This is a genomic window from Rhodococcus sp. 1163, from assembly GCF_002091985.1.
Taxonomy (GTDB): Bacteria; Actinomycetota; Actinomycetes; order Mycobacteriales; family Mycobacteriaceae; genus Rhodococcoides.
On the sequence record NZ_MKKX01000016.1, the window covers coordinates 1 to 56033 of the forward strand.

Annotated in this window: 57 protein-coding genes and 1 pseudogene; 30 read left to right on the top strand and 28 right to left on the bottom strand. The window is 60.9% G+C overall.

Annotation, left to right across the window (positions count from 1 at the left end; genetic code table 11):
* The first annotated feature begins 120 nt into the window (after positions 1 to 120).
* Positions 121 to 1515 (top strand): IS1380 family transposase, encoded by a 1395-nt coding sequence (locus BJD99_RS02620; RefSeq protein WP_084345178.1) that lies wholly within the window; start codon positions 121 to 123, stop codon positions 1513 to 1515.
* A gap of 325 nt (positions 1516 to 1840) precedes the next feature.
* Here BJD99_RS02620 and BJD99_RS02625 read toward each other — a convergent pair whose 3' ends face one another.
* The gene (locus tag BJD99_RS02625) at positions 1841 to 2347 is read right to left on the bottom strand and encodes a DinB family protein (RefSeq protein WP_218775696.1); all 507 of its coding nucleotides are present in this window, start codon (positions 2345 to 2347) and stop codon (positions 1841 to 1843) included.
* Positions 2348 to 2733: 386 nt separating this feature from the next.
* Positions 2734 to 3195 carry a MarR family winged helix-turn-helix transcriptional regulator gene (locus tag BJD99_RS02630; RefSeq protein ID WP_084345252.1) on the bottom strand — a complete coding sequence of 154 codons (462 nt, stop codon included), beginning with the start codon at positions 3193 to 3195 and terminating at the stop codon, positions 2734 to 2736.
* Between the two features lie 36 nt (positions 3196 to 3231).
* Here BJD99_RS02630 and BJD99_RS02635 point away from each other — a divergent pair, with 36 nt between their 5' ends.
* From BJD99_RS02635 to BJD99_RS02655, 4 genes are all read left to right on the top strand, one after another.
* Positions 3232 to 3903 carry a maleylpyruvate isomerase family mycothiol-dependent enzyme gene (locus BJD99_RS02635; RefSeq protein ID WP_084345253.1) on the top strand — a complete coding sequence of 224 codons (672 nt, stop codon included), beginning with the start codon at positions 3232 to 3234 and terminating at the stop codon, positions 3901 to 3903.
* A gap of 772 nt (positions 3904 to 4675) precedes the next feature.
* A complete protein-coding gene (locus tag BJD99_RS20685; protein ID WP_143542026.1) occupies positions 4676 to 5407 on the top strand; it encodes a hypothetical protein in 732 nt (243 codons plus the stop codon).
* Between the two features lie 157 nt (positions 5408 to 5564).
* Positions 5565 to 5771, top strand: coding sequence for a hypothetical protein (locus tag BJD99_RS02650; protein WP_143542027.1), 207 nt, complete (start codon positions 5565 to 5567; stop codon positions 5769 to 5771).
* A gap of 99 nt (positions 5772 to 5870) precedes the next feature.
* Positions 5871 to 6686 carry a hypothetical protein gene (locus tag BJD99_RS02655; RefSeq protein ID WP_084345256.1) on the top strand — a complete coding sequence of 272 codons (816 nt, stop codon included), beginning with the start codon at positions 5871 to 5873 and terminating at the stop codon, positions 6684 to 6686.
* Between the two features lie 277 nt (positions 6687 to 6963).
* Here BJD99_RS02655 and BJD99_RS02660 read toward each other — a convergent pair whose 3' ends face one another.
* The 3 genes from BJD99_RS02660 to BJD99_RS21110 are packed head-to-tail and all read right to left on the bottom strand — an operon-like array spanning position 6964 to position 8346.
* Positions 6964 to 7404, bottom strand: a complete 441-nt coding sequence (locus tag BJD99_RS02660) for a hypothetical protein (RefSeq protein WP_084345257.1) — start codon at positions 7402 to 7404, stop codon at positions 6964 to 6966.
* Positions 7355 to 7756, bottom strand: a complete 402-nt coding sequence (locus BJD99_RS21105) for a DMT family transporter (RefSeq protein WP_218775697.1) — start codon at positions 7754 to 7756, stop codon at positions 7355 to 7357. Before BJD99_RS21105 ends, BJD99_RS02660 begins: the two co-directional genes overlap by 50 nt.
* A complete protein-coding gene (locus BJD99_RS21110; RefSeq protein WP_218775698.1) occupies positions 7732 to 8346 on the bottom strand; it encodes a DMT family transporter in 615 nt (204 codons plus the stop codon). Before BJD99_RS21110 ends, BJD99_RS21105 begins: the two co-directional genes overlap by 25 nt.
* A gap of 74 nt (positions 8347 to 8420) precedes the next feature.
* Between BJD99_RS21110 and BJD99_RS02670 the strand changes: the two genes are divergently transcribed.
* The 5 genes from BJD99_RS02670 (at position 8421) to BJD99_RS02690 (ending at position 12933) form a co-directional block, all read left to right on the top strand.
* Positions 8421 to 9296, top strand: coding sequence for a LysR family transcriptional regulator (locus BJD99_RS02670; RefSeq protein ID WP_084345258.1), 876 nt, complete (start codon positions 8421 to 8423; stop codon positions 9294 to 9296).
* Between the two features lie 322 nt (positions 9297 to 9618).
* Positions 9619 to 10617: a hypothetical protein gene (locus BJD99_RS02675; protein ID WP_143542029.1), complete on the top strand. Its 999-nt coding sequence runs from the start codon at positions 9619 to 9621 to the stop codon at positions 10615 to 10617.
* Between the two features lie 170 nt (positions 10618 to 10787).
* Entirely contained in the window at positions 10788 to 11270 is a 483-nt protein-coding gene (locus BJD99_RS02680) for a transposase (protein ID WP_084345260.1), read from the top strand.
* 262 nt (positions 11271 to 11532) lie between these two features.
* Positions 11533 to 11742, top strand: a complete 210-nt coding sequence (locus tag BJD99_RS02685) for a hypothetical protein (RefSeq protein WP_179142160.1) — start codon at positions 11533 to 11535, stop codon at positions 11740 to 11742.
* A gap of 255 nt (positions 11743 to 11997) precedes the next feature.
* Positions 11998 to 12933 carry an SDR family oxidoreductase gene (locus BJD99_RS02690; protein ID WP_084345381.1) on the top strand — a complete coding sequence of 312 codons (936 nt, stop codon included), beginning with the start codon at positions 11998 to 12000 and terminating at the stop codon, positions 12931 to 12933.
* Between the two features lie 265 nt (positions 12934 to 13198).
* On the opposite strand, the gene BJD99_RS02695 is transcribed toward BJD99_RS02690, so the two are convergent.
* From BJD99_RS02695 to BJD99_RS02710, 4 genes are all read right to left on the bottom strand, one after another.
* Entirely contained in the window at positions 13199 to 13504 is a 306-nt protein-coding gene (locus BJD99_RS02695; protein WP_217808534.1) for a HigA family addiction module antitoxin, read from the bottom strand.
* A gap of 20 nt (positions 13505 to 13524) precedes the next feature.
* Positions 13525 to 13803, bottom strand: coding sequence for a type II toxin-antitoxin system RelE/ParE family toxin (locus tag BJD99_RS02700; protein WP_084345262.1), 279 nt, complete (start codon positions 13801 to 13803; stop codon positions 13525 to 13527).
* Between the two features lie 217 nt (positions 13804 to 14020).
* Positions 14021 to 14494, bottom strand: a complete 474-nt coding sequence (locus BJD99_RS02705; protein WP_084345263.1) for a hypothetical protein — start codon at positions 14492 to 14494, stop codon at positions 14021 to 14023.
* A 15-nt stretch (positions 14495 to 14509) separates the two neighbouring features.
* Complete coding sequence (locus BJD99_RS02710; RefSeq protein ID WP_084345264.1) at positions 14510 to 15166, bottom strand: bifunctional 2-polyprenyl-6-hydroxyphenol methylase/3-demethylubiquinol 3-O-methyltransferase UbiG; 657 nt, start codon at positions 15164 to 15166, stop codon at positions 14510 to 14512.
* Between the two features lie 83 nt (positions 15167 to 15249).
* Between BJD99_RS02710 and BJD99_RS20895 the strand changes: the two genes are divergently transcribed.
* Positions 15250 to 16407 carry a hypothetical protein gene (locus BJD99_RS20895; RefSeq protein WP_179142161.1) on the top strand — a complete coding sequence of 386 codons (1158 nt, stop codon included), beginning with the start codon at positions 15250 to 15252 and terminating at the stop codon, positions 16405 to 16407.
* On the opposite strand, the gene BJD99_RS02720 is transcribed toward BJD99_RS20895, so the two are convergent.
* Positions 16396 to 17013, bottom strand: a complete 618-nt coding sequence (locus BJD99_RS02720; protein WP_084345265.1) for a TetR/AcrR family transcriptional regulator — start codon at positions 17011 to 17013, stop codon at positions 16396 to 16398. The genes BJD99_RS20895 and BJD99_RS02720 overlap by 12 nt on opposite strands.
* Positions 17014 to 17067: 54 nt before the next feature.
* Between BJD99_RS02720 and BJD99_RS02725 the strand changes: the two genes are divergently transcribed.
* A complete protein-coding gene (locus tag BJD99_RS02725) occupies positions 17068 to 18036 on the top strand; it encodes a DMT family transporter (RefSeq protein ID WP_084345266.1) in 969 nt (322 codons plus the stop codon).
* Positions 18033 to 19628 carry an amidohydrolase gene (locus tag BJD99_RS02730; protein WP_084345267.1) on the top strand — a complete coding sequence of 532 codons (1596 nt, stop codon included), beginning with the start codon at positions 18033 to 18035 and terminating at the stop codon, positions 19626 to 19628. The genes BJD99_RS02725 and BJD99_RS02730 overlap by 4 nt, the downstream gene beginning before the upstream one ends.
* Before the next feature lie 62 nt (positions 19629 to 19690).
* Here the strand turns inward: BJD99_RS02730 and BJD99_RS02735 are convergent, their stop codons facing one another.
* The 3 genes from BJD99_RS02735 to BJD99_RS02745 form a co-directional block, all read right to left on the bottom strand.
* Positions 19691 to 20194 (bottom strand): nucleoside deaminase, encoded by a 504-nt coding sequence (locus BJD99_RS02735; protein ID WP_084345268.1) that lies wholly within the window; start codon positions 20192 to 20194, stop codon positions 19691 to 19693.
* 166 nt (positions 20195 to 20360) lie between these two features.
* Entirely contained in the window at positions 20361 to 20990 is a 630-nt protein-coding gene (locus BJD99_RS02740; protein ID WP_084345269.1) for a hypothetical protein, read from the bottom strand.
* Positions 20991 to 21275: 285 nt separating this feature from the next.
* Positions 21276 to 22034 (bottom strand): SDR family oxidoreductase, encoded by a 759-nt coding sequence (locus tag BJD99_RS02745; protein WP_084345270.1) that lies wholly within the window; start codon positions 22032 to 22034, stop codon positions 21276 to 21278.
* A 68-nt stretch (positions 22035 to 22102) separates the two neighbouring features.
* Here BJD99_RS02745 and BJD99_RS02750 point away from each other — a divergent pair, with 68 nt between their 5' ends.
* Positions 22103 to 22468, top strand: coding sequence for a helix-turn-helix domain-containing protein (locus tag BJD99_RS02750; RefSeq protein ID WP_256895407.1), 366 nt, complete (start codon positions 22103 to 22105; stop codon positions 22466 to 22468).
* A gap of 66 nt (positions 22469 to 22534) precedes the next feature.
* Here BJD99_RS02750 and BJD99_RS20695 read toward each other — a convergent pair.
* A pseudogene (locus tag BJD99_RS20695) lies at positions 22535 to 22713 on the bottom strand (IS110 family transposase); the annotation flags it as partial.
* Between the two features lie 489 nt (positions 22714 to 23202).
* On the bottom strand, positions 23203 to 23931 hold the full coding sequence (locus BJD99_RS02755) for a hypothetical protein (protein WP_218775699.1): 729 nt from the start codon (positions 23929 to 23931) through the stop codon (positions 23203 to 23205).
* Positions 23932 to 23980: 49 nt separating this feature from the next.
* Between BJD99_RS02755 and BJD99_RS02760 the strand changes: the two genes are divergently transcribed.
* Positions 23981 to 24430, top strand: a complete 450-nt coding sequence (locus BJD99_RS02760; protein ID WP_084345272.1) for a hypothetical protein — start codon at positions 23981 to 23983, stop codon at positions 24428 to 24430.
* A 246-nt stretch (positions 24431 to 24676) separates the two neighbouring features.
* Positions 24677 to 25354, top strand: a complete 678-nt coding sequence (locus tag BJD99_RS02765) for a peroxiredoxin-like family protein (RefSeq protein WP_084345273.1) — start codon at positions 24677 to 24679, stop codon at positions 25352 to 25354.
* Positions 25355 to 25435: 81 nt separating this feature from the next.
* On the opposite strand, the gene codB is transcribed toward BJD99_RS02765, so the two are convergent.
* Positions 25436 to 26770, bottom strand: a complete 1335-nt coding sequence (gene codB, locus BJD99_RS02770) for a cytosine permease (RefSeq protein WP_084345274.1) — start codon at positions 26768 to 26770, stop codon at positions 25436 to 25438.
* Positions 26767 to 27231, bottom strand: coding sequence for a nucleoside deaminase (locus BJD99_RS02775; RefSeq protein ID WP_084345275.1), 465 nt, complete (start codon positions 27229 to 27231; stop codon positions 26767 to 26769). Before BJD99_RS02775 ends, codB begins: the two co-directional genes overlap by 4 nt.
* 142 nt (positions 27232 to 27373) lie before the next feature.
* Between BJD99_RS02775 and BJD99_RS02780 the strand changes: the two genes are divergently transcribed.
* From BJD99_RS02780 to BJD99_RS02795, 4 genes are all read left to right on the top strand, one after another.
* A complete protein-coding gene (locus BJD99_RS02780) occupies positions 27374 to 28930 on the top strand; it encodes a PucR family transcriptional regulator ligand-binding domain-containing protein (protein ID WP_084345276.1) in 1557 nt (518 codons plus the stop codon).
* A gap of 134 nt (positions 28931 to 29064) precedes the next feature.
* Positions 29065 to 29694, top strand: a complete 630-nt coding sequence (locus tag BJD99_RS02785) for a hypothetical protein (protein ID WP_084345277.1) — start codon at positions 29065 to 29067, stop codon at positions 29692 to 29694.
* A gap of 421 nt (positions 29695 to 30115) precedes the next feature.
* Positions 30116 to 31405, top strand: coding sequence for an APC family permease (locus tag BJD99_RS02790; protein ID WP_256895411.1), 1290 nt, complete (start codon positions 30116 to 30118; stop codon positions 31403 to 31405).
* Between the two features lie 98 nt (positions 31406 to 31503).
* Positions 31504 to 31983: a GNAT family N-acetyltransferase gene (locus tag BJD99_RS02795; RefSeq protein WP_084345279.1), complete on the top strand. Its 480-nt coding sequence runs from the start codon at positions 31504 to 31506 to the stop codon at positions 31981 to 31983.
* 322 nt (positions 31984 to 32305) lie between these two features.
* Here BJD99_RS02795 and BJD99_RS02800 read toward each other — a convergent pair whose 3' ends face one another.
* Positions 32306 to 33598 carry a DUF1254 domain-containing protein gene (locus BJD99_RS02800; protein WP_218775700.1) on the bottom strand — a complete coding sequence of 431 codons (1293 nt, stop codon included), beginning with the start codon at positions 33596 to 33598 and terminating at the stop codon, positions 32306 to 32308.
* Positions 33599 to 33747: 149 nt separating this feature from the next.
* The gene (locus BJD99_RS02805; RefSeq protein ID WP_256895413.1) at positions 33748 to 34506 is read right to left on the bottom strand and encodes an SDR family oxidoreductase; all 759 of its coding nucleotides are present in this window, start codon (positions 34504 to 34506) and stop codon (positions 33748 to 33750) included.
* Positions 34507 to 34633: 127 nt separating this feature from the next.
* Here BJD99_RS02805 and BJD99_RS02810 point away from each other — a divergent pair, with 127 nt between their 5' ends.
* The 6 genes from BJD99_RS02810 to BJD99_RS02840 all read left to right on the top strand — a co-directional run bounded on the left by BJD99_RS02810 (position 34634) and on the right by BJD99_RS02840 (position 39138).
* Positions 34634 to 35248: a TetR family transcriptional regulator gene (locus tag BJD99_RS02810; RefSeq protein WP_084345282.1), complete on the top strand. Its 615-nt coding sequence runs from the start codon at positions 34634 to 34636 to the stop codon at positions 35246 to 35248.
* A 33-nt stretch (positions 35249 to 35281) separates the two neighbouring features.
* Positions 35282 to 35716, top strand: coding sequence for an SRPBCC family protein (locus tag BJD99_RS02815; RefSeq protein ID WP_084345383.1), 435 nt, complete (start codon positions 35282 to 35284; stop codon positions 35714 to 35716).
* Between the two features lie 289 nt (positions 35717 to 36005).
* A complete protein-coding gene (locus BJD99_RS02820; protein WP_256895415.1) occupies positions 36006 to 36428 on the top strand; it encodes a hypothetical protein in 423 nt (140 codons plus the stop codon).
* Between the two features lie 311 nt (positions 36429 to 36739).
* Positions 36740 to 37495, top strand: a complete 756-nt coding sequence (locus BJD99_RS02830) for an Ltp family lipoprotein (protein WP_084345284.1) — start codon at positions 36740 to 36742, stop codon at positions 37493 to 37495.
* A 206-nt stretch (positions 37496 to 37701) separates the two neighbouring features.
* On the top strand, positions 37702 to 38274 hold the full coding sequence (locus BJD99_RS02835) for a YceI family protein (protein WP_084345285.1): 573 nt from the start codon (positions 37702 to 37704) through the stop codon (positions 38272 to 38274).
* Positions 38275 to 38406: 132 nt separating this feature from the next.
* The gene (locus BJD99_RS02840; RefSeq protein ID WP_084345286.1) at positions 38407 to 39138 is read left to right on the top strand and encodes an SIMPL domain-containing protein; all 732 of its coding nucleotides are present in this window, start codon (positions 38407 to 38409) and stop codon (positions 39136 to 39138) included.
* Positions 39139 to 39160: 22 nt separating this feature from the next.
* Here the strand turns inward: BJD99_RS02840 and BJD99_RS02845 are convergent, their stop codons facing one another.
* On the bottom strand, positions 39161 to 40723 hold the full coding sequence (locus tag BJD99_RS02845; protein WP_084345287.1) for a long-chain-fatty-acid--CoA ligase: 1563 nt from the start codon (positions 40721 to 40723) through the stop codon (positions 39161 to 39163).
* Between the two features lie 363 nt (positions 40724 to 41086).
* The gene (locus BJD99_RS02850) at positions 41087 to 41833 is read right to left on the bottom strand and encodes a potassium channel family protein (RefSeq protein WP_084345288.1); all 747 of its coding nucleotides are present in this window, start codon (positions 41831 to 41833) and stop codon (positions 41087 to 41089) included.
* Positions 41834 to 42040: 207 nt separating this feature from the next.
* Between BJD99_RS02850 and BJD99_RS02855 the strand changes: the two genes are divergently transcribed.
* Positions 42041 to 44029, top strand: coding sequence for a TerD family protein (locus BJD99_RS02855; RefSeq protein WP_084345289.1), 1989 nt, complete (start codon positions 42041 to 42043; stop codon positions 44027 to 44029).
* 182 nt (positions 44030 to 44211) lie between these two features.
* Here BJD99_RS02855 and BJD99_RS02860 read toward each other — a convergent pair whose 3' ends face one another.
* Genes BJD99_RS02860 through BJD99_RS02870 form a run of 3 tightly spaced genes read right to left on the bottom strand, consistent with a single transcriptional unit; the run spans position 44212 to position 48715 of the window.
* Complete coding sequence (locus BJD99_RS02860; RefSeq protein WP_256895416.1) at positions 44212 to 44511, bottom strand: P-II family nitrogen regulator; 300 nt, start codon at positions 44509 to 44511, stop codon at positions 44212 to 44214.
* A gap of 20 nt (positions 44512 to 44531) precedes the next feature.
* On the bottom strand, positions 44532 to 47117 hold the full coding sequence (locus tag BJD99_RS02865) for a DUF2309 domain-containing protein (protein ID WP_084345291.1): 2586 nt from the start codon (positions 47115 to 47117) through the stop codon (positions 44532 to 44534).
* The gene (locus tag BJD99_RS02870; RefSeq protein ID WP_084345292.1) at positions 47114 to 48715 is read right to left on the bottom strand and encodes a proton-conducting transporter membrane subunit; all 1602 of its coding nucleotides are present in this window, start codon (positions 48713 to 48715) and stop codon (positions 47114 to 47116) included. Before BJD99_RS02870 ends, BJD99_RS02865 begins: the two co-directional genes overlap by 4 nt.
* Positions 48716 to 48866: 151 nt before the next feature.
* Between BJD99_RS02870 and BJD99_RS02875 the strand changes: the two genes are divergently transcribed.
* Positions 48867 to 49184: a winged helix-turn-helix domain-containing protein gene (locus tag BJD99_RS02875; protein ID WP_084345293.1), complete on the top strand. Its 318-nt coding sequence runs from the start codon at positions 48867 to 48869 to the stop codon at positions 49182 to 49184.
* Positions 49185 to 49209: 25 nt separating this feature from the next.
* On the opposite strand, the gene BJD99_RS02880 is transcribed toward BJD99_RS02875, so the two are convergent.
* Positions 49210 to 50775 carry a serine/threonine-protein kinase gene (locus BJD99_RS02880; protein WP_084345294.1) on the bottom strand — a complete coding sequence of 522 codons (1566 nt, stop codon included), beginning with the start codon at positions 50773 to 50775 and terminating at the stop codon, positions 49210 to 49212.
* 132 nt (positions 50776 to 50907) lie between these two features.
* On the opposite strand from BJD99_RS02880, the gene BJD99_RS02885 reads away from it, so the two are divergent.
* A complete protein-coding gene (locus BJD99_RS02885) occupies positions 50908 to 51450 on the top strand; it encodes an NADPH-dependent FMN reductase (RefSeq protein WP_084345385.1) in 543 nt (180 codons plus the stop codon).
* Between the two features lie 22 nt (positions 51451 to 51472).
* Here the strand turns inward: BJD99_RS02885 and BJD99_RS02890 are convergent, their stop codons facing one another.
* From BJD99_RS02890 to BJD99_RS02900, 3 genes are read right to left on the bottom strand one after another with little or no spacing between them, the layout of a single operon-like run.
* Positions 51473 to 52318 carry an ABC transporter permease subunit gene (locus BJD99_RS02890; protein ID WP_179142162.1) on the bottom strand — a complete coding sequence of 282 codons (846 nt, stop codon included), beginning with the start codon at positions 52316 to 52318 and terminating at the stop codon, positions 51473 to 51475.
* A gap of 5 nt (positions 52319 to 52323) precedes the next feature.
* Positions 52324 to 53100, bottom strand: coding sequence for an ABC transporter permease subunit (locus BJD99_RS02895; RefSeq protein WP_179142163.1), 777 nt, complete (start codon positions 53098 to 53100; stop codon positions 52324 to 52326).
* Positions 53090 to 54037, bottom strand: coding sequence for an ABC transporter ATP-binding protein (locus BJD99_RS02900; protein WP_084345297.1), 948 nt, complete (start codon positions 54035 to 54037; stop codon positions 53090 to 53092). The genes BJD99_RS02895 and BJD99_RS02900 overlap by 11 nt, the downstream gene beginning before the upstream one ends.
* A gap of 1143 nt (positions 54038 to 55180) precedes the next feature.
* Here BJD99_RS02900 and BJD99_RS02905 point away from each other — a divergent pair.
* Entirely contained in the window at positions 55181 to 56005 is an 825-nt protein-coding gene (locus BJD99_RS02905; RefSeq protein ID WP_084345386.1) for an SDR family NAD(P)-dependent oxidoreductase, read from the top strand.
* Positions 56006 to 56033: the final 28 nt, after the last annotated feature.

Consider the following 56033-nt stretch of genomic DNA (forward strand, 5'->3'; position numbering starts at 1 on the left):
CCTCGGGCTTTCACGCGAATTGAGCTCGACCGAGTGTCAGTTCAGAGGAATGGTGCCCTGAACTGGGAAGATTGAACTTGCGAAGGTAACAATCCAGCGAGTTCGAGAGGCACCATTCCGGTGAGTAAGTCTACGTCGCCCTACCCCGCCCTATCCGTCGATGCGACCGGAAACGGGATCGTGTCGCACGCAGGTGCCGTCACCGTCCTGCGCACCGCCGAGGTCACAGGACTCACCGCAGCCCTGTCCGAGCAGCTCGCACCATGGCGTAAACCGTTGGCGCGCTTCGACCCCGGCAAGATTGTCGTCGATCTGGCAGTGTCACTGGCACTCGGCGGCGACTGCCTCGCCGACATCGCTACCCTGCGAGAACACGCGGGCGTCTTCGGGCAGGTGCCTTCGGATCCGACGGTGTCCCGACTGGTCTCCGTCCTGGCCTGCGATGCTCCGCGTGTACTCGCAGCGATCGACAACGCCCGCGCACAGGCTCGCGCTGCTGCGTGGGCACACGCCGGCCATCACGCGCCTGATCACGACATTTCTGCGCAGAACCCGATCGTCATCGACCTCGATGCCACCCTGGTCACCGCCCATTCGGAGAAGGAGAAAGCGGCACCGACCTACAAACGCGGATTCGGATTCCACCCACTGCTGGCCTTCGTCGACCACGGCAAGTCCGGTACCGGCGAACCCGTCGCAGCGCTTCTACGTCCAGGAAACGCAGGCTCGAACACCGCCGTCGACCACATCGAGGTCACTCGGAAAGCATTGGCGCAGTTGCCGTTCACTACCGGACAGCGACCTGGGAGGAAAGTGTTGGTACGGACAGACGGCGCTGGGGCGAGCCACGCATTCCTTACCTGGCTGCACAGGCAGCGGGTGTCGTATTCGATCGGCTTCGCGCTCACCGACGCCATGGTCCACGCTCTCGCTGCTGTTCCGGAGAATGCATGGTCTGTCGCCGTTGACTCGGAGGAGAAGGTCCGAGACGGCGCATGGGTCATCGACGCCACCGGAATCATTGATGTCACCGCGTGGCCGCCGGGGATGCGGGTGATCATCCGGAAGGAAAGGCCACATCCAGGTGCCCAACTGCGGTTCACCGACAGCGACGGTCTGCGGTTGACCGCTTTTGCCACCAACACCGTCGGTGGTCAAGTCCAGGACCTCGAACTACGGCACCGGCGCCGCGCGCGATGCGAGGACCGTATCCGCACCGCCAAGGACACCGGGCTCAGTAACTTTCCATTGCACGGTTTCGACCAGAACCGTATTTGGCTCGCACTCGTCGAACTCGCTCTCGAACTCACCGCATGGACACAGATGCTCGGCTTCCCCGATCACGATGCCCTGCGCTGGGAGCCCAAACGTATTCGTCTACGGATCTTTTCGATCGCTGGCCGCATCTCGTCCCATGCCCGTCGCATCAGACTGAAACTGTCGAAGAACGCGTCCTGGTCCGATGCGATCGTTTCCGCCCTGACACGATTGGCGGCGTTACGCGCACCCGCCTGACCCGGACCACCATCCCATCAACATGGAAGTAAACCTCTCGGGCGGTGGAACCGAGCGTTCAACCGATCGACATCGGCCGACACATCGCGCCCGATCGACGTGCACTCGGCCGCAAACGACAATCTCGATCCGATCAGGTCACCACGACAGCACGAAGAAAGATCGAGGTTAACAGGACAAGAGACGCACCGTGATCAGAAATCCGCCAACCCGATGAGAATGATCGACTGACGGTATATCAGGCGTATGTGGCGGACCGCAGGTCACATCCGATGAGCTCCGACACATCGGATGACATACCACAACCCGACTTGCCGTAGCCACGTTAGCGATATAGCGGCTCGTCGAGTTGTTCGCGAAGGATGTCGCCGTGACCTGCGTGCCTGGCGAACTCCTGGATCATCATGACCAGCGTCCACCGCATGCTGAAGCGCCCCTCGCAGGCATCATTGATCGCATCGTCGAGATCGAAGCGTGCTGCGATGACACGCGACCGCTCGCTCGCACGCTCAAACTCGGCAATTACGTTTGCCAGCAACTCGTCCTTGCCGACGACAAATGTGCCTTCGTCACGTCGTGAGTATCCGTCGCATTCGGTTTCATCGAGTCCAGCCCAGAAGCGTTGGAACCAAATACGCTCAGCTGCAGCGGCGTGTTTGATCAGTGAAATCGGTGTAGTCAGCGAGGGGACAAGTCGTCGGCGCGCGGCGACGTCCGTCAAGCCACGTGCAGTTCGGATAAGTGCCGTGCGGTTCCGATCGAGCAGGTCCTCAAGGATCTCTCGTTCGGTTCCTACTGTTAAAAGGTTGTCAGACAAAGGAGTTCGCTCCATTCGTTTGCGTTGTGAACTGCTTGGTTCAGCGGATGCTTAGGCGAGTGCCATTGGCGGGATGGGGCGATCCACCTCGACCAGGAGGCGGAGAAGGGCCGGCGACGAGGAATACTCGTCGAGATCATCGATAATCTGAGGCGTGTGGGCCGGAAGGTGGGGAGGGTGACGCCGATACCCAGCCTGGGTGGGCTTTGGTGCCCGTTCTACTTAGGCGGACTGTACCGCAGAGTTATGACCGATCCCTGCGATATCAGCTGCGTGAGAGCTGGCAGCATGGCCGCTGATACCCGGTTGAGCGTATTCGCAGTATGAGAACAGGTGCATTACCGGCCGACGGTGACAGTTGCACGGCAGATGCTCGGGAGTGCGTCTTCGTTACTCTTTCATCACTCACAGGATGCAGCGAGCCGGGCGAGGAGGTCGCGGAAGACTATGCCGTCGCTCTCGGACAAGCCTGCGCGGAGGAGCTCGTCTTCTACTGCCCTGATCCTGCTGCGGACTTCATCCAACAACACCTGTCCACTGGCTGTGATGCAGACGGTGCGCTGCCGTTGATCACGTGACCGTTCGCGGTTAACAAGTCCGCGAGAGACCAGCTCGTCCAGATGTCGACCCAGCCGAGTGGGGTCGCGACGCGTCCGACGCGAAAGTTCGCGCTGGGACATAGCGGCACCTGACGCCACTTCGGTCAGGATCGCATACTCCCACATCGACAGCTCAGCATCGCGAAGGACGGGCGCCTCCAGGGCCCCCAAACGCGGTAGTACGCGGAAGATCAGTGCGGCCAAGTCTGGCTCGTCGCTCGGCGCATCGCCGGAACCTTTCATGGACAGCCCTCTCAATGTCATCTACCGTAGTAGACGATCGATCCTCTACCGATGTAGATGATCAATCTTGTTTCTTACAGCCCCACGTTAATCAACCATGCACCAGTCGCGAACCTCGACGACGCCCGATGCCGCGAGACGTACTGGCTGCGACAGAAGGGCTCAATCATGGATGTAACAACACTGCACACCGCAACCGAAGTCCTCGCCGAATACTTGTCCGAAGTGACCCATGGCGATCTCCGGCAATTAACACCGTTAGCCACGTGGGACATTGGTGACCTGTACGTACACCTCATCGACCAAAACATCGACACCGTTGCAGGTCTTGTGAATAAGGCATTGGTCAACGAAGGTCCGCCGGCCGAAAAGATCACGAGATCGGCCCTCGAAGTCTCGGCCCATCTGTACGGCGGTGGGTATGAGGAGCGCTACCGCCGTACAGCACGGCGTGTGGAGGAAGCCTTCGCGGCGGTTGCCGACGCAGAATCGACCTATGTCGTCGGCGAACTCCATCTCGCGGCCAGCGCCTGGTATGAGGAGCAGGTCAACGAAACAGTCATCCATACGTGGGACTTGACAGAGGCAATGGGGTTTACTTATCGCCCAACCGCAGACGTGGCACTTCGGGTTCTCAAAACGCAGCCGGAACCGCCGCTCGAAGACATCGATGCAGCGTGGGAAGCCGCGCTCAGAAAGTCGGGACGGATACCCAGTCGAACCCATTGAGGTACGCACCGTCCCTGACGGGAGTGGCCATGAGCGGGAGTTACTGCAGTTTCGCTCGCCAAGGATGAGCCAAAGCACAATTAACTTGAGCGATGACCGCTGGCTCGAGTACCACAGCCAACCGGATCTGTCGTTCTAAATCATGACGGCCTTGAACTCGGTAAACTACGAGCAATCAAGGGTTTGCAACAGTGCCCACCCCAAGAGAAGTCGCTCTGGGCGACCCTGGAAACTCTGACCCGCTCGACGCCGCGAGCATCTGCATCGACGGCGTCGATTTGGTCGTCAGTACCGTGCATGGTCGTGACGTTCCGCCCACCCGCGCGAGCGCAATTCTAGCCCGAATACGGACGCACGCAGGCGTATTCGCAATCACTGATGGGCACATGCCCGGGCTGGATCTGGCAATCTCCTCTCGCCCCATAGCTCTCGGCGGCATCGGAGCAGACAGAGGGAGGTTGAGGTCGATCACCATCGAAACCACCGTCCACGGTCGCGGAATCACCCAGCGCACCGGCCGCTACACCCTTGTGCCCCGACCTTCGGGGAGAGGGGCCTGCGTTGGTCGCCTGTCGACGAGGTACACACCACGGAGGAACTCGAATGGGTTACCCATCAGCTGAATCGTCGACCGCGCAAACGGTTTGCCTTCCGCACACCAACCGAGGAGATGCACCGCTTGCTGACTAAAACGCAGTGACCAATGCCAGTGCCAAGGCATCCGAACACCACGCAGTCGACAGCCGGTCCGCGGTGAGCGACGATGGCTGTTATGTCAGATTGGATCAAGAGCAGGCTTCGCCAACATCGACGCAATCGCTTTACGCAGATGCGTCGCCGCGAAGTTCTTGGCCTGGACACCGATCTCGTTGACGACGCGGCCTGGATACATTGGACGGACCGTTCCCTGCAACCTGTAATCGAGCCCGATGCCCTGAGGTGGATCGACAGCTCAGATCTGTATTTTCCCGGCGTCCATGGCACGTTTGAAGCGTCCATCCGTGTGGCCAATTCCGATCTGGATACCGGCACCGGTGAGTTCGGCGAGCTACCCCAAGTGATGTTGGACCGGTTTGCCGAGACGCTTGCCGAGCACACCACGACACCAACTGACGGCCGGCTATGCATCTGGGAGGGATACGGGTATCCATGGGGAGGTAACCCACACGCGCTCGCGTTAACATCCCCAGGCCGTGATGATCCCGGCCCTTGGCCCTGGCCTGTCCTGCCCTCGACTATCCGCGAGGGCCCCAAAGCCACCCTGCATCTTGTGGACAGGGAATTCATCGTGTTCACCGGCCCGGTCACCGCTGCCGCCAGATTCGGGTGGAACATCACCAATTGGTGGTTCGAGTCAAAATGGCCCGATCTTGTCTACCCCGCAAACCGCTCGTGGTTGACCTACCATGATGTCGACGAAGACACCGTCGACATTCACGGCTCAGCCGCACTCATCGAGGGCATTACCGCCCTTGAAGGTCTCACCATCACACCGCAGTCCTGAACACCACTGCAATGTCCGGATTCTCGGGCAGGACACCCTTTACCGACAACTACAATTGCCGAACCGTCGAAGCGACGGGCGAACCGGTGTTGCAACGACCGCTCGAATTCTCCAATCGATTATACCGGGCGATCGCGCTGAATCCTCATTAAGTCTGTTGCTCGCAGCAGGTTCTGGTGGCTACTGGTGTGCTCGCGCTGTCACCAACCGGCACCCGGCATGGCTCCGGGGTTTCGTCGACGACGATCCGGAGATCGTGAACCGACTGGCCAACCGTGACTGCCCCGCATGCCACGTCGACGATCTTGTGGCCCTCGGTGTGGCGGCTCTACGTGCGCGCCTCGGCCACGGCTCGGGTGTCTGAATGTCGTCGAGCGCGTCCCTCTTGTTGCATGACCATGTTGTCCCGGAAGATGAGTCTCGAACGCCCCGGATTCGGGTAGCGACTCAGTAAGCTGGTGCGATGGTACGCACTCTGCCCGAAGGCCAATTTCTCTTGATCCGAACCGGATTCGAAGACGAAAATGCATGGCAGACATTGCAGGTCGAGGCCCAAGCCGATTTTACCATCGTTGACGATCCCGAATTCGACGGGATATCGATCGAAGAACTCGTCGAGGTAGCCGGCGGCTCGCTCGACTACGCTTTCGTAGCCGACCACCGGACATTCACGGACCCGAGGCGACCGATTTTGGTCGTTGATCTTCACGTCCGCGATGAAGACGGCGATGTGTACGTCGACGACGAGTCTGAGGATGCTGTCGAGGAACCGATCTCCAGATTCCGTGTGACACCGGAGTACTTAGCAGTAGTCGAAAACAATCTGTCGACCGCAAATCTGGACTTTGCTGACTTTATCGCCAGCGCAGACCGCGGTGGTCTGTTCGATGGGTATGCCGCTCCAGCGGAGACTCTCACGTTGGAGAGACGAGACCTGCTGGCGGCCGCTCGAAATTCGAACCTCCCGGCTATGCTCGTGACCCGTTACAGCGAGGCACTCGAACTATATCGGCGCTCGACGGTAACAGCGACACCGACGGAGGATTTGAGCGAGCACCACAAATACCTCCAGAACAACATGGAGGGCTTCGGCCACGCCGAGGAAGTTCTCGGTCTGGAGGAATCGCTGGAGATCAGTGCTCAGGGCGGTGGGCCAGTACTTGCGTTCTATTTTCCGATCCGGAGCGGGTGGTGGAGCGCGAATGTAGCCCCCGAAACGCTCGCTCCAGTAACCCTGCTGATGTCGCGAATGGCCTCCCGGAGACCAAGTACGTCCTGACGCTGCGCGGTTGGGTGTCGGACGGAATCCCGTCCGGCCACCCAACCCATCGCACTCGAAACCGGTGTCGCTCTCGCCGACGTCGAGATCGACCAGCACATTGAACTCGAACCCGGGGGAGAAGATCTCCCGGTCTGCATCGCCGAGATCTCAACACAGCGAGCACGTCTGGCAGAGGACGAAGCCGGCATCGAAGCCAGCACCGAGGCATTCGCGAAGAAACTCGCCACCGCCCAGGTACCCGTCCGGGACATGGGATCGCTTCTCGGCGTGACTTTCAGCGAGCCAGCCAACTCGTCAACAGCTGACCACAGCAAAGGTGGAACAGATGGTGGCCTTTCTTCCAACGGGTGATCGCTTGTCGTGCAGCGTCGTTGGGAGCTTGCGGGGTGCGTTCATGCTGGTCGGGCGCGCTGTGGTCGGGCGACGCAGCCAAGGGCGAAGGAGGTCCCTCCTGTGCAACTGCAGCGGCGGAGGCGTCGCCGACGACTACGGCCAGTGCGTCGAGCAGGCGTAGCCGTGAGTCGTTGTCCAGAGTGGATTGCGGGAGGTCCGTGGTGATGGCGGTGACGACGGCCAGTGCGCTGACCGCCCACGCGTGCGCGTCGTCGCTGCGCGAGATTCTGAAATAGGTTTCGTATTCGGCACTTCGGGTGATCGGGATGGTGCTATCGGTGGGTAGGACGACTCGATCGATGCTCGTCGGAGATGGGGTCATGAAGGCCGCTTCCGTGGCTTGAAGTGGAGTCAGGGTGGTGGGGGTGTCGTGTTGCGGTCCAGACGGCTCCAACGACGACGGCGGCTCCGGCCAGTTGAATCCAGGTGGGTCGCTCGCTGAGGACGACGAATCCGAACGCGATGGCCAGCACGGGCTGTAGCAGCAGCAGGGCGGCGACAGTATTGGCCGCCAGCGATCGGGATCCCGAGCTGATGAACAACCATGCGGCAACCTGCCCGAGCAGGGCGAGTGCGATCATCCATCCCCAGGCAGAGGCGGAAATGTCGAGATCGAGGTCGCCGAGGCCAGCCGAGACGACTCCGGCGGTCACGGTTGCCGATGCGGTGGCCACGCAGATCGGGGTGACCAGATGGCTGGGGCTGTGTTGGTGGAGCGGCGGTTCAGGAACAAGTAGGCCGCGTATGCGGCACCGGCGGTGATGCCCAGAATGGAACCGCGCAGCGCGTTGTCGGCTCCTGTTCTGCCGATGAGTCCGCCGGCGAGGGCGACGCCGAGCAGCATGCAGGGCACTGCCATGAGGAAACGTCTGGGGATGGCGGTTCGATCCACGACCAGCGCGATCAGCGGCAGGACGACCACCTGAACGTTGATGAGCACGGTGGCGATCGACGCACCGACGTCGAGAATGCTCGCGGTCCACATGACGTAGTCGGCCCCGAGGAAGACGCCGGCACCGATGGCCATGGGGTACAACCTCACCGGCATCGCCCCGCGCCGGTGAAGTTCCCACAGCGCCATCGGAACGAGAGCCGCGAGAGCGATCAGACATCGCAGAAATGCCGCAGTGCCCGAGGTGACATCGGCAAGCTTGACGAAGGTGGCGGACAGAGACAGTGAGGCGGCACCCGCGATCACCAACGCCGCATTCCCGCCCACCCCCCGATCGGTGGCGGCAGCTCTCGGTATCGCGGTCCTGGTCACCTGCTCAAGGCAACCAGCTACAAATCGATAAGTCTACTAGTCAGTTCTACCACTAACGCAGTAGTCTTACTTATATGTTTTCGTGGGATCGTTTGAGGATTTTCGCCGCAGTGGCCGAATACGGTTCGGTCACACGGGCCGCAGAATCCCTGCGGCTCACCGGACCTGGAGTCTCGCAACATATCCGAAAGTTGGAGAAGGAAGCCGGCACCGCGCTCGTCGAGCGAGAGGGGAGGTCGATACGGCTGACCCCCGCCGGTCGGGCGTTGGCGACGCGCGCGGCTGCCATGTCCGCTCTCGCCGACGCTGCCGAGGACGATGTCGCCGCTATCGACACCGCCGTCGCCGGCGCTCTGAGAGTGGGCGCGGTCGCCAGCGCGCTGCGTCGACTGGTGGTTCCGGCACTGGCCGACCTTGTTCGTACGTATCCACTGCTGCGCCCAGAAGTCGTCGACGGGGAAGGAATCGACCTGCTCGACCGCCTCCAGCACCGCACCCTCGATGTCGTCGTGTTCGAGTCCTGGGACCACCGGCCGGCGACCGTGCCGGCAGGTATCGATGTACACACGCTCCACACCGAGGATGTACACCTCGCGGTACCCACCGACGACAGCCGTGAGATGGCCAGCCTCGGTGACGAAGCCAACTCGATCTGGACGGTGTGCCCAGCAGGATCGGATGCGCACTCAGCGCTCGTACACGTATTGCGTGAAGCCGGGGTCGAACCGACAATCCGATACGAGGTTTCCGACTACTCGACCCAACTGGCCCTCGTCGAAGCCGGCCTCGCCGTCGCGCTCGTCCCGGACACCGCGCGAGCGCGAACGGCCGGCGTCCGTTACCTGCCGACCAGCCCGGTCGTGACACGTTCCCTGCGGGCGGCGAGCTCCACCCGAATTCCGGCAGTCGCCGCGCTGATGGATGCGATGAACACCATCCTCGCGTCCTGATTCCTCGTCTACGGCCGAACTGCAATCGCAGCCGCTAAGGACGCGCGGGCATGCCTGGCGTCGTGAGCCGCTGTAGTGCACCGAGGCGTTGCGGCATCGCGGGTGGCGTTCCCTTCGTCCCCGCGCAGCTGTACGAAGCGGATGTTCTAGAAATTTCCGATTCCGATCCTCGGCTGCGGTGGTGCCGGGGTTGATCTGGCGATCACAACTACGCAGACGGCGAAAGCGCGTGGGTTCGGAATCCACGTACGGCACACCCCGCGACGGCGCGGTCATCGGCAGCGATCCCGACCACACCCTCAACTGACCGTACCCTCGACCCATGTACCGGCCATCGATCAGACCTGAAGTGGAAGTGTCCGTTTTCGGCGTGACATTGCTCCTCCTGGCCACCGGATCCGGGTCCCCCATCGGTGGCGGCCACAACATCGAAACATTCACACCCCCAGAGGCCTCGGTCGTAGAGAAGGCGGACTGCCTTCTCCCCGAAATACAGACACCGCTCGCCGGTGCGGTCCAATGGCCACAGATAGACGCACCGCCGACAATCACCCCCGGATACCCCCCGGATGACTTCGAACCCGTTGCGATAGTCCGCTGCGAACGCGGGGAAGACCCGAACGGGCAACTGACCATCGATGCAATACACATGGAAGGGCAGGTCGACGACGTCTACGAAACGTTCAGAACTCTCTCCCAGCGATTCGCAGGCAGTGGATCCGGGTCCAGCTGTGCCGTCGACGGTCGACCCCCGGTAGGACTCTGGCTCGTCAATCGAGATGACCACGCGATACGCCCTCAATGGCCCACCACCCCATGCGGATACGACCTGTCACCCTTGGACGCGCTGGCCACACTGCATGAAGTGAAACGGGAACAGAACGTAGTAGACGGACTGGCCGCCGACAACGCCGGAGTGTGTCCACAGACCGTGCCCACTTTCTCCGTCACGATCGAGAACAACCCACCGGACGAGCGCCAGCAATATCGAGAAGCTACCGAGCTAGCAACGCCGATCGCCGATGTCGGCAGACTCCAAATTTGCCGATTCGCCAATGCAGATGTGCCCGTAGAAGAGTCACGGAATCGCCTCACCGCCGACCAAAGCCGAACCCTGATGCAGACAGTCGTGCAACTACCTCTGGCGCCACCCTGCGAACAATCAGCCCAACGCTATGCCGTAATCGAGCTACTACGACCCGACGGCTCCGGAGGAACACACATGCAAGTCGAACTCGACGGCTGCAAACGTCTCTCGCTCGGCGGACACAGCGCCACAACAGACAGCCTCATCGCAGCTCTTACCCTGCGGGCCGAGTAGAAGCCCCTACACCAGGCCAGTCGGTAGCTCAGGCCTGCCATACGCCGAAAGGTTCGCCGACTGTGCCCTGCACTACGAACACGAGCGTGGCACAGTCAGCGAACTGAGGTTCCCCCTGAGGGTGGACACCGAGATAGCGGGACCGATGGTTCCGATGGAGGGATGTCCTCATGTCCCGCAAACGCAGGTCGTTCACGACCGAGTACAAGGTCGAGGCCGCCCGACGGGTGATCGATTCCGGCCGCACCATCGCCGAAGTCGCCCGAGAACTCGGCATCAACGAAGCCCTGCTCGGACGCTGGGTTGCCGACGAACGCCGGCGGATCGAGGCCGCCGCAGTATCCGGTGACCGGCCGCTCACAGCCGCCGAACGCACAGAGCTGGCACGGTTGCGCCGGCAGGTGTCGGGGCAGTCCCATCTGTCGGTACCGCTTCTGCGCCCGGATGCGCGAAGCCTTCTCGGCGTCGTAGGGCTGCGGCGATCGGACGAACTCGGCAATGGGGGCAAGACCAACGACGATATTGCAGCTGAATTCGCGGTGTCGACCGCGATGTTGTACAACTTTCGACGCCAGTATGGCCTTATGGACACCGACGCCGCGAAAGAGCTCAAGGACCTTCGGGACGGCCAGAGGTCTGCGGCGCTGTGGTAGTGACCAACGTGGGCAGGTGGTTCTTGAGTTCATCGGCGTCCCTGCGTAACTTGCGGTATCTCCTCGCCAGTGAGCGGAGTGCGAACATCCTGGCATTGGTCGGATGGGTCAGTGCGCGGCAGCCGAAATTCTGATGACTCGTGCGAGCCTTCGATAAACGAGAAGCGCTGCGATCGGGTCTTCGAGCCGAAGCGTGCCGGTCGAAGGGGTGCAGCCTGTCGCGTTGGAGGTGCCTCGCGACATTGCGAACAATGTGGCACCGATGTCAGCGGCGCTGAGCAAGCGGTTGCTCTGGGACACAGCCCGGTACGGATTTGCGCCGCAGCAGGTCGCCGCATACGAGACCGAACTGCACCACCGCGTCATGGGTACAGTCGACGCGGGTGAAGGAGTGCGCGCCTTTCTCGAACATGGCGATCCTGAATGGGTGGCCGACATTAGTTCGGATTGGAAGGATTTGCCCTGGAACTAAATGGTTTTCGGTCGAAACCTCATCCAGTCGGTTCAGGCACCGTCGTCCGCTGACAAGTTGCTGACGGTCTTCGGTCCTGCGTTGGATGGACTCGACGTTTGGGTGACTACCGAGGTGCGGCTGTTCCCCTCACCGAACGGTGTTTCTTTGCGGAACTGAGTTGAGAGATGACAAGAGAAGGCGCGTCCTCCGTTGCTGGCGCAGCTATCCGAGGTAGAAGGACGAATGTCCGCCTCAGCAGAAGGAGGAGTGAAGATGGGTAAGAACACTGTGAGCGATAGGCCGAGTGTCGGCGTTCATGTGGTGACGGGTGCTACGGCGGGCCTAGGTCTAGAGACCGCGGCTGGGCTCGCTGAGCAGGGCCTACACGTCGTGATCGCCGGTAGAGGTTCCGAGCGACTCGCCGCGGCACGGGCATCGATTCTGAAGCGTTGTCCGGGAGCTTCACTGGACGTAATCGCCGTGGATCTCGCGTCGCTGGACAGTGTCCGAGCGGCAGCCGCACAGCTCCGGGAGCGATACACCTCGATCGAAGTTCTGGTCAACAACGCGGGGGTGATGTACACCCCGTTCGAGCGAACCGCGGAGGGATTCGAACTTCAGTTCGGAGTGAATTGTCTGGGCCACTTCGAGTGGACCAAACTGTTGATGCCGCTCCTGCTTGCGGACGATGGAGCTCGCGTGGTCAACGTGGCCAGCCACGCACATCGGGCGAACGGTATCGACCTGGCCGATCCCAACTGGGAGCGGCGCCCCTACGACAAGTTCGTGGCCTATGCGGCTGCAAAGACAGCCAACATCTTGTTCACCGTGGGTCTCGAGCAACGATTCGCAGGTTGTGGGTTGCATGCATTTGCCGTACATCCGGGAACTGTGAACACCTCACTTGGTCGCTACATGAGCAGAGACGATATGCGTCATCTCAAGAGTCTCGTGGCCGCGAGCGCTGGTCTAGAAAGCGGAGCGGCACCGCCGCCGATCGTTTACGCCAGTGTGCGTGACGGTGCACGAACATCGGTGTGGGCGGCCACGACCGCAGATCTTGTTGACCGAGGGGGGTTGTATCTTGCCGATTGTGCCGTTGTGCAGGCGGCGGCGCATGCTACCGACCCAATTGCTGCTGACGAGCTTTGGGCGATGTCCGAGCAGTTGTGTGGTCCATGGGGTGCACAGCGAAGCGGGGATGCCTGAGGTTGCCCGAGGAGCACGTGGCTCTGCAGGACTCGTCAATGCGTTCGTGGAGCGGTGGTCGCCAACTGAGGTTCTGCCGACGATCTTGCCATCAGGAATGCGCAGCGTCACCGTCAACGCTCCAGTCGACGCGAGTCGGTGTCGGCGGTCAGCTGACTGCTTAACGAGGTTCGGTGATGTCGCCGTATCTCGCACGTTGAAACTCGTTGTCCCGGAGACATATCCGACCGCGGTTACCGATGCAGACCGAGGTGGAGGGAGAAGATCACGCAGTTTTGAGCGGAATGATCTGTTCGAGTGTGTGGGTCAGTTGGGTGCGTTGGGTCTCGATGTCGTACCGGTTTTGGAGGTTGAGCCAGAAGCGTTCGGTGGTGCTGAAGTAACGGGCGAGGCGTAGTGCGGTGTCGGGGGAGATCCGTCTGGTTCCGTGGACTATTTCGTTGATTCGTCTCGGGGGTACGGCGATGGCAACGGCAAGTTTGTGTTGGGTGATGCCGAGTGGGTTGAGGTAGTCCTCGAGGAGGATCTCGCCGGGATGGATGGGCTCCATGATGGTGTCGGTGTCTGGCATGGTGGTTGCTCCTTGTCGTTCTAGTGGTAGTCGACGATTTCTACGTTGATGGGTCCCGCGGGTGTCCAGATGAAGCAGATGCGCCATTGCTGGTTGATGCGGATGCTGTGTTGACCGGTGCGGTCACCGCTGAGTTTTTCGAGTCTGTTGCCGGGTGGGACTCGGAGGTCGTTCACATCGTCCGCGGCGTCGAGAATCAGCAGTTTGCGCAATGCTGCGCGTTGGAGTTCGGGAGCGAGTTTCGTGCGGGTGCGGTTCCAGACATGTTCGGCGGTTTTGTTGGCGAAGGACTGCAGCACTCATCCATGATATAACGGATGGCGTTATTAACGCAAGGCGTTATGCTCGACGGTTCGCACTGATGGAATAGGGATTGACTGCCTCTCATTGTCACTATTTGCTCTTAGTCATTTTTTTGAGTCCGCCACAGGCTGCACTAAAACAGTCTCAGGTCGTGCATCGATGGGCACAGCTCCCTCGTGTAGAGCCGTCGAACAGTGCGGAGGGAGACTTAGTTCAGCACGCGTCATGAAATTCGGCCTCGGAGACCACCTGTGACGACGCGGTGAGGACATGACCTGGCGGCAGAGAGTCCACCGCGCTCTGTGTTGCCGATACCTGGGCCGCTTGGGCGTTCTCGTCTTTCAGAGATGCGATGACGATAAACAGTGAATCGGGATCTTCCGACAGTTGGACTGCACTATCCGCAGCCCACGGGTCGGCGGGGGCAGTCAGCGGCACCTCGATTCGCCCCGATTGGGGGCTCGATGCTCGAATTTCGCCGAGGGTCGGATTCACCTCATTATCGGCCAGTCCGTCGCGACCGGCGTGAATTCCGATGGAATCGACGCTGCCGCGGCATGCGTCGACCAGAACCAGCACGGAGCCGTCGGCGTCGCGTGCCAGTGCGGTCCTACCGACGATGTCCGTGTCGATGGCGTTTCCGCATCCGCTCGCCGCCACTGCGACAACGAGGGTTCCGATAATCATTGGTGAGCGCATGTCTTACTTGCGCGCCGTATCGCCCTGAAGGTTGACGAAGGTTGCTCGCCAACGGTTCTCGGCCGGCACCTGTTCGATCTCGGAAGTGGTCAGACCGTGTGAGGAGAAGGATTCGATCTCGGTCCTGGTCAACGGCCACGGAGGTCCGTCGACATCGACACCTTCCTCACGAATTCCGGACACGACCAGCAATGTTCCGCCGGCCGACACGGTCGAGGCGATCGCGGTGATGGCGTCGCATCGCACCCACAGCGGCATCGACTGAACCGTGATCGATTCGATCACTACGTCGAATGCGCCCCGCCACCGAGTGGGCATCGCAAGAACATCGGCCACCTCGTAGTTCACTGCCGAGCGAGGGAAACGCGTTCGCGCAGCGTCGATGGCGGTGGGCGAGACATCGAATGCTGTTGTCTCGTAACCGAGGGAGGCGATGAATTCGGCATCCGTCCCGTAACCACATCCGACTACGAGGGCGGTGCGTCCGTCTCGGGCACGGCTCTGCGCCCACTGCACGATCAGCGGATTGGGTTCCTCGCGATGCCATGGAACGACGGCGTTACCGTCGGCTGCCTCGCGGTAGAGCTTGTCGAACCAGCCCGTTGGGTCTCCTTGGTTGATCGACTCTGTCGCAAGTCGCTGGTCGTCTGCACTGTTCATGAAGGGTCTGGCACCTCTCGTCGGGACGCGTTCGATCATTATGCAAGCTGCGGGGGAGCGCCATGCCGTGGCACTGTGCAGTCATGACCGAACCACTTTCGCAGCCAACGACGTCGCAGGACGTGACGTTGATGATGGACCACGGCCAGTTCTATCTGCGTGGAGGCTTGGGCGACGAGGAGAACGAGTTCCCGCTCCTCGAATACGCTCTTGCAGCGCAACCGAACTCGGGTGACGGTCTCACGATGGTGGTGCTGAACCCGCATCAGAACAACTTCGAGATGCCTATTGCTGTCGAAGTGTTCGATGCACGTCCTCCTATCGACGACGATGAGTGGCAGCAAATATGTGAGGATCGGCTCGAAGTGGGACCCGAGGGTGTGCTGCAGATCGACTCGACCACTATGAGTCCGGTCGATTGCACGGTTCCGCAGGGGAAGTATCTGGTGCAGGTGGCAGGCCGCGGATTTGTCAATTACGGATGGCCAGGTGACACCACGCCGGGCGATAACTGGCGAATTCGGCTCTGGCCTGACGACGGCAGCGATACGCGACCAACGATTCAGTGGAACATGCCCGGATACGGCGTGCCGGAGAACGCTGAGCTCATCTCCGAGCCCGTTCCCTACGGCAACGAGGAGCCGAGTTGGATCACCGTCTTTCATGAGGACGGAAGCACGGAGATGGTGGAGCGAGGAGACCTCGAACAGCGACGTCTGGCTCGGCCGGAGCCGATCGAGCAGGTCGCGGGTTTCAATGGCGGCCAGACGCTCGCCGAGTTCGACCGCGACCTCGTAGTCGGACTCCTCGCTACCGACGCGGCGACCGCGCGCCGCATCGCGGTGTACTGCGCGAACGCGGCTTGCGAACACGCCGGACTGGCGGAGCTGCCGTGGGTGCGGCCGGCGCTCGACGCACTAGCCGAGAACCGAACTCCTCCGGCACCATTCGCAAACATCATGCAGATCAACGACGCGTTCGCGCCACTTTTCGCGGACCTCGCGGGTGGAGGCGCCACGACGTCTTCGAGCGCGACAGTCGTCAGTGGTCGGCCGAAGACTCCGTTCGATGGCAGAGGCGAGCCCCGATTCATGACCATACCTGCGTTGTTCAGCGCGCAGGACCCCTATCCGCACAGGGCTGCGATCGAGACAATCGTCCACGCGTCGCATGCGTACGGTTTACAGACCCCGGATCTCTACGCGGCACTCCGGGAGGCATTCCCTGAACTAAAGGGATAAGTCGCGTTCGCCGACCGGGCCATCGTCGCCACCATTAGCAGGCGGGGTAAGAAAGCCGATGACGCCAGCGCACAACAGTTCTACTAGTCGTCGGTACACGCGGTCGGGGTCTGCACCGGCCGGATAGCCTTCTTGTGCTTCCAGGACGCAGAACCCATGGAGCGCGCTGCGCAGTGACCATGCTGCTTGTTCGGAATCATCCGCGCTCAATCCGTAGCCGGCAATGACCCGATTGATGACGTCGACAACCGCGCCGACGGCGGCCACGAGGTCGGCGTGCGGGGCGGTGGGGTAGCGGTCGGTTATTGCGTACAGCCCGGGGTGTGAGCGGACGAAACTACGCCACGCGTCGGCGAGCGCGATGACGGCGTCGTCCTTGGCGAGACCGACGGCGGCTGCGCGGAGGTGCTCTGCCAGCAGTTGCCGCGCAAGCAGGCTGAGTTGATGCTGGACGTCGTCGACGCCGTTCACGTGCTTGTAGAGAGCTGACTGCCGCACGTCGAGGGTTTCGGCGAGTCGACTGAGGACCAGGGCGTCGGGGCCATGGCTGTCCACGAGTTCGGCGGCAGCGGTGATGATGCGCTCACGAGTGACCGGGATTCTCATGTGAACATCTTCCCTTTTGAGGACGGCGCAATAGTGCAGTGATAATGTATCACCATGAGTGATGAGTCATCCTCGGAAGTCGTTTCCGATGGAACTCGCGATGTTCGACGTCGTCGAGATCTGCAGGTAGTTGTCACGGGCGCCTGCATCCTGGGGATGACGTCGATCCTGTACGACCTATCCGGCGTCTCGCCCGCGACCGGCGCGTTCTTTCGGTGTCTCTACGCCGTGATTCCGCTCGTGATCGTGGTTCTCGTGCAACGACGTCGCCCGCAAGCACACCCGACTCCCGGTCGGTGGGTGTCCAAAGCCGTCGTCGCAGGTGTGTTCCTGGGTATCGACCTGGTGCTGTGGCATGAGGCGATCCACTCGATCGGCGCCGGCCTGTCGACGGTTCTGCTGAACCTGCAGGTCGTGTTCGTGGCTATCCTCGGGTACGTGATCCTGCGTCAGCGCATCACTCGCGAACTGTCCAGGAGTATGCCGCTTCTCTTCGTGGGCGTCGCGCTGGTCGCCGGTATGAGTACGTCGCTCTCGGGCGCCAACCCAGCGGTCGGTGCTTCCTATGCCATCATCGCAGCCGGGGCCTACGCGGTGTACATCTTCGTGATGGGCCACGCGACGCGAGCCGCGGGCCGGACGGGGCTGCCGATGCTGGTTTCCACCGTTGCCACCGGGATTACGGCGGGACTGTTCGGTGTGGCTACCGGGACTCTCGATCTTGCACCGCCTTTGGCAGCGCAAGGGTGGCTCGTTCTGTTGGCGTTGGTATCTCAGGTTGTGGGTTGGCTGTTGGTGGCAAGCGCTGGCCAACGGTTGCCGGCGGGTTCTGTTGCAGCGAGTCTCGTGCTGCAATCGGCGTCGGCGTTGCTGTTCGGTGCTGTCCTTCTATCTCAAATACCCAGCATGGTCCAGGTTGTGGGCGCGGTGCTGATACTTGCCGGAGTGGTTGTCGCGACGCGCCAGCCTGCAATGAAATCACCGACGCCTGGTGTCGGCAAACGAATGGAGATCAAAGCATGACTGTCGCGACAGACCGTGTCTACATCAACGGCGACATCAAGACAATGGACGGTGCATCTGCCGGCGGGCACACGGCACTGATCACCCAGGGCGGCAGTTTTGCCGCGGTCGGATCCGACGCCGAGATCACAGCATTGGCCGGTCCTGGCGTGCCGGTAGTGGATTTGGCTGGGGCAGTGGTTGTTCCCGGATTCATCGAGACGCATCTGCACCCGATCATGTGGGGGATGTGGCTCAGTGACGTCAATGCGACGACCGGTGCGTGCCCCACGATCGAGGAGGTCATCGCCGCGCTGAGTGAGCGGGCGGCGACAACGCCGGCCGGTGAGGTGGTCCAGGCCTGGGGCTTCGACGACAGCCTGGTGGCTGAAGACCGGGGGTTGACGACGGCTGATCTCGACCGGGCATCGGTGCAGCATCCGATCATGGTGCGTCACTTGTCCGGCCACGGCGTCTATGTCAACTCTGTGGCCCTGAAGATGTCCGGAATCGATGTCACGACGGTCGATCCGGAAGGCGGAGTCATCGTTCGTGATGCCGACGGTGTTCCGACCGGTGAATTGTGTGAAGTTCCGGCAATGTCCCTGGTGTACAAGCTATCTCCAGCCGTCGACCACGAAGCGTCGAGTCAAGCACTCTTGCGCGCTCAGGAAGTGATGGCCTCGGTAGGTATCACGAGCTTCCATGACATGTACGTCACCGAGGAGATGTACAGAACCTACCGCGAACTCGAAGAGACCGGCGAATTGCGTTTGCGGGCGCGCCTGTACCTCGGGCATGGTGTCCACGATCAGCTGGGCAAAGTCCCTGAACCGACACCCTTGGTGAATGTGGGAGGGGTCAAGCTGATTTCGGATGGTTCGATCCAGTTGCACACCGCTGCCTTGACAGAGCCGTACCACGATTTGGGTGGATGTCACTGCGGGGGAATGGCAATTCCGTCGGGCTCGCTCGACGCTCTGGTAACCGAGCATCATGCCGCGGGACGTCAGGTCGCGATTCACACCAATGGCGATCAGGCCATCGATTGCGCCCTCGACGCTATCGCGGCTGCTCAGACTGCGCATCCCGAAATCGACATCATGCATCGCCTCGAACACGTGCAGACACTGCGCGACGACCAGATCGAACGAATGGTCGAGCTAGGGGTTGTCGCTTCGATCTTCGTCAATCATGTTTACTACTGGGGTGATCGGCACCGCGATCGCTTCCTCGGGCAGCGGCGCGGTGAGCGGATCAGCCCGGTTGCATCGGTACTGGCGGCGGGTCTTCCTTTTGCCTTGCATTGTGATTGCCCGGTCACCCCCGTCAATCCGCTCTTCACCATGAATACCGCCGTGCATCGTGTAACCCGCGAGGGTCACGTGCTGGGCGCCGAGCAACGGGTGAGCGCCGACGTTGCACTATCCGGTTACACAAGTGCTGCTGCGCAAATTACCGGAGAAGCCGCTGACAAGGGACGTATAGCCGTTGGCCTGTTGGCAGATTTTGTCGTGCTCGACGGAGATCCGCTGCAGGAAGGTCCAGTTGATCTGTCGGCTCTGAAGGTTCTTCGCACCGTTGTCGGCGGTGAGACGATTTTCGAGGCGTAGTCGTCATCGGGCTGCTTCGAGGTGATCTAGTCGACTACTAACATCACTGGGCCGGGGCCTGTTCAGCCGGAAACTGATTCGTCCGGCAGTCCAGCATTCCGACGATGAAGCGAACGCATCTCGGTGCGAACGTCCGCAATGGGCCCACGGACCCTGACCAACGGTGCCACCTGACCGATGGGTAAGGGTGCGACCGGTCCGGGATCGACGTTCCACTCCTGCTGCCACGCGGCGAGTTGGGCGCTCGTCACCGCGATGACGATGTCGCCGAGACCTACCCAGGCGTGGGCGGCTGAGCACATCGGGCAGTGTTCGCCCGATGTGTAGACCGTCGTCCGTCCTCGAGCTTCACTACTCAAATGCTGCACGGCCCATTCCACGATGGTCAATTCAGGATGGCGAGTCGAGTCACCGCCACTCACACGATTGCGATCTTCGAACAGCACGCGCCCTTCGTCGTCGACGAGCACGGACCCGAAGGGTTTGTCACCTGCGTCCAGCGCCTCGCGCGCCAGCTCCACACATCGACGAATATGGCCCAGATCATCGGAATCGGAGAACGTCATCTCCCGATTGTGCCCTGCCGGGGTCCAAGGTTCAGCAGCGAGAATCCTCAGCTCGTCGGCGAACCGGGTTGTTGCTGTTCGAGATCGATTCGCTTGCCGTTATCGATTCGGTGGATCACTAAGCCGACAAACGCCGCAGCGACCAGCGTGAGTCCGTTGCCCGAGCTTACGACCATCCTGGTTGGACGGTTCGTAGCCTCGGTTTTCCGTCCCACTCCTGGAGCGGTGCTGATTGCCACCACCACTGCGGATCTTGCTTCACGCCTTGGATCTCGATCCGGCCGGTCACCGCGAGCAGCAGTCTGTCCGAGGGCGCGCAGCTCGGGACAACCCAAGGAAATGCCCGCGATACGGTTCGGTCGCAAATTCTCTCGGGCAACTGGAGGTCGATTTCGAGTGCCTGCGCGGCGTCGTATCCGTGCACGAGAATCTCGGTGACCGCCATGGCAACCCACCCTGCTCGATCTGCGTTCCCGCTGGGATGCCACGCGCGTTCGATGCCGAGATCTCTGAGGAGCCCCGCAAGCATGTGAGCGCTCGTCACGGCGTTGTCCAACTGCTCTGACGGATGTCCAACCCGCCCGGTGCGGACCACGGGTAATGCGTGGCATGCGCGCCGCGCGACCTGCCCGCAGTAGAAGACCAATGCGTCGGATATATGAGCGACTGTACGCACGGCCGTCCAGTCGGTAGGCGCAGCAACCTTTTGCCAACGTTGATCTGTGTCGGAGACGGCGCTCAGCGGGGTCAGTGCCATCACCGCAGCGATGACGTCGGCCGGCTTCGGTTCGCTCACTCGAACACTCTTGCATACCGCTACTGATACGAGTAAGGAGTTTCGATGCCTGTGGTGATGCCCGGTGTTTCGCCTTGTCTATCGGTTGCACGCTCCACCAGGAACCCGTGAGCAATGCGGGATCGATTCTCATCCGAGCCGAGGTCATCACTTCGGGTCTGTTGTTAGACAGAGGGCTGGCGGATCTGTGGATTGAATTCGTCTGCGTCATAGCGCTGGGTTTCACCGAGGTGAGTTCGAACCTGCGCTCGCGATCGGATGACGTGTTCGGGGTGAGTGTCGTTCCTAGGACTCGATTTCGCTATGCTGCAGATAATCTGCACCTCCGACGTAGAAGGTCTGACCAGGTTCGATATCGGTAGTTGATGCCTGAACTACGACTTGGGCGAATTCCTCGATGGTCGGCAGGACGCCCTGGTCGCGTCGTGCAGCCACTGCATCGGGATTTCGCCGTTCGAGCAGGCGCACGATGATGGTCCCGTCGATCATGTCTCCGGACACAACCGCAAGGTCGATCCGTTGTTGTTGCAGTTCGGGAATGAGAGCTCGAAGTGCATCTTCGCCTGCTCGTTTACTCAGTGCAATCGGCTCGTAGTCTTCGGGCACAGGCTTTTGGCAGACGAAGTGGGCTTGGTGGCTGGTGACGAACACGATCCGGCCACTGGGTCGCATGATGGGTCGTACGAGATCTGTCAGTGTCAGCTGTGCGTCGCGGTTCAATTGCATGGCGTAGTCCGGCCCCGCTCCTAACTCCAATCCGCCTGAGGCATTGAGGACCATCAAATCGAGGTGCCCCAACCGATTTGCGATCGACGCAACCATGGCCTCGACGCTGTCCATGTCGGCGAGGTCTGCCTGAAGAGCCCACGCTCTTCCCCCGGCAGCGTCGATCTCGTTGACCACCTTGTCCGCTCGAGCCCGTTTTTCGCGGTAATTGACGACTACGAGGTAGCCAGCAGATGCGAGCTGGAGGGCAACCTCAGCGCCAATCCCGCGAGAGGCACCAGTTACTAGAGCAACCCGTTCCACCGGATCCGCTGCCATCTCTCTACCCCCATTATTCGTTCAGCACCGAATGCTTCTGATTCAGAAGTAACTATGGGTGGTTCGAAATGAGAAGCGCAAATGAACCTCCCCCGGATCGGTCGGGAAACGATGAGGAAGCAGCAGCCGCCCGTAGCGCGATGGATCTGTTGGGCCAACGCTGGAGCCTGCGCATTGTGTGGGAACTGGAAGCCGGTCAGATGGGGTTCCTGGAACTGCGTCGACGAATGGACAACTGCTCATCGAGCATGCTGGCCGAGAGGCTTCGGCAGCTGCAAGATGCGGGGATTGTCGAGAAGAACGCAAAGCGGGCTTACGAACTTTCGTTCGCCGGTATTCGATTGAGTCAGGCTTTGGAACCGTTGTGGGACTGGTCCCGAGTCTGGGCCGCTGGTGAGCAGTTCGATCCTTTTCCTCCGGGAGCTCAGCAGTAACCTTCTGCGACAGCTCATGCATTCCGCTGCGGAATGCACTTCGTTTCCTCGTTCGTGCGCAGTTAGGTACTCGCTGCCCTTCTCGAGCATGGCGTAGAGGACGTTGCTGCGGCGTCGTGCGAGGCAGATGAGTGCCGCGCGATGGTTTTGCCTTCGGCGCGTTTTCGGTCATAGTAGGCCCGTGAGACTGGGTCTTTCAGTGCGGCGAATGCCGAAACGTACATGGCGCTTTTGAGTGTGGAGTTTTTCGCTGTGTTTTCGGTGCTCGCCTTTCGACCGACGGTCGAAAGCGCTGCGGCCGCGGCGTAGACGGCGAAGGCTCCTGCGTCGCGGATCGGACGATGTCGGTTATCTCCACAAGCATCGTCACCCCGCTTGCTGCACTGCCTCAGCGGGTACCTGCCTGCGGGGTAGTAGCTGCAGCGAGAACCACGAGGTCATCACCGCGTCTTCTGAGCTCACAGATTGGGGGGAGAAGGATGCACAACGGATTGCATACAGGGTCGATGGCAACGACGACATTACCAGTACTCCCGTTGACGGTGAACGTCGCAACGATCAATATGGCGTGGTGTTCACCTTCCGCGAGGTTGTCGCCTTCGAAGTCGAGATGGGCTTAGTTAGTTAGTGGGATCTGGCCAGCTGGTGTCGCGGTAAGAATCGACGCGTTGAAAAGCGGGGTCCTGACCGTCGTCGGTGAAAGTATCGTGAGTAGGCACATTGAATCACCCTATTCACATCGCCGGATCCACTGTGCCCAAGGAGGTCTCACTGCGTGCTGGGGGCTTTGGTGAAGATTGCAAGGTTTCCCGTGCACTGGTGGCGTAACTCGGAACACGAATGGAGTTGTCCCAAGACCACTTTTCACGACGGGGCCGCCTGGGTAGATCGATACGCCCACAGGCCCAGAGCAGGGTGGACCAACCGTCGTCGGCCGGCTCGATTTCGGGTAGAAGTCGGGCGATCACCCGGGTGCACAGCGCGTCGTCTGCCCGCCACCGAACCCCGAGACCAGTTGTGACGTCGAAGGTATGGACGACCGTCTCGAGCACGCCCATAGCGGCTGATGCTTCAGGGTCGGCCAAGCCGTACACATGATGTGCTCGGGCTGTCCGCGGTGAGACTCGCACTATCGCTGCGAGTAGCGCCGCCATGGCGGTGAACACGTCGAGCAGCCCTTCGACGCCGATATCCGGATCGACGCTGATCGAGTTCTCTGGACCACTCGGCCGTCTCGAACGCGCCTCGATCGGCAGGTGACCGGGTGTACCACCCGCACCGAGCTGTGCTGCGTAGAAGAACAAGTCGTCAGCGGTGTGTTCGACCGTCTCCCAGCAGTTCCATGTCAGGTCGCCTGCAGCGACAGACCAGTCGTTCGGAGCAGCATCGCGAAGTGCTGAGGCAGCGGCCGTGGCTGTTTCAATTACGTCGTCTGCGGTCACAGGTCCCGGCGATGTAGTCATCGCACGACTTTAAGGGCCGCTCGGCGGTTTAGGTTCTATCGTCGGATTCATGACACCACCGATGCCCATGCAACCACCGAACCGCCAGCCCATCGGATTCTGGACCGTGCGAGCTGGTGAAGCTATTCGCGCTCGTACCCGCAGCGCGTTACGCGAGGTTGGGCTCTCGCAACCCGAATGGTGGCTTCTCCATCAGCTTTCGTTGTTTCCCAACGGTGTCGACCGAGACGAGACGATCGAGAAGCTCGGCCACAACGACACGCCGGAAGCCATCATCGAGGCGATTGCATCGGCGGTCACGAAAGGTTTGGTCCATCTGTCTGGTTCGGTTATCGAGCAGACCGAGCACGGTGTCGAACAGTTTCGGGTTGGATCGGATGTTCAGCGCAGGCTTCAGGAAGAACGGATGCAGGGCATCAGCGAAGCAGACTTCGTAACAACCATCGAAGTGTTGCAGCGGACTATCGAGAACGTGGGCGGTGATGCCTGGCATTGGTAGATTGCCTCGCACTGGCTGGTTCTCGCCCCCCGCGTGCGAGGTTCTACAGGTGGTTGGAGCTGCGGTCGTGGTCAGCTGAACTGTATCCCCGCATCGCGACGCTTCCGAAGCGACGCAGAATTAGACACGGGACGTTCGTTCAGTGGACGTTCGACCACAGTGCACACTTGCGAACAGGACGGAAAGGCATCCTGCTCGACAGCATTGCTCTTCCCAACGACCCCTACCGAACCGGAGCCCCTGCTCATGACTACTCCCCACACACCGATTGCCGACCGCGTTGCAGAGCATCAGCGGAAATCAGCGACACGACTGCCTGCAGAAGTGAGGGCGGCCTTCGATGCCGACCTGGCACGCGTCACCTCAGCGGGGATACCGGCAGATGTCGTTTCCGCCGGCACTGCCATGCCTGACGGAGACGTTGTCGACGAGCGCGGACATCCCACTACGTTGTCGACGGTCCGGGCCGGCCGCCCCGCAGTGGTGGTCTTCTACCGAGGGGCGTGGTGTCCGTACTGCAACCTGACACTCCGCGCCTACCAGGAAACTTTGGTCAGTGAGCTCGACGCTCGCGGCGTCGCTCTGGTGGCTGTCAGTCCTCAGAAGCCGGACGGTTCGCTGTCGATGCAACAGAAGAATGATTTGACCTACACAGTGGTCTCCGACCCGGGGAACCAGATCGCAGGCCGGCTCGGCATCCTCACCGCAACAGGGAAAGAAGCCCGTGACGCGCAGGCAAGCCTGGGACTCGATCTCGCCGACATCAATGCCGATGGCACTCATGCACTTCCGTTTCCCACGGTGGTCATAGTCGACGCTGCCGGCTCGATCCGGTGGATCGATGTGCACCCCGACTACACCACCCGTAGCGAGCCCGCCCAGATCCTCTCCGCCCTCGACGCTGCCCTCGCAAACCACCAGTAACAACAACGACGAACGTCGCTACTTGCGAACAAAGAATCGGTGCCCGCTGGACACCGATTCTTCACTCGTATCGCAATAGGTTCAGGCAGTCGGGCCGACGCTCTCCCGGCTAACGGCCCCCGGCGCGGCGAAGCGCCGATGCAGGCCCACTGTCAGGAGGATGGCAACCACGATGCCGATCAGCGGAGGAATACCCACCTCGAACTCTCCGGAGAGCCATGCAAGGAACGCTGCGATGGCGTAGACAGCGAGGTGGCGCCAGTACACCGGCTGCGGGGTGTGGTCTTCGGGAATGCCTCGACGCCATCGGCACAAGAAGTCCCCGATGAGCACGCCTCCCAATGGTGGGATGAAGGTTCCCAGCAGACTGAGATAGTCCACGAGATGGTTGTGCACGCCGGTCAGCGCGAGAAGGGTGCCGATCACACACCCGCCGATGATAAATGGCGCCTTTCGTGGGTGCCTGAACATCTCGGCACCGGCGACTCCGAAGGCATATGCGGTGTCGGCGTTGCTCTTCCAGAGGTTTCCGAACAGAAGCACCAAACCCCAACCGACCAGCCCGAGATTATAGAGAACAAGCACGAAGTCACCCTCACCGAAGGTGATCGCTCCGATTGCGCCGAACAGGATCATCAGTCCATTGCCAACGAGGAACCCGATTATGCATGCCCAAGCTGCTTGCGATCCGGAACGAGCGAATCGGGTCCAGTTGGGCGCCTGCGTCCCCGCCGATACAAATGTGCCGACCACCGTCGTGATTGCGAGCGTGACTGTCATCGTCGTCGTGGGTTCGATCGAAGTCAGACCTGAGAATCCGCCGACCTCGTCGAGGGACCTGGACACCACCCAGCAAGCCAGTGCGATGATCAACGGAGTCGAGATCAACGAGACCCAATACATCCCGCGGTATCCGTAGCACGCAGTGATGCACATAAGAATGCTCGCCGCGATCATCACCGCCGCGCGGGCGGCGTACGACTCCCAGCCCAAAGCTTGAGCGGTGAGCTCGCCGATCGTGCCGATAATGACGCCGTACCAACCGATTTGGGTGCCACCGAGCAACAACGAGGCCAGCTTGGACCCGCGAGAGCCGAAGCTATAGCGCGCCATGACGACGGTCGTCAGGCCGGTGCGAGCACCGGCGTACCCCATCATGGCGACGTACGCGCCCAAGATCGCCGATCCGGCCGCGATCACCATCATCAACTTCCAGAACGAGAATGCGGTGCCGAGCGCAGCACCGGCGAGCATCGTCGGTGTGAAGATCGTGAACCCCAGCAGCACCACTGCGAGCGAGAAGAACGGCTTACGGGCACTGAGCGGCACCGGTGTGACGGGATAATCCAGGTCGATGGGGGTGCCAGTGTCCGTGCAGTCGGCTTCCACCGGCACGGGTTCAGCTGTGCTGCTCATGCTTGCTCGCCAATGTCTTCGAGCCACAGGCTCGGTCGCTCGGCCAGCATGCGTTCCATCAGCGTCATGCACTCGGCGTCGTCGACCACGTCGACCTGCACCCCGTGCTCACGCAACCAGGATTCCGACGACTCGAACGAGCTGTTTTCACCGACTACGATTCTTGGAATCTCGTACAGCACAGCAGTACCCGCGCACATGAAGCATGGCGACAAAGTTGTATAGAGGACACACTTACGGTAAACCGAAGCCTGGAGCCGCCCCGCTTGTTCGATGCAATCGGTTTCTCCGTGGCGGATGGCGCTGTTCATTTGAACTCTGCGGTTGCGGCCCACAGCGAGAACTTCGCCCTCGTGAACCAACGCCGCACCGATCGGCACGCCACCTTCCTCCCAGCCGATCCTCGCCTGTTCGATGGCGAGTCCGAGAAAGTACTCATCTGTGCGGACTGAATTGTTCAAGTGTCCTCCTTGACGAAGATGAAGCGTCCTTGTGGCGCGTATCACAATTCGACCAGGCTTGAAATGGGTTGCCAAGGGACAAGGTGTCAATTGGGCAGAAGGCACTCTATGACGAACTGTCCCTGTGGCCGAGTATTGACCGATGCTGCCCACTCTGCGAGAAGTTCTCGCTCTGCCTTCGTTCAAGGCTGCCGCCGTCGAGGCGCTCGCGGGCTCTCCTGATACTGCGGTGATCCGCTGGGTCCATTCGTCCGAGGTGTACGAGATGGGCGGACTGCTCGCCGGCGGAGAGCTTCTTCTCACAACGGGACTCGGTCTCCAGGGGCGGTCCGCCGAGCAGCTGACCGCCTACCTTGACCAGGTGGCGGACGCCGGTTGCGTTGCACTCGCGATAGAGGTCGGACGCTCGTTCCTCACCGCCCCGCCCGAGCTCATCGAGGCTTCTCGACGTCGGGGCGTGGCGTTCCTTACCCTGCATGCGGTGGTTCCGTTCGAGCGGATGGTCGAAGACTTTCACGACCTGATAGTCCGTCGCAGGCTCGGTTCGCCGCGGGCCGGTGATCCTGTCTGGCAGGAACTTCTGGATCTCGTCGTGGCGGGGCAGGGGATGACCGCGCTGCTCAACGGGATCGCGCGCCTCGCCGGGTGCGGGGTCGATCTTGTCGACGCGGAGGGCCGAGTCGTCGAACGCAACGCCACCGCCGCGGAGCGGTCGGAGAGTGAGCGGACGATCCTCGATGTGCGCGGTCCAACCGGCTCGCTCGGGCGACTCGTCCTGAGCGGACGGGCGACCGCGCGGCGTTCCGCTGTCGCAAAGTGCGCGGCTGTCGCGGTGGCCCTGGAAATGGGTCGCCACCCTGACCTCAGCCCCCGTCAATCGCTCGCTCAGTCGGTGATCACCGACCTGGTGGGAGGCGTGCTCACCTCCCACGGTGACCTGTCCGAGCGATTGAGTACTGCAGGCTGGACACCACTGGACGGTCAGCATGTACTCGTTGTTGCCGTTGATGTCGATCATCGAACACCGGTTCGCGAGCTCGCCGCCCCTGTCCGGGAGGCGGTCGAGGCAGTACTCGGTCGATGCCTGATCGGGGTGACCGCGAACCACATAGTCGTGCTCGCTCAGGGATGGTTACACGCCTCGCCGGCGCGCGTTCGGGCCGCCTTCATCGAAGTCGACGCGCTACTGCGCCGGGGACCCGGCGGATCGGCGATACGCACGCTGGGGGTGGCAGCGCCGGTCCAGCAACTATCCGACATCTCGACGGCGCTCGGTCAGGCACGAGAGATCGTCCAGATCGCCCGGCGTTTCGGAACCCGAACCGGGGTTATCCTCGCGAGGGATGTCGGTATCCAACGGTTGCTCGCCGCCGGGGTACCGGCGACCATGCTCAACGCATTCATCGCCGAGCAGCTCGGCCCCGTGATCGCCTACGACACACAGCATTCCGCAGACCTTGTCAGGACTCTAGATGCGTTCATCGCAAACCGGGGCAGCAAGGCCCAGACCGCTGTCCTTCTGGGGATTCGACGTCAGTCTCTCTATGGCCGCTTGGCCCGTCTCGAGAAGCTGCTGGGCGCACCCCTCGATGATCCGATGCAGTTGGTGTGCTTGGGTCTGGCACTGACCGCATGGCGCATGAAGACCGGTCTCGACCCGCAGGCCGCTTTCGCGCGTTCCTCGAACGGCCAGCCGTAATCCGCTGCATCTGTTTCGGCGGATGGGGTGCGGCGCCCACTTCCTCGTTTCGGTGGTTGTGTCACTCACTGCTCGCCGTTGGACTCGGTTCTGGTCGAATCCGTGCACCGGAAGCTTGGCCGATATCACCCGTCGTGTGGCTGGAATCGACCGCTCCTTACCGCCCCGACTCGTCCAGCCTCGACGAGTGGCGAACGAAAACTCTGGAGAGCGAATTACGGTTTCGGGACCATCGGTCTGCCTATCCCGAAAGCAGGCTGTCCGGTGAATGGTGGTCCACACCGGTCTCCGGTAACACGCTCACCACCACCCGAACTCGAAACGGGATCGGCGCACTGGAACTGCTGATGGAAGAAGACTCGGACGGTGGCGGAGAAGCAAGAGTCCGGCCCGTCCACGTCCGCAACTCACCCCGCGTGTACGAGATTTCCACGCCGCAGGAATGGGCCAATCTGGTCGAAAGATACCCATTGGCCGTGCCGGAGTCGAGGCGCTCCGACTGGTTCGAGACCACCGGGAAGTACCGTAACTGGTTCATCCCCGACTGGGCCGCAGTAGCTGAAGATTACGACCCGGCGCACCTCGGTTTGCACGGTTATTTGACTACACTCGGTATCGCAATCTCCTTGTCCGACAACAAACGATCGACGTTGCTCGGTGGGTGGGATCCTGACGCGACCTTTTGGCTCGATCCCAATGTCATCGAGATCGATGACGAACCGACGCTGTGGCGTCACACCGACGAGCGTTGGGAACGAACATGACAATCCATTTTTCATGGTCGCAGTCTCTATGGATCACCTTCATCTTCGTTGGCGTGCCTTCGATGTTCGGTGCACTTCTCCTATGGAGTAGGTCCTCGAAGCGTAACGAAAGTATGGGCACCGGCTGTCTGGGGTTGTGGGCCACCGGACTCCTCGCGTTCGTCTTCGGATTCGCCTCGTGCGCAGGTTGGCTGAGCTGGTCTGCCGAGCAGAGAGGTGAGTTCCGAGGGCCCGGACTTCCCGCGCCGATTCAGTTCAATACCTCTGGTGTGGCGTCGACTGCGGAATCGGGCTTACCTATGTTCTCGACAAGGTCGACGGACACTGGACGGTCACCGGAACGACCGGGCCGATCAGCATTTCCTGATCTGCTTAGATTCGTCGCGCTTATTGTGTGCACTGCGGCGGATAGACTTCGATGATGCCCCGCTCCGTTCCTGCGGTCTCACATCCGATCGGATTGTGGGGCGTTGTAGCCATCGGCGTCGGAGGCATGGTCGGCGGCGGGATCTTCGCCGTCCTCGGACTATCGGTGCAGATCACCAAAGGCGCCGCACCGATCGCGTTTCTCCTGGCCGGGCTGGTAGCGTTGCTGACTGCGAGATCGTATGCGCTGCTCTCGAAGTCGTATCCGAGCCGCGGAGGCACGGTGACGTTCGTCAATCGTGCGTTCGGCACGGGATTGTTTTCCGGTGGCATCAATGTGCTGCTGTGGATGAGCTACATCGTTATGTTGGCGCTGTATTCACAGGCGTTCGGGAGCTACGCGTCCAGTTTCCTGCCACCGGAGTTTCGCAGCCTTGGCAAGCATCTCCTTCTCACAGCGGCGATCGTCCTCATCACCGTTCTCAACATCGCCGGTGCATCTACGATCGCTCGCACCGAGCGCTATGTCGTGGCGATCAAGATCGCTATCTTGGTGTTGTTCGTGGTGGTCGGGCTGGCTGGGGTCTCCGCAGAACGGCTCGAACCGTCACAGTGGAGCTCCCCGATCTCCATCGTGGCAGGCGGCATGATCATCTTCTTGGCCTACGAAGGATTCGAACTGATCGCCAACACCGCCGAGGACGTCGACGATCCCGGCCGCACCCTCACGAGGGCCTACTACATTTCGGTGCTCTTCGTGATCGTGTTGTACGTGCTCGTCGCTGTTGTCTCCGTGGGGGCCGTGCCGTTAGCGAGCCTGATCGACGCGCGTGACTACGCGCTGGCCGAGGCCGCCCGCCCCGCCCTCGGAGCAGTCGGGTTCACGATGATCGGTATTGCGGCGATGCTCTCGACTGCGTCGGCGATCAACGCCACTTTGTACGGATCGGCTCGGATGATCTACGTCATCTCCAAGTCGCGAGAACTACCTGCCCAGCTCCAACGTCCAATCTGGAACCACCCGATCGAAGGGCTGCTGATCACCTCCGGATCGACCATCGTGCTCGCGAATGCACTGGACCTGAACAGCATCTCCACCATGGGTAGCGCGGGCTTTCTCATCATCTTCGCCGTGGTGAACGCCGCTGAAGCTCGCACAGCGCGCCAGCGTGGATCGACGCCGTGGATCGCTGTCCTGTCAGCTACGGCGTGTGCCGGCGCGCTGGCAGCTCTACTTGCCGAGAGCACCGTCGGCCCCGCGACCGTCCTGGCAGTTATGGTGGCGCTGTCCTTCGGTATCGAAGCAGCCTTTCGGCACTTTCGTGGCCCGGCACCAAAGTTGTAGGACCTCATGGCCGTTCAGTCCCCGTCCCGGCCAGCGTCGCGGCAAGATGGCTGTCGGGGACGGGTTGGGGCCGAGCTGTTCTGGAATAGTTCCTACGCATGGAATCAGTTGTGACCTTGTCGGCGAAGGACGCGGGTGAGCTATTCACGCTCCAGCGTGCCGCTTACGTGACCGAGGCCCAGGCCCACGAGGATCTGAACCTTCCTCCGTTGGTCGAATCGCTGACCGAGGTGACGAATGAACTCGACAAGCCTGAAGTGGATTCGTTCGGGTTGCGTGATGGCGCACAACGCCTCGTCGGGGCGGTACGTGTGCGTGTCCTTCCTTCAAATGCGCGGTGTGCAGAGGTGGGCAGGCTGGTCGTAGCCCCTGATGTACAGGGTCGTGGATTGGGAAGTCGGTTGCTCGAACTCGTGGAAGAGCGAGTTTCTGAGGACATCACCGAGCTGAAGCTGTTCACCGGCGAACGCAGTGTCGGTAATCTGCGGCTCTACTCGAGGTTCGGGTACCAGGAAACACATCGTGTACCGACTTCGAGCGGCTATGCACTTGTCTATCTGAGCAAGCGACTGCGATAGAAATAGTCCTCGATATGGCCGGTACGTTTCCGGCTCCGCATCTGCACCGCCAAAAACTCTGGTCTGCTCTTTTTCCTGTTGCACGGTTCACAAGAACCGAACTCGGTTGATAATCATACAAAGCAAGCTCGCGACCTGACCGCAGTTCACCCGCTCAGGTGACCTGCGGGGCGCGGATCGCGGGTTGGTGTCATGCCTCAGCACCCCGATCCGTCTACCGCCGCAACCGGAGCAGTCTCCGCTCACTCGTACCGACTGAGCGGAGACTGGCGGCAAGTGGATTCAGCCGGGGTTGTCGAGAACGAGCAGCCCAGGGGGAGTCCTATGTTGCGGGAACGACTGGAGGCATCGTGAAGGTGCCGGCCAGCACGTCTGCACCGGGGATGTAGGACCTGGCGAAGAGGATGAACTTCTTTCCGTCGGCCGGGCTGGGTAGCCAGTTCGCGGCCGCTTCGGCCGAGGGTGCTGTTGGTTGAATGTGGAGATCGATGCTGCCATCAGGGTTGGAGATCAACCCTTCGGTCTCACTGCTGATGACATAACGGTCGATCGGGTTCGGCGATGGGTATTGGCCATTCTCCCGAACCTCGTACAGCGTGACCGACCAGAATGCCTCTGCGGGAATTCCACCCTCGGGTAGGCGAAGCACGTAGCCCTCGGTGCCGAGCAGCGGGGCATTGTCGGCGTCGGTGAAGGTGATCCAGTAGTTCGCCTCCTTGCGGTCCATCCCCAACATGCCGCCGCCGGCCGACAATGCAAAGGCCCGTCGGGTGTAGTCCCATTGCTCCGTGGTGCCGAGAACCGATCCGGGCGGGTTGTAGTTGGTCCAGCCCTGCGATGGGCGGTTCGCGAACTCTTGCATGTAGCGACCGAACTCGGGATATTTCGCGTTCCACGCTGCCTTGATGTCATCGGGCAGGGGTCCCCAGCCGCAGTCGGCACCACAGATGCCGACCTCACGGAACCGGTCGACAGCCGACTGGTCATGCGCTGGCGGTGGGTTCAGCTCGAGCATCTGATTGACGACATCGAGGTAGTTCTCGGGGTCATCGTCGGTGGGCTGAACCCGCTTCGTCGAGCTTTCCGACACAGGTTGAGTGGGGGTGAAGCGGAATCCATCCTGTACAGCATTCGCCGCAACTTGGTCGGCGGTCCCGGTCGTCTGAACGCGCAGGTTGACATAGACGTCGTTCGTGGGCGCTCTGACCACAGTGGCGTCGGCGGGGGCCTCACCCTGCCAGTCCGGCCCCACGACCAGATGCTTCTGCGCTTGCGTGCCGGTGGTGCGCTCGCCGGCGTAGAAGAAGCTGTTAGAGTAGAAGTCGATCAAGACCAGCGAGTAGTAGCGTGACTGCACTTCCGGAATATCAAGGTAGACAGGTCCGTCCGCCAAATTCAACCAGGCAGTGGAGTAGAGAACGTCCTGGCTCGGCCCGTTCGCCCAAGTGTCGTCGGGCCCTGCCAGTGACCGTGAGTGCACGAAGTTGTTCAGCGTGGTGCTCGTCCGTGAGTCGGTCGTCTCCAACGCCGTCCATCGATAACGTGAAAGGTCGTAGAGCGGAAACGCGAAACTGTAGGCTTCCTTGATTGTTGCGTCGAGATCCGTCGCCGTCACTGCTGGTTCCGATTCTGGTTCCGATTCCGTGGCGCCCGATGAGCAGCTCGACGCGGCGAATACAGCCAAGCAAAGTCCTGCTATGAGCGCGGCCTTTCGGGTCCCTACGCGGCATATTTTCTGATGCATCGTCAAATTCCTTTTCTTGTCTACCAAGTACCGTCGCCGCGAAGGACAGCGTCGGCGCCGCCGTCCAGGAATACGACTTGGCCGGTGATATGAGAGTTTTCTTTGGACACCAGCCAGGAAATCAATTGCGCCACCTGTTGTGGCTGGGCATGACCGTTCAACGGCATCGGCACGCTGCCATCGATAGCCTTTAGACCTGCATCGGTGTCGAGCATGGCCTGGATCATCGGTGTGACGATGGTGCCGGGGGCGATGGCGTTGAGCGGAATGCCCATGCCTGCCCACTCAGCCGTGATGGCGTTGCGACGCACCCAGCGTGCGATCGCAGCCTTCGACGACGAATAGATCTGTGCACCGTGGCCGCCTTCCACGGCGGACCGGGCTGCTGCTGTTGCCGCGGCTTCGTCGCCGGCAAGTGCGGCTTCGACGATGGAAGGATCAGTGGGGTGTAGTGACGCTACAGACGAGATCACCACGGCCCTCGGATCGGTGCCTTCGACGAGTAGAGGCCGCAGGCCTTCGAGGGTAGCCACAGCACCGAAGTAGTTGACACCAATGGTGATCGGGTCGAACAGTGCGACGCCCGCGCAGGCTACAACCCCGTCCAACCTTCCGCCTGTCAACTGGCGAGCCCGTTCGACGAGCTCGCGTCGTCCGTCTGCCGTCGCGAGGTCAACGGTGATATCGCTGTCTCGCAGATCTGCGCCGACGACGTGAGCACCCTGGTTGCGCAGATGCGCGGCAGCGGCAGCGCCGATACCGGAAGCACTACCGGTCACTAAGTACGTTCTGGGCATGTCCCGCCTTGTCATGGTTCGAGGAAGCGTGATCGCAATGTGCGTATATGAGACAAGGTGCCAATCTATGCCATCATGCTAATATGTGTCAAAGGACTCCGGAGGAACTATGACTCGACCGCAGCAGTCGTTGATGGACCGTCGTCGGGCGGCAGTGCGGATGGACATCGCCGCGAGTGCTGCACGACTCTTTGCTGAGCGCGGATTCGACGCGACCTCGGTGGAGGACATTGCGCGCGGAGCCGGGATGTCGGTTCGAACCTTCTACCGGCACTGCGATGCGAAAGAAGACACCTTGACCCCAGTGGTTGTGTCAGGGATTCGCCACTTCGTCGAATGCCTGCGCACCAGACCAGAACAAGAATTGGTGTCCACATCCGTACAGCAAGCATTTCTGCAGGTATTCGAACGTTACAAGAACGCAGAAGGTATTTCGTCGAGCGAACTTTTCGTCATCCTCACTTCAGTGCCCGGTATTCACGCACGATGGATGGTTGCGGCACATGGACTAGCAGAGGAAATGCGACCGCTTCTCGCGCGGCGTGCCGGATTGGAACCTGATGGTCTCGAGGCGCGCATGTTGTCGCATACGCTGATCGGCGCGCTCACAGTCACTTTGGAGTACTGGGCAGCCCAGGAACAGGGCGATCCCAACGAGATCGGACGACTCGCAGCATCAGCGCTATCAGTGCTCCGGATCATTACCGTCGAACAAGAACACTGAACTGACTCCAGATTCGACAGATTAGGAAAAATGATGATTCGATCTATCACACGTAACGTGATTGTTCCCGTGCTACCGGATCTCGCGTGGGAGTACGTGGGGGACTTCGATGCTCTTGCGTCTTGGCATCCCGGTGTTCCTCCCGTAGAGATGGAAAACAATGCAGACCCGAAAGAGATAGGTTCTGTCCGAACCTTTTCAGTAGACGGACGAGTAGTGGCCCGTCAGCAATTACGCGCCCGCGATGCTGAGAAGCGCAGCTACAGTTATGAAGTACTCGACCCGATGCTGCCCGTCCGTGACTACGTCGCGACGATCGCGGTCGTCCCCCACGATCAGGGCTCACAAATCCAATGGAGCGCTACCTATCGATCCGGCGACGATACTGTAGCCATGATCGAGCAGGCATATGGCGACAACGTCTACCGCACTGGACTCAAAGCTTTTGGAGAACATTTTGGCGCATAGCGGCTCGCAGATCGGTTGCATACTGCACGAACATCTGCCCGCATGACTCGTTCACAACAGCTGCGCTGACACAACGTCGGCATCTGAACTTTCAAACCTCGATGCAACGGTCGGTGGTGTCACGCGCTGTCGAGTTCCTGCGGGGTTTCGAGTGAGGCCATCCCCCCCGCTCACCTCTGCCAAACATGCCGATCGTGATGCGGCGACGGCGAGGTGGCGTCTTGCCGTGATTGTGCGCAAGGGTAGAGGATAACCCTCACGCCTGTTCGGGCCTGTACTGGAGGTTGCTGTGAAGAAAGTTGTTCGTACGCTGCTTGTCTGCGCATCCGTCGTCATAGGTTCGACGCTGGCGACGGTGGGCACTGCGTCCGCGGCTGTGACCGTTCCGTTCCAAGTCGACCCGGCACCGTTCGGAAATCCGAACGGCAGTTTCGACGCTCCCGCTGTGCGCTGTGTGGCGGTGCTCGGCGAACAGCCTGGCACGGTGACCATTACCGGTGGCAAGGAAGGCAGGTGGGGGTGCTTGATCTCGTCCGACGTGCATTGGTTGAATCTGTCGACCGGAGCGTCTGGCTCCGCGCGAATGTCTGACGGACTCTATGGATTTCCGTCCGAGGCGACGCTGATGAGTGGGTCTGGGCATGTTGTGGTCACCATCGTTTCCACCCTTGGGACGATCACTCCAGGAATCGCAAGCTTCTTCGTTCCATAGAAGCCGTGGTACGAGAATCGGCGTGGGGTCATTCGGACAGTTGAATTTTTGGACCGAAATCTGCATTTCAGCTGTTCAGGGCCAATCGGTTGAGTCTTTGATTCCGCTGGAGTTCGGAGCAGGTGGTATCAATTTGAAGTACATAACCCTTCTGCGACCCATAGAGACGGCGCAGAAGAAGATCTGTGCTGATGGTCTCGAAGAATTCTGATGTGACAGTGCAGCCGTGGAGGATACATGCGCGGACGCAAACTCAGCGGATCTGAATGACAAGCAGTAACGGGCGACCACCCGACGAGTAAGGAACAACCATGACGACACCTCCTGGATGGCACGCGGACCCGGAAGGCTCGGCACAGCTACGGTGGTGGGACGGCCAACAGTGGACGACCGCTCTTCAGCCAGATCCAATGAAACCGACTGCTTCAGAACACTTGTCAGGCCTCCCTGCTGATCCGGCTTCCGGTGGATCCAGCCGTAAGAAGTGGCCATGGTTCGTGGCCGCCGGCGTGGTGCTTCTCGTCGTTATCGGTGCGGTCAATTCAGCCAACAAGACATCGGACGACGTAGCGGACGCGCAGGCGGCCACAACGACACAATCGAGTGCGGTCGAAAAGGCTCCCATCATTCCGAAAGCCACGATCACTACTGTCCTTCCGCCCCCGCCCCCGCCACCGGCTCCGGTCGTGCCGATGGCAACTACCGAACCTGTGACGCCAAGACCTACCGCGCCTGCCGCACCGAAGACGACTGAGCGGGCCAGCGGGCAGACGGGGATGACCGGCGGACAGCGCAATGCTGTGCGTGCGGCCAACAGCTATCTCGACGTGACCGCCTTTTCGCGAGAGGGTCTTATCGAGCAGTTGGAGTTCGAGGACTATTCGAGCGAGGATGCGGCATTCGCTGTGGACTATATAGCGCCTGACTGGAACGAACAGGCTTCGCTTGCCGCGGAAGACTATCTCGACGTGATGGCATTTTCGAGACAGGGACTAATCGACCAACTGGTATTCGGAGGGTTCACCCCTGAACAGGCTCAGTACGGAGTGGATCAGACAGGGCTCTAGCCTCCCGGCTGACCAAGAGTGGCAGACCCCCAAGGAAGTTGTTTCACCGCCTCTCGACGGATGGCGGATCCGGTCCAGCAACTGCCCAGCGTTTCGGAACCCGGGTTGGGCGAGGGATGTCGAAATTTGACCTCAGCTGTCTGATCGCGTAGCTCGACTCTCGATCGAGCTCCGGGCCGAATCCGATCGACCATTAGAGTCGAGCGATGACTCCCGTGAGCTGGACACTCGACGCATCAGGTGGAGGCCACCTGACGATCAAGACGGACGTCACCGGCAAGGCGTCCAAACTGGGCCACCGCCTCACCATTGCAATGAAGTCGTGGACGGCCGCCATTGACTGGTCTGGGCACACTCCCACCTCGGTCACCTTCACCGCCGAAGTCGATTCACTCGACGTGGTAGGCGGTGAAGGTGGTGTCACGCCGCTGATCGGTCCGGAGAAGATGCTCGCAAAATCCAACGCGCTGAAGACCTTCGACGCAAAACGGTACCCCCAGATTCGCTTCCGCTCAGACGATATCGCCGCGAAAGAGAACGGATTCGCCCTGCGCGGCACGATGGAGATCCATGGTGTCACCCGTGAGATGACTGTGATCGTAATCGTCGCCGACGACGGTACGAAATGGCACTGTGCATCCGAAAGTACAGTGCGCCAGTCAGATTACGGAATCAAGCCGTACTCACAGATGCTGGGTGCTATGAAGGTGGTCGATGAGGTGACCGTGTCCTTCGAGGCCGAGCGCACGAAGCCAAGCTTGAATCCACCGAAACGGTAATCGACGAAGGATCTCAGGTGCGACGGTAGGCGTTGTGAAGTGCGACCGGGTACTTCGCGTTCGCTGCGTGGATAACCGCGACTTGACACTTGAGGTCTTTCGAGTTCGACCGAAACCGTGCACACTACGTCGATGACTCGAAAACGAGGGGTAGAGAAAGCAATCGGTTCAGCAGTACTAGTCGCGGCACTCGCTATGACCGCGGGGTGCGGGAGCGATACATCGTCTGCCGATGGACCGCCCGGTGTCAGCGTCAACGGCGTCGGTGAAGTCGAAGGCACACCTGACACCCTGACGGCGCAGATCGGCGTCGAGACAATAGCCGACGACGTCACCACCGCCATCGATCAGGCGAACACCGCGGTCGGCACAGTGACCGATGCGGTAGCCGCCGCAGGCGTCGATCGAGAAGACATTCAGACTCAACAGGTGTCGATCAACCCCCAGTACTCGGGTGGGATGCCCGGCGGAACCCCAGAGATTTCCGGCTACCAGGCAACCAACACCTTGCGAGTCACGGTTCGGGACCTGTCGAAGGCGTCGACGGTCCTCGGCGACGCCACGTCCGCCGGTGGCAACGCAACCCGGATCTCCGGAGTGTCATTCCGCATCGACGACGATTCGGAACTGATATCCGACGCGCGGGCCCGGGCATTCGCCGACGCCCGCGATCGCGCTGAACAGTACGCGACGCTCTCGGGTAGCGACCTCGGGCAAGTTCTGTCCATTACCGAGAACATCACCGGGCAGGACCAACTGTCGAGATTCCCAGATGGCGCGAGTATGGCCGACTCATCGGTCCCCATCGAACCCGGGCAGCAGACTGTCAGCGTGTCCGTGGCCGTCAAATGGGCTTTGGACTGATCCGCACCAATTTCCTCGGTGTCTAGACCAACTTGTTGTCTCGGTTCTCCCAGTATGGTTTGCGGAGGTCGCGTTTGAGGATCTTTCCGGTGGGGTTGCGGGGGAGGACTTCGACGACGTCGATACTCGTGGGGCATTTGAACTTTGCGAGACGGCCGCGGGTATAGGTGATCAATTCGGATTCATCGACGATCGCGTCGGGCACGAGAACGACAACGGCTTTGATCGTTTCACCCCAACGGTCGTCGGGGACGCCGATGACCGCGACCTCGGCTATTGCGGGATGCTCCACGAGGATCCGTTCGATCTCAGGTGAGTAGACGTTCTCACCACCGGTAATGATCATGTCCTTGAGGCGGTCTTCGATGAATACGAAGCCGCCATCATCGGCTCGACCCATGTCCCCGCTGCGTAACCACCCTTCGGCGGTGATGGTTTCGGCTGTAGCCTCGGGTTTACCCAGATAGCCCGGGGTGCATTGTTCCGACCGCCACCACAGCTCACCAGTAATGCCGGTTGGTGCATCCTCGAGTGTCACGGGATCGACGATCCGGACTTCCATACCGGGGATCGGCGTCCCAGCCGAGGCCATGCGTTCGGTCTGGGCTTCATCGCGATGAACGTCGGGCATCAACGCGGTAACCACCCCCGCCAACTCCGTCATGCCGTAGACCTGTACGAACTCGGTGTCCGGCCAGGCAGCAAGCGCAGCGCGTAACAGTGGCAGCGGCATCGGTGCAGCGCCGTAGATGATGCGCTTGAATGCCTTGAACGCGTTGATCGCTTGTTCTCCCGCAGCCAACACCCCGGAGATCACCGGGGGAACGAGGAAGGCGATGTTGGCGCCGGCCGCGAGTCCGGCAAAGATAGACGGGCCGTCAGCTTCCCGGGTGAAGTAGCAGTGCTTACCAGCATGAATTCCCATAATGGCGTAGCAGGTTCCACCGACGTGGAACATAGGCATGGCGATCAAGAATCGGTGGTCTTCCTCCGCCGGCATGATTTCGAGCATGCTGTCGCTGTGTGCGAAGAGGTTTCGATGTGTCAGCCGAATACCTTTGGGACGACCGGTAGTCCCCGAGCTGTAGAGAATCAGTGCAGTTGCATCCGGGCTTACATGTGGGCGGGGGTATAAAGGCGAGACTCCGTCGATCCAAGGCTCGAACTCATCGTGTTCACCGCCTACCGATAAGATCCTTTCGACGGCGGTCAGACGGTCGCGGATCGCAAGAATCTGTGGATGGAGTTCGCTGCCGACGAACAGGATGCGGGCACCTGAGTCGGCGAGCACGTAATCGAGTTCTTCACCTGCAAGCCGCCAGTTCGGAACGACGTTCGCCGCACCGAGAAGCGAAGCGGCATAGGTGACTTCGATACATGACAAATGATTTTTGTCGACAAAGGCGACCGTATCGCCGGCTACGATACCCGCGTCGGCGAGTGCGGACGCGACGCGAAGGATGCGGTCATACCACTGTGACCAGGTGTATTCCGACCCTTGGAAGGCCATCGCAAGCTCGTCCGGTTTGACCGTCGACCAATGCTCGACGCGATCGGAGATGATTGCTGCGGTGGAATCGGACATCGAACCATCCTTATATCGGTTTGGCGTACGGATTACGTAAGTCCGGTTGCCTCGCAATCGTGAATCGAACATTAACTTGGGCCTCGGTTCGGCGGACGACTTCCATCCAAATCGAAGTCTCCGAGTTCGCGACGGCGAGAGTGCAATACCTGCCGTCAGCGAAGGGGCCCGAGGTCCCGCGTGAGGATCTAGGTCGGTCATCGACTCCATCGGCGAAATGTAGGTGTCGCATGGGCTCATCAGTAGACACCGGCGCCCCTGGTCATCGAGCCGCCGCACCCACGCACAGGGCGGGATTCGTTCGATCGACGCGCTGTTCGCACGTTGGAGACGCTACGGATGGCGTGGAATCTCCGGGGGTTGTCAAGGCGATGACCGACTGCGCGACGATCCGAGGTCGACCGAGGTGTTCGACGCGAGTTCGTCACGGAGTGCTGTGATCTGGATGGTGAGTTCGGCGATCTGCTTCTCGGTTGCAGCTTGGTTGACGTCGTCCTGTTCGGCCACTTTCTGCACAAGCCAGGACGCCAAAGTCGCTGTCACCACTCCCAACAGGGCGATGCCGGCGATCATCAGCGCAACCGCGATGCACCGACCTGTTGCAGTGCTGGGGCTGTAATCCCCATATCCGACAGTTGTCACCGTCGCAACGGACCACCAGAGGGCGTCTGGAAACGTTTTTATGTTCCCGGTCGGTGCGGCTCGCTCGACGTCGAGCATCGCCAGTGAGGCCACGAAGACCAGCAGGACTGTTCCGGTGACTGCGTAGGTAACGACGCGCCCTCGCAACGCACCTCCGATCGAACGTTGCAGAAAGCTCACCAAGGTGAGCAGTCGAAGCAATCGGAGTGGTCGCAGTACCGGAAGGACGACAATCGCTAGTTCATGCAGGTGCAGCGCGAACCATCGAGTTCGCTGATCGGCGAGCGTGAGCCGTACGAGATAGTCGACGCCGAACAAAACCCAAATCACCAGTACGGCGTTTTCTGCGACTCGTTGGCCGAAACCAGCCGGCTGGGTCAGCACCGTCCAGGCGTAGATCGCAAGGAATGTCAAAGCTGCACCTGCCAGAGGCCATTCAGTTGACCGTTCCCATCGCTCGTAGTCCATGGGGTGGCACTGTACCGATCAGCTGAGTCGAACGAAGATCCGCTTCGCTCCCGTTTCGGCATCCATGATGTCCAACAAGCAAAGACGCATCCAGAATGAGCATGGGACCGTTGTTCACATAATTTTTCGAAGTGGATTCGGTGCGTTGGGTGCGTTGGATACTCTGACAGGTCGAGATTATTTTCTTCCGATAGGAGCGTGCTTCGAGTGACTTCACCATTCCTGACCAAGGGCCAGAATGTTGCCCTACCGGACGGAGTGACCGAATTGGATGTGATCGTCTCTTGGGTCGATCCGGACCGAGATCTCGATGCGTCTGCTTTGCTGGTGGATTCGAACTCTCGTGTCCGATCGGACGCAGACTTCGTCTTCTACAATCAACCAGAGTCCGCTGAAGCAGCTGTGAGATATCTTGGCAGCAGCAGCACCGACGAGGGTAAGCAGGAGAGAATCTCGATTCATCTGGCGACACTTCCTTTGGATGTGGCAAAGGTCGTCATCGCAGGCAGTGCCGATGACCACGTGTTGGGTGATTTCGGGAAGCTGTCCCTGCAGGTACGCGATCAGTCGGGTTCAGTTATAGGTGAATTCTTCACGGCCGACGCCACATCCGAGCGTGCGTTCGTCTTCGGTGAGGTGTACCGGCGAGATGGCTCGTGGAAGCTGCGCGCAGTCGGGCAAGGATGGGAGTCGGGTCTTGCCGGTCTGGCAAAGGATTTCGGCGTCGACGTCGATGACAGCGATATCGAGTCGGTAGTCGACGACGTCGTGATCGAGGTCCCCGACTCGCACACTCAGAGCGCTGCATCCACGGGCGAGGTCGTCGAGATATCCGTTATCGATGTCGAACGCCCGAAACGTGGTGTGCGAACCAAGAAGCCGGCGCCCAAGAGGGTAGCAGTACCTCAGTTCACCCTCGCGGGAGGGGAGAGTTGGCATACTGCTCGATTGTTCTCGGTCGCCGGTGTCGGGTCCGGTGAGGAGCAAGAGAAGAGAGCAACATCTGCCCTTATCGCGACGATGCAGGCTGTGCGTCCGTTCGCACGAGTGATCTGCTCTCGCGCTGGGGCACCGGCTGGACCATTCGAGGGCTACCTGGAAGTGCCCTTCGTCAAAGGCGAGGGAAAGGTAATCCCAGATGGGGTATTCCGGGTCTCGCGGGCCGGGTACATCTGGACCGCCTTGCTCGAAGTCAAGACCGGCACAGGCAAGTTGTACAAGGAACAGGTGGAAAACTACCTCGACGTCGCCAGGCGTCACAAGTACGAGGTAGTGCTGACACTGTCGAACGACATACCAGCTTCGGTGGGTGAGCTCCCGGTCGAAGTGAACAAGACCAAACTCAGCAAGGTGTCGTTGCGTCATATTTCGTGGTCCGAGGTGATCCATGAAGCTCGAATGTTGTTGTCGCACGGTGACCTCACTGATTCCTTGCAGGTGTGGATTCTGAGTGAGTTCGTCAGGTATCTGACTCACCCGAAATCAGGTGCGACGGAATTCGTGGACATGGGTCGTCACTGGGTAGCCGTGCGTGATTCGGTTACCGATGGCACGCTCCGCAGTAGTGATGTCAAGGCGCTTGCGGTCGCGAATACTTGGGCATCCTTGTCGAGGCATCTCGCGTTGCGGATGACCGCTGACCTCGGGGTACTAGTGAAGCACCATCTCCCCAGAAAGCTCAATGGCGACCCGCAGGCTCGGAACGAATATCTGGTCGATCAACTTGCGACTTCTGGATACCTGTCTGCCACGTTGCGAATCCCGGACGCTGCCGGCGATCTCACGGTCCAAGCAGATCTGCGTACGAACAAGATTCAGTGCAGCACGACTCTCGACGCACCGACGGAGGGGACGGCGCTTCGGCGGACGTCGTGGTTGCTCAAGCAACTCAAGAACGCCCCGGCAGACATTCTCGTCGAAGCGGTGTTCGCCGATGTCGGCGAAACTTCGTGTGAGAACTTGGCGACTGTGCGAGCCGACGCAAAGTCGTTGACATCCGGGCGGGTCAGCGAGCTGCAGCGTTTTACACTTACGTCACCGTCGAAGATGGGCAGCAAGCGCTCTGGATCCGCAGCGAGTTTCATCGGCAGCGTCACCGATGGGGTCGATGGCTTCTACCGCGATGTGGTGCAACCACTCAAGCAGTGGGTACCGTCTGCGCCCGAGTCGTCTCCGGCCGAAGCGTCCGGTGTATAGCTCCATACCGATATCGAGTAGCTTACGACCCGGTTGTCCGCGGATCCGGTGCCCATTTCAGCGGGCACCGGATCCGCGGGCGGTTGTGACCGCTCCTCAGCCAGTGGCGTACATCGAGTCACCGGCGGAACGGGTCGATTCGAGTACCGATACCAGCGTGCGACTCGACTGGGCCGGTCGAGTCACATGAAGTACTCGGCGCGGCTGACGTAGGTTTCGGACACGAAAAGCACTCCTGGTGAGGCGTCGAGAAATGGTCTGAGACCGGCGAGGAGCGCTTCGACCTTGGCTTCTGGAACTACAGTGATCAGTAACTCCAGTGCTGCCTGCTGATTGAAGAGCAATCGGCCCTGGCGATAGCCATGATGGCCGAGGCCGGAAACCCCGGACACGGCGGTGAAGCCGGTGACGTCGGCACTGCGAAAGAGTTCGCGTACTGCAGGTGCGTCGTCTCCGGTGACGACGATTTCGATCTTGGTCATTTTTGTCAGGCCTGTGTATGTCATCTGGTTGTCTCCTGCTCGTGGGGGATAGGTGTTGTCGAATGTTCGTCCCAGCGTCGCCACCCCGTGCGGGTGTGGCGTTGCCAGGGTTGTCGAGTGTGTTCGCGTGCGGCCAGTGCTATCCACTCGTTGTCGACGAGATCCTGGAGCATGGGGTTTCGAGCGATGATCGTGGTGATGTTTGCCAGGGGTGCCTCGACTATGGCCATCAGTCGCATAGGTTCATGAACGAGCAGGCCTTCGTGGGTGAGGGATTGTTGCGGCAGTCCGAGTTGCAGATCTCCGCCATGTCCGGCAAGTACTCCAACACCGGCAATGACATTGTGGATGGTCTTCGTACCGGCGCCGAATGCGCGGGGCGCGACAGTTGAAAAATAGTATTGGGAGTTGATCCACTGCGCTACGACAAGGGGAGCGGTGAGGATCGTCTCGAGGGCTGTGCCGTCGGGATCGGTTGCAGCATCGTAGGAGTGGAGGAATGCGCGACGGTGGAGGTCGATACCCCTGGTGCTCGTGCGTGGCCCGATGATGAAGGCGGCATTGGATGCGAGGCCCCATTCGGGGTAGACCTGTGCCCAGTCGGCGGCTCTGGTTCGGACGTGGCGGGCCGCTTCGGTTGGCGACGGAGTCTTCGGTGCGCCGGGCAGGGCCGTGCACCGCTCGACGGCTAGTGCACTACTGACGATGTCGAGGTCCGCGGTCAGCCGTGCAAGGTCGTCCCTGTGACTGTTGGGCACCAAGTGGGTGTCGAGAACCACGACGCGGTCGGTGGTGGTGTTGTGCTGTGCTGCAATGAAATAGGTGTCATCACCGATGTCGATTCCGTAGTTGTGCAATTCGTTTCGGACGGCATGCGAGTTGAGAATGGCTGCAGCAGTGCGGGCTGTCGGAGCACCGGGTTGTCCTCCGCAGGCGCCGCAGTCGAGTGCCGCTTGGTAGGGGTTGTTCTCGGTCTGGCTGCCGTGTGCGCACATCACGACGAGACGCGCAAACCCTGTCGTGAAGCCCATTGTGGCCAACGCTGCGTGCGCGATACCTACTTGCTGATCCAACGCGATCGTATCGTCGACACTGATCACAGTGGATGCCCTTGGTGCAATGAGGTGGCGCACTCGCCGCCTGACCGCGGCGCTGGCAGTGGGTGCCAGCGTCTTGGTCGCGGCCCAGGGACCCGCCACCCATCCGGCTATTTCTGCGAGGGTGAACGGTGCGACTGCAGAGTCTTTCGCACTATGGAACGATGCGTCGGCGGCCGTGAGCGTCGAGAGCCCCGCGACACGGCGGGCGGCCGCGGGAAGCGCGTGCGTCGCGGGATGTTCGCCGACATCGTGGTTCGGAGAAATCAGCACCGGGCAGAGGTCTCTACTGGCTCCACCAGCGAGATCGGTGAAACGGATTGCGGCGGCGAAGAATCCCGCGAAACCGAGAGTTCGATACCCATCGAGTTCTTCGAGGTGGCGACGCAGGCCTTCGGATCGGGTGTCGATGCAGCACACCATCTGGACGTGTACAGGATCGGACGCAGGAGCTTCGGGAGTGTTCTGCAAGTCGTCGAGGAGCGCGTCGCGGTAATGCGCTTCGTAGGCGTCTTGCCATATGGCGGTACGCGCGGTGAGCGGCAGGACAGTGAGAATTCGACCTGCGGCAGCTAACTGAGCGTCCGTAACGTTGGCGATGCCCCAGGCCTGCACGAGAGTTTCCGACCGTTGCCGGGCTGACGGAGTCTCCGATTCCGTGGCGATCGTCGAGTCGTGTGTGACCCCCTGTCCGCTACCGCCAAGCAGTATTGCCTCGTAGGACAGTCTCATAGCTAGATAGTCGACTACGTCGATTCCAACTCCGCGCTCCGAGCACCACCGCACGTGGGCAGCCCACCCAGGCAGACGAGTCAAGTGTGCTTGCATATAAAGGGCCCGAGAATCGTCATCGACACCAAGCATGTCCAGTGCTGACAGCGCAGCGTCGTCGGCTCGGAAAGGCAGCTTGCGCAACGTAGCCCTGACGTGGCGGGGCAGAGTGTGGTCGCGGTGTGCGAGCTCATGCCAGGCTGCGAAGAATCCATTCTCACGTCCCGGCATCGGCCAACCAGCTGTGGTCGAACCCAGGAAGGCCGAGCACCATTTTGCCGTTTGAGTGTCGACGGTGTCAGCGACGGCGGGCTTATGCATCTCACTGCGAGTCCGGTTACTGCGCAATGGATCTGGGGATGGAATACCGTAAAGTAGGTCGTCCCTCAGGAGCTGTCCCGGTGTCGGGAACTCAGGGCCGAGTTGCACCCGGGGGCCGTCCATCACGCCGGGAAAGCGTCGTTGCAAGACCCCCTCGATGTCGGCATCGGTGATTCGACCGTCCCGATACAGCACCCGAAATGTCTGCTCGGGCAGGGTTGCCTGCGCACCGTAGAGATCACCGGCGCGGTGAGTGGCTTGTTCGAACGGCATCTTCGCGAGGCCTGCCAAGGGATTGACTGCGATGAAGGTTTCGACGGGGTAGTGCGTCGGCAGTACCCGGGCAGCCAAGGCCACCTCCGCACGCAACTTGGCTCGACGGATTCGGCTCGATGAGTGATCGACTGCTGCGGTCATCGGTGTGCTCCTGTCATAGGTGAAGTCGAGGCTGGTTTTGCGCGATTCGACAGCGGGTCAGGCATGCTGACGTGCCCTGCACTGAGCGCTCGCACGTAGAGCGTGCGATGCAGAAACTTCCAAGGTCCTGCGGCATCCGCATACCGCACCACCGTGACGCCAACGAGGACGCCGGCGATCGCTGTGAGGAGCCAACTAGCCGCAACAGGGGGCGCGTAATCGGGCAAGTCCGTGGTCATCCATCCGGCGACGGCACCGACGAGCCATACATAGCCCGCCGACGCCACTGCGAGCGTCGACACTGCTGTCAAAGCGCGGCCGACGTCGAATCCTCGTTCGAGCCACCCCATGGTGGCCGCGGTTGCAGTGGCCCACGCAAAGATCAACAGTGCGTACCCGGACTGGTGTTCGCCCGCGGGGAGAGGGAACAGCAGCACTGCGATACCCAACGTCATGGCCGTTACCGCTATCGAAGCGAGTGCAACTATCGCGTGCCGAGTCCGAGTGCTCCGCATCTTGGGCGGTGCGAAGGCAATTCGACGGTGGTGATCGACAGCCGACCCGGAGGAGAGGAACAAAGTCGCTTTGTACAGACCGTGGGCCACCAGATGGAATACCGCCGCAGCGTAGAGACCAAGACCACAGGTCAAGGTCATGAAACCCATCTGCGCCATGGTCGAATGGGTCAGGGCACCCTTGATGTCGGGTTTGGTCAGCATCAGTAGCGTTCCGTAGACCATGGTGACTGCACCCGCGAGCACCACCAGCCCCATTGCGACGGCAGAGTCGTTGACCAGGGATCCCAATCGGATCAGTAGTATTCCGCCGGCATTGACCACCCCTGCGTGCAGCAACGCAGACACAGGTGTCGGCGCAGTCAGTGTGGTGGGTAGCCAGCGATGAAACGGAATCTGTGCGGACCGCGACAGTGCCGCCAGGGCGAAGAGGCAGGCGATCGCTCCTGCGCTCAGGGTCGAAGCGTCGAAGTCCATTCCGTTCGTCGTCGCCAGTTCGAGGTTGCCCGCGTGGACGGTCACCAATACGACCGCCAGCCAGAGTGCGAGGTCCCCGATCAAAAAAGTGAGTGTCGTTCGTCTTATCCCGTCTCGTGCCGCGCTCAGGTGGGAGTAGGTAGCGAGCAGGAGACATAAGGCGATCCCTGCCATCGTCCAGAACACTGCGAGGCCTATCAGAGTCGCGGAGACCATCAAGCCGATCGAAGCGGTGGTGAGCAGACCTGCCGAGGCCGAGAACCACCGTGCACGAGAATCACCCGCCAGATAACGAACAGCAAAGCTCTGCGCGACGGCGCTCACTCCGAATACCAACAGCATCAAGAGCACGCCCAGCCGATTTGCCGCCACCCCGGCAAGAACGTTCCCGTCGTCACCTCTGATCAACATCGACACATCGCGGTGCGCGATGACGGCTATGCCCAATCCTGCCGTGGCGAGGAAACACCCGGACGCGACCCAGCCTCCCAGTTGTCGGGTTACGCAGGGGTAACGAGTATCCAGGGCTAACGCTGCCGCAGAGGCGAGTAGAGGCAGCACCACCACGCCGACCAGCACAGCAGCGAACACATTCTCTATTCTCATAGGTAGATAGATACATGTATTACAATTCAGGTGTCAAATCACCTGCATTGAGGTTGATGTTTTAGCTCGATTGATCAACGAGGATGGGAAGCTGAGGTGCGTTTCCGGTGACAGAGTTCCTGTGAGCCGCGGACCCGGGTAGGCTTGGGATATGGCGGAATGGACGTTTTTCACCAACCACGCCCACGCGCTGTTCTGTATCGCCCGCGACCCGGACATCCGAGTACGCGATGTGGCCCAGAACGTCGGCATCACCGAGCGCGCAGCCCAGGGCATAGTGAGTGATTTGGTGGATGCCGGCTACCTTGACCGGATCCGGGACGGTAGGCGCAACTCCTACCGTGTCCGTGATGATCGTCCGATGCGACATCCCGTCGAACGCGGACACAACATCGGAGAGATATTGAACGTGCTCCTCAGCCCTTCGGGAACCGATGTGCCTGCCCCATCAGAGTCCCCGTCTTCATGACACGCAGCGGGGTGCCACCGCGAGGTCAGCGCGCGTAGTACTCCCGCATCGGTTCTTCCGCCAGCACTTCGCCGCCGGAGACGATGGTCAGCGAGGATCGGTCGAGTCGATACTGGGTTCCGTCGGCGGGGTTGATGGCGAGGAATCCGCCGGCGGAGGGCCGAGGGTCGTCGAGTTCGATCCCGGCAGCGTCGGTGATTCGAACGCCTTTGTAGTAGTAGCGTCCGACACCGGTTTCGCACACCACGATTTTGGAATCGGTGGTGCGTCCGATGGCGACGGCGAGGTTGTCGGCGTTGCATCGGGGCCCGGATGAGTCGAGGAAGCCTTGGCTGTCCGCGCCGGAGACAGGAATCGACCGAGCGCGGGTGGGTACAACCGGAGTGGGCGGCGGGGCAAGCGTTGTCGGCGTCTCTGCCTCCACGTTCGGTGCGCTTTGGGAAGGCGGAGCAACAGCCGATGGTAGTGCAGCCGTTGTGGATTCGGTGTCCGGCGCGAATGTCAGCCATGCAACAGCCCCGCCGAGTCCGAGTACCAGGACGACGAGAAGGGTGATCGCAACTGGAAGGAACGTCGAGCGGTGCGGGACTGCATTCGGTGGAGGTGGCGGGGGAGGAGATGCTGCTGTCGCCCAGGCCTGGGGTCGGGGATGGACAGTATCGCTAATTTTGGTTTGTCGATACTCTCCGACGTTGTCGACCGTCGTACCTTCCGGTGTGCGATCGACGATCGCAGTGGCCTCGGCACGGTCTGGCGGAGTAAGGGCAAGATGGGCGGCTCGCGCGAAATCGCCTGTACTGGCGAATCGTTCACCAGGATCCTTGGCCAGTCCGCGGACGATGACCGCATCGAGTGCGCGGGGAAGCCCCGGCCGCGTGAGGCTGGCTTCGGGTGGCGCGGTCATGAGATGCGCTTTGATCAGTTGACTGACGCTTCTCGAGGGATAGGGCGCTGTTCCGGTGAGGCATTCGTACAGCACGCAGGCCAGCGAATACGTGTCGGCGCGATCGGTGACCACACCGGCGTCGAATCGTTCGGGTGCCATATACGAGTACGATCCGATAGCGGAGCCCTGGGTGGTGAGCTGTACGTCCGAACTCGACCGGGCAATGCCGAAGTCCACCAGATATGCGAAGTCGTCCCGCGTGAGGAGGATATTCTCCGGTTTGATGTCGCGGTGAATCAGATTGTCGGCATGCGCGGCGTCCAACGCTGAGGCGATCTGAGCAACGATCGCGACGGCGCGGCTCGGCGACATCGGACCCTGAACCCTGAGCGTGGTTCGAAGATCATCACCTGCGACCAATCGCATATCGATGAAGAGGACCCCGTCGATCTCGCCCCAGTCGTGAATGGGAATGATGTGTGGCTCTCGAAGACGCGCGGCAGCTCGCGATTCGCGACGGAATCGTTCCTGGTACGTCGGATCGTGCGCAAGGTCGGGTGAAAGCAGTTTGAGCGCGACAGTGCGGTCCTTGACCGTGTCGTACGCCTCGTACACCTCACCCATACCGCCCTTGCCGAGCAGAGATCTGAGCTCGTATGGGCCGAACCGGCTTCCCTCGCGGGAGACTGTCGGGATCTGATTCATCGAACCTGCTTCGTGTGTGCCGAGAAGAATACAAAACGATGATCCAGTCAGGTTTCGCTGAATACTGTAACTTCGTTACGTCGTGCTGCCTCGATCGTGCCCGACTCCAGCGGGTCCGAAGGAGCGAACACCATGTCGGACATTTTGTTGATATCGGGTAGCTTGCGCGCAAAGTCGAGCAATTCGGCGTTGCTTCGCACCGCCGCCACTTTGACTCCTGACGGTTTCCGCGGCGTGACATACGACGGGATGGGCGAGCTGCCGCACTTCAATCCCGATGCCGATCACGATCCTCTCCCGCAAGCGGTGCTCGATCTACGGCAACAGATCGACACCGCAGCGGCCTTGCTGATCTGCACTCCCGAGTATGCGGGGGCACTGCCAGGTTCGTTCAAGAACCTGCTGGACTGGACTGTGGGTGGCGTCGAGATCGGCGACAAGCCCACGGCGTGGATCAACGTCTCTGCCAACGCAACGAACGCGGCCAACGCCCATGCGTCGCTGCGCCTCGTGCTCGACTACACCGATGCGGCGATCGTCGACGAGGCATGTGCGCACTTCCCGGTGACTCCGGCAATGATCGACGAGAACGGCTTCATTACCGATGGTGTGGTTCGTGAGGGGATTCTTACTTCGCTTGTGGCACTGTCTAATCGGGCGCAGGCTGTACGCTGACAGAGGCTCAGCATCCCAACCGTCAGCCGACAAGGTCGCGTCGGAGATAGGCGGGGAACGCGCAGGCGCACAACACGATCGCGGCAGCAAGAAGAATTGTCAAATCAGTGTAGTTGGCCCCGTTGATCAGCGGGTTGCTACCTGCGAAGTAGTACCAGGGACTGACCTTCGTGAAGCCGACGAGTGAGTCCGACAACGGTAGGAAAGCGTCGATCGCGAATGCCAGTACGGCAAGTGCGGCCGGGATGGTCGAGGCGAGCCGGCCGTCGCCGGTAAGTGCGGCGATCAGTACCGCGACCGCGCCGAATACCATCGCCAACAGTGCGCTGTGCGCGCACGTGCCGAACACGCCGGATGCGTCGATTCCGAGCCCGCCGATCACATTCCCGATTAGTAAGCCGGCTGCGACGCCGAGTGTCGCAAGCAGTACGTGCACGATCATGGCGGCGGTCTTAGCGGCAAGAAAAGTGCTGCGGCTCAATGGAAGCGACATAAGTACACCTACGGTTTTTGTCTGCTCCTCCCCACAAATCGCCTTGGATGCGGAGAGAATCGCAACCGCGATCAATCCTCCGGGCACGACAAGCGAAACCATTTCGGCATTCATCCACCCCGCCGGAGTCGTCATGTCCGCACCGGTGAGTACCTTGCCGATCGCGTCCGTGAAATCAGCGGGCAGGCCTACCAGTGCGTCCTGCAGCGGTGGCCATAGCGCCCCCGTCAGAGCACCCATCGCGACCATCGCCGTAGCCACGATACCCACCAAGGTCAACCGGTCGTGCAGAGCCAGCGCGGTCACCGCTCGGATCTGGCGGAGACCGCTGGAGCGTGCCGATCCGACGGCAGCGTGGTCTGAGATCGTTGTCATCGCGTTCATCCCTTCAGATCACGGCGGTCGAATGCAACGGCAGCGATTGTCAACGCGGCGAGGGTGAGTACGGCGAGGACGATGACGTGCGGCAGGTCGACGCCATGACTCAGAGGCTCGCTGGAAACGTAGTAGTACCACGGGCTGATCCGAGCCCACGCATCCAGATGTGCGATCGGAAGCATCGAGTTCGACACCCACGCCGCCACCGCGAGACCGCCTCCGACGCCGGCGGCTACACCGGGATCGCCGGCCACTGCGCCCGCGGCCAGCGTGATCGCCCCGAACAGCAATGCGAGCAGAAACAGATGCAGACACGCCGCCGCAATGTGACGGGGAGTGAGCTCGTCGACGCCGAACAGTATTGCCGACAGAACCGTAGCGGCGCCGAACACGACCGTTACCGCAGCGAGCGCCGCGCCCACTCCCAGAGCTTTCTGTGCCAGGATCGACCGTCTGGCGACCGGCTGGGCGGAGAGCAACGCCATCGTCCCGACTTTCTCCTCCCCGGCGGTTGCCGCCGCCGCGGTGATCGCCGCGTACGCGATCAGGGCCAGCGGGGCGATCAGGTTGAACAGCTCTCCGATCGCATAGCCACCCGGTCCGGCCGGGATGAACGCAGTGACTGCCTTGGGCATCGCGTCCGTCAGATCGGTCATCACGTTCTCGAGCCCGGAGCTGATTCCGGTCACGAAGAATGCGAAGAGTGCCAGCACGACGCCCAGTGCGGCGACGGGCATCCGGCGGTCGGTCAGTTCGCGAGTGAAGATGTCAGCGGACATCTGATGGATCCTTCTTCGCACCGTCTTCTGAGTCTCCGTCTTCGGAACTGCCGCGGTAGTAGGCCAGGAAAATCTCCTCGAGGTCGGCATCACGGGTATGTAGATCGACCAGCTCGTGCGCCATCGCCGCCGCCAATATGCCGTTGATCGGGCCGTCGAACGCCACGGTGGCGTGGGTGCCATCTACGGTGACCTCACGGACGGTGTCCACTTGCGCGAACAGTCCCGGCGACACTGGCTCTGCGAACTCGATGTCGAGACGACGGATCGCTTTCGCTTGCAGGTCTGCAATACGCTCGACAGCGACAAGCCGGCCTTCCCGGATGATGCCGACCCGTCCGGCGACGCGTTCGACCTCGGACAGGGTGTGCGAGGACAGGAACACGGTGCGTCCCTCCTCGCGTACCTCGTGCAGCATCGTGTTGAACTCGCGCTGCACCAGGGGGTCCAGACCCGCGGTTGGCTCGTCGAGGATCAGTAGATCCGGTTTGTGCATGAACGCCTGAATCAACCCGATTTTCTGCCGATTGCCGGTGGAGTAGTCACCGACCTTCTTCGACAGGTCTGCTTGCAGCCGCTCCGCGAGCTGATCGACATACTTCTGGTCGACCCCGCCGCGAAGTCGGGCGAAGTACCGCAGCGTTTCCGCCCCGGTCAGTTTGGGGTACAGGGCCAGGTCCCCAGGCACGTACCCGATCGCGGACCGGATTTTCAACGAGTCCTTGTGCGAGTCCATCCCGAGGATCCGTGCGCGGCCCGAGGTGGGCCGGATCTGGTCCAGGAGTGTGCGGATCGTGGTCGACTTGCCAGCACCGTTGGGGCCGAGGAAGCCGAAGACCTCACCGCGGTCGACCTCCAGGTCGAGATCGCACACCGCAGTGAATGCGCCGAACTGCTTGGTGAGTCGATCGGTCCTTATCGCAGGCCGATCGGACATAATTGGCCTCCTGTCCCTCGCGGCATCGGTGGGTGACCGTCGAAACCAGTTTCAGCAGTCAGTTCGAGTTGCTTGTCTATTATCGCGGACCGACCGTTCTCGTGCAGCCGTTAACGGATCCTTCGATCACCTGGAATCCGGACGCTCGATCAACTCGTTCTGGTTGAGCGATCTCGCCTCACGCCGGCGCTTGACCTCGGCACGCCGACCAGATCGGCTGCAACCTATCGACGCCAGTGGCTGAGCAAAACCTCCTAAGCTGCTCCCCTCACTCACGTGAGCGAGCCTCGCACTCTGGCGTGAGCGGGAAGGATTGCGTTCCGATCGACCACTACGCCGAGGCCGCTGCGTACGACCCGAAGTATTCGAAGTCGAACTTTGCGGTAGGTAAACCATCCTTGGACACGGCAAGCCTTGCCCGCCATCTGCCAGCCTCATGGCCCTGGCAGGTCCCCGATTGTCGGACCACCGGCTTCCAGAGCTGCAGTTTGATTGATTCAGTTGATCTCGCCCTCGTCCACCGGTTGATGCCGGTGGTTGCAGTGGGCAACGTACGCCCGTGCAAAGTGGGAGGGACCCCCGACTCAGCGTCAGGTAACCCAGCGGGGAACGGCGGTGACTGTTGTTGTTGTGTTCTTCCTTGAAGTCTTCGATCACGACGTTCGCTTCGAGCAGGCTCGTCCAGTAGTTGCGGTTCAAGCATTCTTTCCGGAGTCGATTGTTGATACCCCAAGGACTTCGTCCTGGGGGTACTCCCAGATTCGACGTGCCCGTTGTTTCAGGGAGTTCACGGTGGAATGTACGAAATGGGGATACGATTCGCGTAGAACTATTGTGGTGCAATAGAAATGAACTAAGGACTGTTATCCATCCACACCGCCGGCGGCGGACCACCCCGCAACGCGAACGCCTTGCCGAGCTCTTCGACAAACCGCTCTGCTGTAATCGAACGCTCCACGATGTTCATCAACGCAGTGGGTTCTTGCCTGCGAAGGTGAGCAGCTCAGCTCCGACACCAGCGTCCGGTCTGCCGGCGTCTGAGCAACTAGCGTACGGGCGTAGATGGAGCGCGCAAGCCCAACTGCTCAGCAAGCCAAACGCTTCGACAGCTCCATCTCAGTGGCGAGCATGAAAAGAGGAACCATGCAAGAACTCGAAGGAAAAATTGCCTTGGTCGCCGGCGCCGGCTGCATCAATGGCGGTATGGTAAACGGCCGGGCCACTGCCATCACGTTCGCCCGTGAAGGCGCGACGGTGATTTGTGCCGACATCGACGCCGAGTTCGCCGCGAGAACTGTCGCGATGATCCGTGAGGAGGGCTTGTCCGCGACATCCGTCCGCCTCGATATCACTGACGAGAGCGCGGTAACACGCGTCGTCGACGATATTGTCGAGGAGCACGGCCGGGTTGACATACCGGACAACAATGTTGGGATCGCCTCGGTGGGCGGTGTGACAGATCTTGCCCCCGAAGAGTGGGACCGGGTGTTTCGCGTCAATGTCACGGGCGCCTTCAGCACTATGCGCCACGTAATCCCGCACATATTGAAAACCGGCGGTGGGAGCATTGTCAACATCTCGTCACTCGCGGGTATCCGGTGGAGTGGTGTCCCTTACGCCAGCTACTACGCAAGTAAGGCAGCGCTCAATCATCTCTCTCGAACCACTGCAGCAGAATTCGCAGCAGCCGGAGTACGGGTCAATCTCGTCCTGCCTGGGTCGATGGCGACGCCGATGGTCACCCACGTATCCGGTCTGGCCAGTGCCTATTCCAGCGACGACGTCGAGGGAATGATGCGCACGCGTGACCGTCAGGTGCCCATAGGACACATGGGGGACGCTTGGGATGTGGCGAATGCCGCACTGTTCCTGGCCAGCGACCGGGCCAAATATGTCACTGGCCTCGAATTGGTTGTCGACGGCGGGCTTTCCCTCGGCGTCGGTGCTGTTCATAACTCCACGGAGTGATCGCGGCTGGCGTTGCCTGGGGTGTCCC

Coding starts and splice junctions, on each gene's coding strand:
- BJD99_RS02890 (WP_179142162.1), bottom strand. CDS start 52,318: ATGACAACGATCTCAGACCACGCTGCCGTCGGATCGGCACGCTCCAGC.
- BJD99_RS02885 (WP_084345385.1), top strand. CDS start 50,908: ATGTCGGACATTTTGTTGATATCGGGTAGCTTGCGCGCAAAGTCGAGC.
- BJD99_RS02850 (WP_084345288.1), bottom strand. CDS start 41,833: ATGGACTACGAGCGATGGGAACGGTCAACTGAATGGCCTCTGGCAGGT.
- BJD99_RS02635 (WP_084345253.1), top strand. CDS start 3,232: ATGATCAATCTTGTTTCTTACAGCCCCACGTTAATCAACCATGCACCA.
- BJD99_RS02860 (WP_256895416.1), bottom strand. CDS start 44,511: ATGACCAAGATCGAAATCGTCGTCACCGGAGACGACGCACCTGCAGTA.
- BJD99_RS02830 (WP_084345284.1), top strand. CDS start 36,740: ATGACGACACCTCCTGGATGGCACGCGGACCCGGAAGGCTCGGCACAG.
- BJD99_RS02660 (WP_084345257.1), bottom strand. CDS start 7,404: ATGACCCCATCTCCGACGAGCATCGATCGAGTCGTCCTACCCACCGAT.
- BJD99_RS02780 (WP_084345276.1), top strand. CDS start 27,374: ATGCTGCCCACTCTGCGAGAAGTTCTCGCTCTGCCTTCGTTCAAGGCT.
- BJD99_RS02835 (WP_084345285.1), top strand. CDS start 37,702: ATGACTCCCGTGAGCTGGACACTCGACGCATCAGGTGGAGGCCACCTG.
- BJD99_RS02765 (WP_084345273.1), top strand. CDS start 24,677: ATGACTACTCCCCACACACCGATTGCCGACCGCGTTGCAGAGCATCAG.
- BJD99_RS02745 (WP_084345270.1), bottom strand. CDS start 22,034: ATGGCAGCGGATCCGGTGGAACGGGTTGCTCTAGTAACTGGTGCCTCT.
- BJD99_RS02760 (WP_084345272.1), top strand. CDS start 23,981: ATGACACCACCGATGCCCATGCAACCACCGAACCGCCAGCCCATCGGA.
- BJD99_RS02815 (WP_084345383.1), top strand. CDS start 35,282: ATGATTCGATCTATCACACGTAACGTGATTGTTCCCGTGCTACCGGAT.
- BJD99_RS02755 (WP_218775699.1), bottom strand. CDS start 23,931: ATGACTACATCGCCGGGACCTGTGACCGCAGACGACGTAATTGAAACA.
- BJD99_RS02795 (WP_084345279.1), top strand. CDS start 31,504: ATGGAATCAGTTGTGACCTTGTCGGCGAAGGACGCGGGTGAGCTATTC.
- BJD99_RS02790 (WP_256895411.1), top strand. CDS start 30,116: ATGCCCCGCTCCGTTCCTGCGGTCTCACATCCGATCGGATTGTGGGGC.
- BJD99_RS02865 (WP_084345291.1), bottom strand. CDS start 47,117: ATGACCGCAGCAGTCGATCACTCATCGAGCCGAATCCGTCGAGCCAAG.
- BJD99_RS02670 (WP_084345258.1), top strand. CDS start 8,421: ATGTTTTCGTGGGATCGTTTGAGGATTTTCGCCGCAGTGGCCGAATAC.
- BJD99_RS02680 (WP_084345260.1), top strand. CDS start 10,788: ATGTCCCGCAAACGCAGGTCGTTCACGACCGAGTACAAGGTCGAGGCC.
- BJD99_RS02840 (WP_084345286.1), top strand. CDS start 38,407: ATGACTCGAAAACGAGGGGTAGAGAAAGCAATCGGTTCAGCAGTACTA.
- BJD99_RS02625 (WP_218775696.1), bottom strand. CDS start 2,347: ATGGAGCGAACTCCTTTGTCTGACAACCTTTTAACAGTAGGAACCGAA.
- BJD99_RS02655 (WP_084345256.1), top strand. CDS start 5,871: ATGGTACGCACTCTGCCCGAAGGCCAATTTCTCTTGATCCGAACCGGA.
- BJD99_RS02730 (WP_084345267.1), top strand. CDS start 18,033: ATGACTGTCGCGACAGACCGTGTCTACATCAACGGCGACATCAAGACA.
- BJD99_RS02725 (WP_084345266.1), top strand. CDS start 17,068: ATGAGTGATGAGTCATCCTCGGAAGTCGTTTCCGATGGAACTCGCGAT.
- BJD99_RS20685 (WP_143542026.1), top strand. CDS start 4,676: ATGTCAGATTGGATCAAGAGCAGGCTTCGCCAACATCGACGCAATCGC.
- BJD99_RS02905 (WP_084345386.1), top strand. CDS start 55,181: ATGCAAGAACTCGAAGGAAAAATTGCCTTGGTCGCCGGCGCCGGCTGC.
- BJD99_RS02750 (WP_256895407.1), top strand. CDS start 22,103: ATGAGAAGCGCAAATGAACCTCCCCCGGATCGGTCGGGAAACGATGAG.
- BJD99_RS02685 (WP_179142160.1), top strand. CDS start 11,533: ATGTCAGCGGCGCTGAGCAAGCGGTTGCTCTGGGACACAGCCCGGTAC.
- codB (WP_084345274.1), bottom strand. CDS start 26,770: ATGAGCAGCACAGCTGAACCCGTGCCGGTGGAAGCCGACTGCACGGAC.
- BJD99_RS20895 (WP_179142161.1), top strand. CDS start 15,250: ATGACCGAACCACTTTCGCAGCCAACGACGTCGCAGGACGTGACGTTG.
- BJD99_RS02900 (WP_084345297.1), bottom strand. CDS start 54,037: ATGTCCGATCGGCCTGCGATAAGGACCGATCGACTCACCAAGCAGTTC.
- BJD99_RS02695 (WP_217808534.1), bottom strand. CDS start 13,504: ATGCCAGACACCGACACCATCATGGAGCCCATCCATCCCGGCGAGATC.
- BJD99_RS02705 (WP_084345263.1), bottom strand. CDS start 14,494: ATGATTATCGGAACCCTCGTTGTCGCAGTGGCGGCGAGCGGATGCGGA.
- BJD99_RS02880 (WP_084345294.1), bottom strand. CDS start 50,775: ATGAATCAGATCCCGACAGTCTCCCGCGAGGGAAGCCGGTTCGGCCCA.
- BJD99_RS02735 (WP_084345268.1), bottom strand. CDS start 20,194: ATGACGTTCTCCGATTCCGATGATCTGGGCCATATTCGTCGATGTGTG.
- BJD99_RS02690 (WP_084345381.1), top strand. CDS start 11,998: ATGGGTAAGAACACTGTGAGCGATAGGCCGAGTGTCGGCGTTCATGTG.
- BJD99_RS02630 (WP_084345252.1), bottom strand. CDS start 3,195: ATGACATTGAGAGGGCTGTCCATGAAAGGTTCCGGCGATGCGCCGAGC.
- BJD99_RS02895 (WP_179142163.1), bottom strand. CDS start 53,100: ATGTCCGCTGACATCTTCACTCGCGAACTGACCGACCGCCGGATGCCC.
- BJD99_RS02710 (WP_084345264.1), bottom strand. CDS start 15,166: ATGAACAGTGCAGACGACCAGCGACTTGCGACAGAGTCGATCAACCAA.
- BJD99_RS02720 (WP_084345265.1), bottom strand. CDS start 17,013: ATGAGAATCCCGGTCACTCGTGAGCGCATCATCACCGCTGCCGCCGAA.
- BJD99_RS02870 (WP_084345292.1), bottom strand. CDS start 48,715: ATGAGAATAGAGAATGTGTTCGCTGCTGTGCTGGTCGGCGTGGTGGTG.
- BJD99_RS02675 (WP_143542029.1), top strand. CDS start 9,619: ATGTACCGGCCATCGATCAGACCTGAAGTGGAAGTGTCCGTTTTCGGC.
- BJD99_RS02810 (WP_084345282.1), top strand. CDS start 34,634: ATGACTCGACCGCAGCAGTCGTTGATGGACCGTCGTCGGGCGGCAGTG.
- BJD99_RS02875 (WP_084345293.1), top strand. CDS start 48,867: ATGGCGGAATGGACGTTTTTCACCAACCACGCCCACGCGCTGTTCTGT.
- BJD99_RS02845 (WP_084345287.1), bottom strand. CDS start 40,723: ATGTCCGATTCCACCGCAGCAATCATCTCCGATCGCGTCGAGCATTGG.